The organism is Bacillus siamensis (assembly GCF_051628075.1).
In the GTDB taxonomy this organism is placed as follows: domain Bacteria; phylum Bacillota; class Bacilli; order Bacillales; family Bacillaceae; genus Bacillus; species Bacillus siamensis.
This window is the reverse complement of sequence record NZ_CP155579.1, coordinates 115344-162500: the sequence shown is the minus strand read 5'-3', so window position 1 is coordinate 162500 and position 47157 is coordinate 115344. Positions and strand designations below refer to the sequence as shown.

The 47157-nt window shown below is 44.5% G+C and carries 65 protein-coding genes, 1 rRNA gene, 1 pseudogene and 1 other annotated feature (2 of these 68 running past the window's edge); of the genes and pseudogenes, 3 read left to right on the top strand and 64 right to left on the bottom strand.

The genetic code is table 11. The features are described 5' to 3' along the window. Positions 1–778 (bottom strand): 16S ribosomal RNA (locus tag ABDB98_RS00950); it reaches 772 nt to the left of the window's first position. A gap of 342 nt (positions 779–1120) precedes the next feature. On the opposite strand from ABDB98_RS00950, the gene pdaB reads away from it, so the two are divergent. Further along, a complete protein-coding gene (gene pdaB / locus ABDB98_RS00945) occupies positions 1121–1885 on the top strand; it encodes a polysaccharide deacetylase family sporulation protein PdaB (RefSeq protein WP_016935885.1) in 765 nt (254 codons plus the stop codon). A gap of 1 nt (position 1886) precedes the next feature. On the opposite strand, the gene kbaA is transcribed toward pdaB, so the two are convergent. Next, positions 1887–2483, bottom strand: coding sequence for a KinB-signaling pathway activation protein (kbaA, locus tag ABDB98_RS00940; RefSeq protein WP_007410420.1), 597 nt, complete (start codon positions 2481–2483; stop codon positions 1887–1889). A gap of 107 nt (positions 2484–2590) precedes the next feature. Between kbaA and gerD the strand changes: the two genes are divergently transcribed. Further along, the gene (gene gerD, locus ABDB98_RS00935) at positions 2591–3145 is read left to right on the top strand and encodes a spore germination lipoprotein GerD (protein ID WP_016935887.1); all 555 of its coding nucleotides are present in this window, start codon (positions 2591–2593) and stop codon (positions 3143–3145) included. A gap of 35 nt (positions 3146–3180) precedes the next feature. On the opposite strand, the gene ABDB98_RS00930 is transcribed toward gerD, so the two are convergent. The 3 genes from ABDB98_RS00930 to ABDB98_RS00920 all read right to left on the bottom strand — a co-directional run bounded on the left by ABDB98_RS00930 (position 3181) and on the right by ABDB98_RS00920 (position 5530). Next, positions 3181–4233, bottom strand: a complete 1053-nt coding sequence (locus tag ABDB98_RS00930) for an Mrp/NBP35 family ATP-binding protein (RefSeq protein WP_438421093.1) — start codon at positions 4231–4233, stop codon at positions 3181–3183. 79 nt (positions 4234–4312) lie between these two features. Beyond that, a complete protein-coding gene (gene cwlD, locus ABDB98_RS00925; RefSeq protein WP_438421092.1) occupies positions 4313–5026 on the bottom strand; it encodes an N-acetylmuramoyl-L-alanine amidase CwlD in 714 nt (237 codons plus the stop codon). A gap of 60 nt (positions 5027–5086) precedes the next feature. Continuing rightward, entirely contained in the window at positions 5087–5530 is a 444-nt protein-coding gene (locus ABDB98_RS00920) for a DUF2521 family protein (protein WP_029575198.1), read from the bottom strand. Positions 5531–5661: 131 nt separating this feature from the next. On the opposite strand from ABDB98_RS00920, the gene ABDB98_RS00915 reads away from it, so the two are divergent. Next, complete coding sequence (locus ABDB98_RS00915; protein ID WP_438421091.1) at positions 5662–6108, top strand: DinB family protein; 447 nt, start codon at positions 5662–5664, stop codon at positions 6106–6108. 41 nt (positions 6109–6149) lie between these two features. On the opposite strand, the gene ABDB98_RS00910 is transcribed toward ABDB98_RS00915, so the two are convergent. From ABDB98_RS00910 to cysS, 59 genes and pseudogenes are all read right to left on the bottom strand, one after another. Beyond that, on the bottom strand, positions 6150–6917 hold the full coding sequence (locus ABDB98_RS00910; protein WP_438421090.1) for a class I SAM-dependent methyltransferase: 768 nt from the start codon (positions 6915–6917) through the stop codon (positions 6150–6152). 139 nt (positions 6918–7056) lie between these two features. Further along, positions 7057–7449: a 30S ribosomal protein S9 gene (gene rpsI / locus ABDB98_RS00905; RefSeq protein ID WP_438421089.1), complete on the bottom strand. Its 393-nt coding sequence runs from the start codon at positions 7447–7449 to the stop codon at positions 7057–7059. A 20-nt stretch (positions 7450–7469) separates the two neighbouring features. Further along, the gene (rplM, locus tag ABDB98_RS00900) at positions 7470–7907 is read right to left on the bottom strand and encodes a 50S ribosomal protein L13 (protein ID WP_003156556.1); all 438 of its coding nucleotides are present in this window, start codon (positions 7905–7907) and stop codon (positions 7470–7472) included. 159 nt (positions 7908–8066) lie between these two features. After that, positions 8067–8810: a tRNA pseudouridine(38-40) synthase TruA gene (gene truA, locus ABDB98_RS00895; RefSeq protein ID WP_060963740.1), complete on the bottom strand. Its 744-nt coding sequence runs from the start codon at positions 8808–8810 to the stop codon at positions 8067–8069. 12 nt (positions 8811–8822) lie between these two features. Then, positions 8823–9620, bottom strand: a complete 798-nt coding sequence (locus ABDB98_RS00890; RefSeq protein ID WP_438421088.1) for an energy-coupling factor transporter transmembrane component T family protein — start codon at positions 9618–9620, stop codon at positions 8823–8825. Then, positions 9617–10486, bottom strand: a complete 870-nt coding sequence (locus ABDB98_RS00885) for an energy-coupling factor ABC transporter ATP-binding protein (RefSeq protein WP_438421087.1) — start codon at positions 10484–10486, stop codon at positions 9617–9619. Before ABDB98_RS00885 ends, ABDB98_RS00890 begins: the two co-directional genes overlap by 4 nt. Then, entirely contained in the window at positions 10462–11307 is an 846-nt protein-coding gene (locus tag ABDB98_RS00880; protein ID WP_438421086.1) for an energy-coupling factor ABC transporter ATP-binding protein, read from the bottom strand. The genes ABDB98_RS00885 and ABDB98_RS00880 overlap by 25 nt, the downstream gene beginning before the upstream one ends. 131 nt (positions 11308–11438) lie before the next feature. Beyond that, positions 11439–11801 carry a 50S ribosomal protein L17 gene (rplQ, locus tag ABDB98_RS00875; protein WP_003156550.1) on the bottom strand — a complete coding sequence of 121 codons (363 nt, stop codon included), beginning with the start codon at positions 11799–11801 and terminating at the stop codon, positions 11439–11441. A gap of 77 nt (positions 11802–11878) precedes the next feature. After that, entirely contained in the window at positions 11879–12823 is a 945-nt protein-coding gene (locus ABDB98_RS00870; protein WP_003156549.1) for a DNA-directed RNA polymerase subunit alpha, read from the bottom strand. Between the two features lie 176 nt (positions 12824–12999). Further along, on the bottom strand, positions 13000–13395 hold the full coding sequence (gene rpsK, locus ABDB98_RS00865) for a 30S ribosomal protein S11 (RefSeq protein WP_003156547.1): 396 nt from the start codon (positions 13393–13395) through the stop codon (positions 13000–13002). Positions 13396–13419: 24 nt separating this feature from the next. Beyond that, positions 13420–13785: a 30S ribosomal protein S13 gene (gene rpsM, locus ABDB98_RS00860; RefSeq protein ID WP_003156545.1), complete on the bottom strand. Its 366-nt coding sequence runs from the start codon at positions 13783–13785 to the stop codon at positions 13420–13422. Between the two features lie 22 nt (positions 13786–13807). Beyond that, complete coding sequence (rpmJ, locus tag ABDB98_RS00855) at positions 13808–13921, bottom strand: 50S ribosomal protein L36 (protein ID WP_003156543.1); 114 nt, start codon at positions 13919–13921, stop codon at positions 13808–13810. A gap of 33 nt (positions 13922–13954) precedes the next feature. Further along, the gene (gene infA / locus ABDB98_RS00850) at positions 13955–14173 is read right to left on the bottom strand and encodes a translation initiation factor IF-1 (RefSeq protein ID WP_003156508.1); all 219 of its coding nucleotides are present in this window, start codon (positions 14171–14173) and stop codon (positions 13955–13957) included. Next, positions 14151–14433 (bottom strand): annotated as a pseudogene (locus ABDB98_RS00845) (KOW domain-containing RNA-binding protein). The gene infA and the pseudogene ABDB98_RS00845 overlap by 23 nt, the downstream one beginning before the upstream one ends. A 64-nt stretch (positions 14434–14497) precedes the next feature. Then, a complete protein-coding gene (map, locus tag ABDB98_RS00840) occupies positions 14498–15244 on the bottom strand; it encodes a type I methionyl aminopeptidase (protein ID WP_003156505.1) in 747 nt (248 codons plus the stop codon). Beyond that, positions 15241–15894, bottom strand: a complete 654-nt coding sequence (locus ABDB98_RS00835; protein WP_045927001.1) for an adenylate kinase — start codon at positions 15892–15894, stop codon at positions 15241–15243. Before ABDB98_RS00835 ends, map begins: the two co-directional genes overlap by 4 nt. Before the next feature lie 51 nt (positions 15895–15945). Continuing rightward, positions 15946–17241, bottom strand: coding sequence for a preprotein translocase subunit SecY (secY, locus tag ABDB98_RS00830; RefSeq protein ID WP_016935898.1), 1296 nt, complete (start codon positions 17239–17241; stop codon positions 15946–15948). Between the two features lies 1 nt (position 17242). Beyond that, positions 17243–17683, bottom strand: coding sequence for a 50S ribosomal protein L15 (gene rplO, locus ABDB98_RS00825; protein ID WP_003156499.1), 441 nt, complete (start codon positions 17681–17683; stop codon positions 17243–17245). Positions 17684–17713: 30 nt separating this feature from the next. Beyond that, a complete protein-coding gene (rpmD, locus tag ABDB98_RS00820) occupies positions 17714–17893 on the bottom strand; it encodes a 50S ribosomal protein L30 (protein ID WP_003156497.1) in 180 nt (59 codons plus the stop codon). A gap of 13 nt (positions 17894–17906) precedes the next feature. Next, entirely contained in the window at positions 17907–18407 is a 501-nt protein-coding gene (gene rpsE, locus ABDB98_RS00815; protein WP_003328273.1) for a 30S ribosomal protein S5, read from the bottom strand. A gap of 24 nt (positions 18408–18431) precedes the next feature. Beyond that, complete coding sequence (gene rplR, locus ABDB98_RS00810) at positions 18432–18794, bottom strand: 50S ribosomal protein L18 (RefSeq protein WP_013350816.1); 363 nt, start codon at positions 18792–18794, stop codon at positions 18432–18434. 33 nt (positions 18795–18827) lie between these two features. Continuing rightward, positions 18828–19367, bottom strand: coding sequence for a 50S ribosomal protein L6 (gene rplF, locus ABDB98_RS00805; RefSeq protein ID WP_060963745.1), 540 nt, complete (start codon positions 19365–19367; stop codon positions 18828–18830). Positions 19368–19397: 30 nt separating this feature from the next. Then, entirely contained in the window at positions 19398–19796 is a 399-nt protein-coding gene (gene rpsH, locus ABDB98_RS00800) for a 30S ribosomal protein S8 (protein WP_003156489.1), read from the bottom strand. Between the two features lie 31 nt (positions 19797–19827). Next, positions 19828–20013 (bottom strand): 30S ribosomal protein S14, encoded by a 186-nt coding sequence (rpsN, locus tag ABDB98_RS00795; RefSeq protein ID WP_003156488.1) that lies wholly within the window; start codon positions 20011–20013, stop codon positions 19828–19830. Positions 20014–20035: 22 nt separating this feature from the next. After that, positions 20036–20575: a 50S ribosomal protein L5 gene (gene rplE / locus ABDB98_RS00790; RefSeq protein WP_003156487.1), complete on the bottom strand. Its 540-nt coding sequence runs from the start codon at positions 20573–20575 to the stop codon at positions 20036–20038. Positions 20576–20601: 26 nt separating this feature from the next. Continuing rightward, positions 20602–20913: a 50S ribosomal protein L24 gene (gene rplX / locus ABDB98_RS00785; protein ID WP_014469620.1), complete on the bottom strand. Its 312-nt coding sequence runs from the start codon at positions 20911–20913 to the stop codon at positions 20602–20604. Positions 20914–20949: 36 nt separating this feature from the next. Beyond that, entirely contained in the window at positions 20950–21318 is a 369-nt protein-coding gene (rplN, locus tag ABDB98_RS00780) for a 50S ribosomal protein L14 (RefSeq protein ID WP_007410404.1), read from the bottom strand. A gap of 40 nt (positions 21319–21358) precedes the next feature. Further along, complete coding sequence (gene rpsQ / locus ABDB98_RS00775; RefSeq protein ID WP_016935900.1) at positions 21359–21622, bottom strand: 30S ribosomal protein S17; 264 nt, start codon at positions 21620–21622, stop codon at positions 21359–21361. Between the two features lie 22 nt (positions 21623–21644). Next, positions 21645–21845, bottom strand: a complete 201-nt coding sequence (gene rpmC / locus ABDB98_RS00770) for a 50S ribosomal protein L29 (RefSeq protein WP_003156482.1) — start codon at positions 21843–21845, stop codon at positions 21645–21647. Continuing rightward, positions 21835–22269, bottom strand: a complete 435-nt coding sequence (rplP, locus tag ABDB98_RS00765) for a 50S ribosomal protein L16 (protein WP_003156478.1) — start codon at positions 22267–22269, stop codon at positions 21835–21837. Before rplP ends, rpmC begins: the two co-directional genes overlap by 11 nt. Position 22270: 1 nt before the next feature. Then, a complete protein-coding gene (rpsC, locus tag ABDB98_RS00760; protein ID WP_003156476.1) occupies positions 22271–22927 on the bottom strand; it encodes a 30S ribosomal protein S3 in 657 nt (218 codons plus the stop codon). Positions 22928–22930: 3 nt separating this feature from the next. Next, positions 22931–23272 carry a 50S ribosomal protein L22 gene (gene rplV / locus ABDB98_RS00755; protein ID WP_003156475.1) on the bottom strand — a complete coding sequence of 114 codons (342 nt, stop codon included), beginning with the start codon at positions 23270–23272 and terminating at the stop codon, positions 22931–22933. 16 nt (positions 23273–23288) lie between these two features. After that, positions 23289–23567 carry a 30S ribosomal protein S19 gene (gene rpsS / locus ABDB98_RS00750; protein WP_003156472.1) on the bottom strand — a complete coding sequence of 93 codons (279 nt, stop codon included), beginning with the start codon at positions 23565–23567 and terminating at the stop codon, positions 23289–23291. A gap of 57 nt (positions 23568–23624) precedes the next feature. Continuing rightward, positions 23625–24458: a 50S ribosomal protein L2 gene (gene rplB, locus ABDB98_RS00745; protein ID WP_438421085.1), complete on the bottom strand. Its 834-nt coding sequence runs from the start codon at positions 24456–24458 to the stop codon at positions 23625–23627. 31 nt (positions 24459–24489) lie between these two features. Next, complete coding sequence (gene rplW / locus ABDB98_RS00740; RefSeq protein ID WP_003156467.1) at positions 24490–24777, bottom strand: 50S ribosomal protein L23; 288 nt, start codon at positions 24775–24777, stop codon at positions 24490–24492. Next, a complete protein-coding gene (gene rplD / locus ABDB98_RS00735) occupies positions 24777–25400 on the bottom strand; it encodes a 50S ribosomal protein L4 (RefSeq protein WP_016935901.1) in 624 nt (207 codons plus the stop codon). The genes rplW and rplD overlap by 1 nt, the downstream gene beginning before the upstream one ends. 27 nt (positions 25401–25427) lie before the next feature. After that, a complete protein-coding gene (gene rplC / locus ABDB98_RS00730; RefSeq protein WP_007410402.1) occupies positions 25428–26057 on the bottom strand; it encodes a 50S ribosomal protein L3 in 630 nt (209 codons plus the stop codon). Positions 26058–26096: 39 nt separating this feature from the next. Further along, positions 26097–26405: a 30S ribosomal protein S10 gene (gene rpsJ, locus ABDB98_RS00725; protein ID WP_003156464.1), complete on the bottom strand. Its 309-nt coding sequence runs from the start codon at positions 26403–26405 to the stop codon at positions 26097–26099. 248 nt (positions 26406–26653) lie between these two features. After that, entirely contained in the window at positions 26654–27619 is a 966-nt protein-coding gene (locus ABDB98_RS00720; RefSeq protein ID WP_438421084.1) for an alpha/beta fold hydrolase, read from the bottom strand. Positions 27620–27722: 103 nt separating this feature from the next. Then, the gene (tuf, locus tag ABDB98_RS00715) at positions 27723–28913 is read right to left on the bottom strand and encodes an elongation factor Tu (protein WP_003156451.1); all 1191 of its coding nucleotides are present in this window, start codon (positions 28911–28913) and stop codon (positions 27723–27725) included. 119 nt (positions 28914–29032) lie between these two features. Continuing rightward, positions 29033–31111, bottom strand: a complete 2079-nt coding sequence (fusA, locus tag ABDB98_RS00710; protein WP_438421083.1) for an elongation factor G — start codon at positions 31109–31111, stop codon at positions 29033–29035. A 52-nt stretch (positions 31112–31163) separates the two neighbouring features. Then, complete coding sequence (rpsG, locus tag ABDB98_RS00705; RefSeq protein WP_003156447.1) at positions 31164–31634, bottom strand: 30S ribosomal protein S7; 471 nt, start codon at positions 31632–31634, stop codon at positions 31164–31166. Positions 31635–31673: 39 nt separating this feature from the next. Next, positions 31674–32090 (bottom strand): 30S ribosomal protein S12, encoded by a 417-nt coding sequence (gene rpsL, locus ABDB98_RS00700; RefSeq protein ID WP_003156445.1) that lies wholly within the window; start codon positions 32088–32090, stop codon positions 31674–31676. Between the two features lie 115 nt (positions 32091–32205). Beyond that, on the bottom strand, positions 32206–32454 hold the full coding sequence (locus ABDB98_RS00695) for a 50S ribosomal protein L7ae-like protein (protein ID WP_438421082.1): 249 nt from the start codon (positions 32452–32454) through the stop codon (positions 32206–32208). 168 nt (positions 32455–32622) lie between these two features. Then, a complete protein-coding gene (gene rpoC, locus ABDB98_RS00690) occupies positions 32623–36222 on the bottom strand; it encodes a DNA-directed RNA polymerase subunit beta' (RefSeq protein WP_016935905.1) in 3600 nt (1199 codons plus the stop codon). Positions 36223–36284: 62 nt separating this feature from the next. Further along, on the bottom strand, positions 36285–39866 hold the full coding sequence (gene rpoB, locus ABDB98_RS00685) for a DNA-directed RNA polymerase subunit beta (RefSeq protein ID WP_003156440.1): 3582 nt from the start codon (positions 39864–39866) through the stop codon (positions 36285–36287). A gap of 243 nt (positions 39867–40109) precedes the next feature. Further along, positions 40110–40715 carry a class I SAM-dependent methyltransferase gene (locus ABDB98_RS00680; RefSeq protein ID WP_438421081.1) on the bottom strand — a complete coding sequence of 202 codons (606 nt, stop codon included), beginning with the start codon at positions 40713–40715 and terminating at the stop codon, positions 40110–40112. Positions 40716–40806: 91 nt separating this feature from the next. Next, on the bottom strand, positions 40807–41178 hold the full coding sequence (rplL, locus tag ABDB98_RS00675; RefSeq protein WP_045927006.1) for a 50S ribosomal protein L7/L12: 372 nt from the start codon (positions 41176–41178) through the stop codon (positions 40807–40809). 41 nt (positions 41179–41219) lie between these two features. Further along, complete coding sequence (rplJ, locus tag ABDB98_RS00670; RefSeq protein ID WP_003156433.1) at positions 41220–41720, bottom strand: 50S ribosomal protein L10; 501 nt, start codon at positions 41718–41720, stop codon at positions 41220–41222. A gap of 63 nt (positions 41721–41783) precedes the next feature. After that, positions 41784–41926: a sequence feature (ribosomal protein L10 leader region), on the bottom strand. 48 nt (positions 41927–41974) lie between these two features. Further along, positions 41975–42673, bottom strand: coding sequence for a 50S ribosomal protein L1 (gene rplA, locus ABDB98_RS00665; RefSeq protein ID WP_045514073.1), 699 nt, complete (start codon positions 42671–42673; stop codon positions 41975–41977). Between the two features lie 94 nt (positions 42674–42767). After that, a complete protein-coding gene (gene rplK, locus ABDB98_RS00660) occupies positions 42768–43193 on the bottom strand; it encodes a 50S ribosomal protein L11 (RefSeq protein ID WP_003156430.1) in 426 nt (141 codons plus the stop codon). 167 nt (positions 43194–43360) lie between these two features. Continuing rightward, a complete protein-coding gene (nusG, locus tag ABDB98_RS00655) occupies positions 43361–43894 on the bottom strand; it encodes a transcription termination/antitermination protein NusG (RefSeq protein ID WP_003156423.1) in 534 nt (177 codons plus the stop codon). Positions 43895–44058: 164 nt separating this feature from the next. Further along, positions 44059–44238, bottom strand: coding sequence for a preprotein translocase subunit SecE (secE, locus tag ABDB98_RS00650; RefSeq protein WP_003156422.1), 180 nt, complete (start codon positions 44236–44238; stop codon positions 44059–44061). 32 nt (positions 44239–44270) lie between these two features. Continuing rightward, complete coding sequence (gene rpmG / locus ABDB98_RS00645; RefSeq protein WP_003156421.1) at positions 44271–44420, bottom strand: 50S ribosomal protein L33; 150 nt, start codon at positions 44418–44420, stop codon at positions 44271–44273. Positions 44421–44509: 89 nt separating this feature from the next. Then, positions 44510–45166: an RNA polymerase sporulation sigma factor SigH gene (gene sigH / locus ABDB98_RS00640; RefSeq protein ID WP_003156415.1), complete on the bottom strand. Its 657-nt coding sequence runs from the start codon at positions 45164–45166 to the stop codon at positions 44510–44512. A 62-nt stretch (positions 45167–45228) separates the two neighbouring features. After that, positions 45229–45741 (bottom strand): ribosome-dependent mRNA decay endonuclease Rae1/YacP, encoded by a 513-nt coding sequence (rae1, locus tag ABDB98_RS00635; RefSeq protein WP_438421080.1) that lies wholly within the window; start codon positions 45739–45741, stop codon positions 45229–45231. Positions 45742–45747: 6 nt separating this feature from the next. Continuing rightward, on the bottom strand, positions 45748–46497 hold the full coding sequence (gene rlmB / locus ABDB98_RS00630) for a 23S rRNA (guanosine(2251)-2'-O)-methyltransferase RlmB (RefSeq protein ID WP_438421079.1): 750 nt from the start codon (positions 46495–46497) through the stop codon (positions 45748–45750). Continuing rightward, positions 46481–46912, bottom strand: coding sequence for a Mini-ribonuclease 3 (locus ABDB98_RS00625; RefSeq protein WP_016935909.1), 432 nt, complete (start codon positions 46910–46912; stop codon positions 46481–46483). The genes rlmB and ABDB98_RS00625 overlap by 17 nt, the downstream gene beginning before the upstream one ends. 4 nt (positions 46913–46916) lie before the next feature. Further along, positions 46917–47157, bottom strand: the end of a protein-coding gene (gene cysS / locus ABDB98_RS00620; RefSeq protein ID WP_016935910.1) for a cysteine--tRNA ligase. The gene runs 1160 nt beyond the window's last position; 241 of the gene's 1401 nt are visible here — the last part of the coding sequence; the start codon falls outside the window, past its right edge; it ends in the stop codon at positions 46917–46919.

Here is a 47157-nt window from a genome sequence, read left to right as displayed (position 1 = left end):
CGCTTTCGCTCCTCAGCGTCAGTTACAGACCAGAGAGTCGCCTTCGCCACTGGTGTTCCTCCACATCTCTACGCATTTCACCGCTACACGTGGAATTCCACTCTCCTCTTCTGCACTCAAGTTCCCCAGTTTCCAATGACCCTCCCCGGTTGAGCCGGGGGCTTTCACATCAGACTTAAGAAACCGCCTGCGAGCCCTTTACGCCCAATAATTCCGGACAACGCTTGCCACCTACGTATTACCGCGGCTGCTGGCACGTAGTTAGCCGTGGCTTTCTGGTTAGGTACCGTCAAGGTGCCGCCCTATTTGAACGGCACTTGTTCTTCCCTAACAACAGAGCTTTACGATCCGAAAACCTTCATCACTCACGCGGCGTTGCTCCGTCAGACTTTCGTCCATTGCGGAAGATTCCCTACTGCTGCCTCCCGTAGGAGTCTGGGCCGTGTCTCAGTCCCAGTGTGGCCGATCACCCTCTCAGGTCGGCTACGCATCGTCGCCTTGGTGAGCCGTTACCTCACCAACTAGCTAATGCGCCGCGGGTCCATCTGTAAGTGGTAGCCGAAGCCACCTTTTATGTTTGAACCATGCGGTTCAAACAACCATCCGGTATTAGCCCCGGTTTCCCGGAGTTATCCCAGTCTTACAGGCAGGTTACCCACGTGTTACTCACCCGTCCGCCGCTAACATCAGGGAGCAAGCTCCCATCTGTCCGCTCGACTTGCATGTATTAGGCACGCCGCCAGCGTTCGTCCTGAGCCAGGATCAAACTCTCCGATAAAGTAGTTTGACTGACTACGCACATCACTGTGCGATTTATTTAAAACTTTGAATTAACAGGTACGTTTTGTCTTGTTTAGTTTTCAAAGATCATTACCGCTTGTTGAAGCAGCTTTATTATCTTACCACTCAGCTTCTTTTATGTCAACAACTTTTTTCAAGTCGTTTTCGAAGCTTTTTGTTGTTGTCTGCTGTTCATCAGCGACGTTTAATAATATACCATGCACCCGCTAAATATAGCAAGTGTTTTTTTCATCTTTTTTTAAAACTATAATTCGTTATATTCATCTCCGCTGCGGCATACGATGTAATCAAGCATGGACAAGATAAGGAGGCGTCATCAGTGAACCACTTCTACGTGTGGCACATCAAAAGGATAAAACAGCTGCTCATTATTATTATTGCCGCATTTGCAGCAGCCAGCTTTTTTTATATACAGAGAGCTGTCCCCCTTCCTGTATTTTTAACTGATAACGGTCCAAAAGCGATTTCTAAAGGGGAGACGAAATCAGACGAAGTGGCATTAACATTCGATATCAGCTGGGGCGATGAAAAGGCGGTTCCGATTCTGAACGCGCTGAAGGCAAACGGCATTAAAAACGCCACTTTTTTTCTGTCAGCTTCTTGGGCAGAACGGCACCCGGACACAGTCGAACGTATGATTAAAGACGGGCATCAAATCGGAAGCATGGGCTATGCGTATAAGAACTATACCAGTCTAGAGGATCAAGACATCAAGAAGGATATCCTTAGAGCCCAGACAGCATTTAAGAAAATGGGTGTGAAGAATGTTCATTTACTCCGCCCGCCGACCGGACAATTTAATAAAAAGGTTCTTACCATTGCACAGCAGTACCGCTATTCAGTGGTTCATTACAGCATTAACTCACAGGATTGGAGAAATCCCGGCCCTGATAAGATCATTGAAAATGTAAACAGTCATATAAAAGGCGGCGACATTGTTCTGCTGCACGCCTCTGATTCAGCAACGCAAACGGAAGAAGCGCTCCCCGCCATCATTCACAATTTAAAGCAAAAGGGTCTTAAAAACGTGACTGTCGGTGATCTGATCGCAAATACTGACGTCAAGTCATCAGAAGTGAAATAGGCTACCTCTGGGCAAACTTCGGCAGCATTAACAGCTGAAATGCGTTGCAGCCCATCAGCGGAATCAGCATCAAATAAAGCCAGTCCTCATTATTCACCCTTAACGCAGGAACCCATTCAAGCGCTGTAATAACAACCATTAAAAATAACGATGAAACGAACGTATTTTTTGAGGACTGCTTTTGTTTTATATATGCCGTCAACAGGCCGACGGCAAGAAGAGCAAGCGGAAGCCAGACAAACCCTGCAATCGAGTCATCCCGCTCACCAAAAAACAAAAATCTCACATACATTAAATCAAAAGCAACAAACAGAATGATAAACAGCTGAAGCAGATTCCAAAGCGAGCTTGATCTGAGGATTTCAAGGGCAAAACGGTGCACTGTCAAAAATACGAAAAATCCCATTTGACTGATCACACTGAAGATCATGCCTACTCCGATAAACCAGATCAGAACGGAGAAAATCTGACCGGCCTCAAAATTCAGAAAGAACCCCTTGTACTCCCCCCACTTCAGTGCAAATCCCACGACGCTTGTAATAAGAGCGCCCACAGCTAAAATCGAAAAGAAAAATCGAACAAGCCCGCGGCTTTTCATCTCTTATTCATCCCCCTGACAATCGCGTTCAGCGATATTTTGTTATGTATAAATCCATTCCGGTGAATCATATTAAAAGTAAGAACAAGTAAGGAAGGAGCTTACGCATGTCAAAAGCCAAAACGCTATTGATAAGCTGTTTTGTTGTATTATCTGTAACAGCTTGCGCTCCAAAAGACCAAGCAGCGGATATGGATTATGACCAGACTAAAAAAATGGTTGTCGATATATTAAAAACAGATGATGGAAAAAAAGCAATTAAGGAAATATTAAATGACGATGCGATGAATGAGGCATTGGTGATTGATCAGAATGCCATTAAAGGCACAATAGAGAAAACCCTCACCTCTAAAAAAGGGGCGGAGTTCTGGAAAACCATCTTTGAAGACTCAAAGTTCGCCGAGAGCTTTGCAAAGACACTTCAGCCCGAGCACGAAAAAATCATAAAAAAACTGATGAAAGACCCTGATTATCAGAAAAGTTTTATGCAGATCATGCAGGACCCCGGCATGGATAAAAAATACTACGAGCTGGTGAAAAGCCAAAAATTCCGCAGTTACTTAGAAGATGTGATTACAGAGACACTTTCCAGCCCGCTTTTTAAAAAGCAATTTGAGGATGAACTGAAAAAAGCGGCTTCAAGCTCTGAAAAAGAAAGCTAATAAAAGGCCGGGCCGTATTGATCCCGGCCCCTTTTTTATTCAGCTGTTTTTTCAATAACTTTTTGGGCAATCCCCATATAAATTTCTCCGATCGGATGGCTTCTGTCATAAACAGAAGGCGCAAACTGGTCTTTGTCCCAATCAGGCTGTTTTAAAGGAATTCTGCCGAGCAGCGGCACCTGCAATTCCTCTGCAAGCTTATCCCCTCCGCCTTGGCCGAACACATATTCTTTCTCGCCGGTTTTTGCACTTTCATAGTAAGCCATATTTTCAATGACCCCTACAACTTCATGATCTGTCTTAATCGCCATAGAACCCGCTCGCGCCGCTACAAATGCAGCCGTAGGATGCGGCGTTGATACGATAATCTCTTTGCAGCTCGGAAGCATCGTGTGTACATCGAGCGCAACATCCCCCGTGCCCGGCGGCAGATCGAGAACGATATAGTCAACCTCTCCCCAGTCAACCTCATGGAAGAAGTTGTTCAGCATCTTACCGAGCATAGGCCCTCTCCAAACAACCGGAGCGTTTTCTTCGACGAAAAAGCCCATAGACATGACCTTTACTCCAAATCTTTCGACAGGAAGCAGTTTTTCTCCTTCTACTGTCGGACGAACTGTAATACCCATCATGTCAGGCACGCTGAATCCGTATATATCCGCATCGATCAGGCCGACTTTTTTGCCGAGCCGAGCAAGAGAAATGGCCAGATTGACGGAAACCGTTGATTTGCCGACCCCGCCTTTTCCGCTTGCCACTGCCAGAAAGACCGGCGGATATTTCCTATTCAGTAAGGTTTCACTTTCAGACGCCGGCTGGCTGAATTTCGCCAATGTCTCTTCCGGCAGCTCTTCAAACCGAAGACCGACAGTTTCCGCTCCTGCTTCTTTCAGAACAGATACCATTTCTTGCTGAATGCTCATTTGCTCAGCCGTCCCCGTTTTTGCCAATGCAATTTTCACACTGACATGCCGTTTTTCCGGCTTGATCTTTACTTCCTTAACGGCATCCAATTCTCCCAGCGGTCTATGAAGAAAAGGTTCGCGCATTTTTCCGATTATATTTCTAACTTCATCTTCTCTTATCATCGAACCCTCACCCTTTGTGTATTCGTTTACAAGTGATATTATACCATATATTAATTATAGAATCGGCGAAAAACCCTCCTTACTCTGGAGGGTCTCCTTTCTCTGTGAAGTATCTCAATACGCCCTTATACACGGAAGAAGCGATGATATCCTGATATTTTGGCTGGCCGAGCCTTTTCGCTTCTGCCGGATTGGATAAAAATCCGATCTCCACCAGCGCGCCCGGTTTGGTTACATTCTGCATTAAGTATATGCCGTGTATCCGTTTCGCCTTTCTCGTCGTATTCTCCAGGTTAATTCTCAGTTCATCTTGTATATACTTTGCCACTTTTTCATTCTCTTCGTATTTTCCATAGTAAAAACTTTGGGCGCCGCTCCATCTCGGTGACGGTATGGCGTTCAGATGAATGCTGATATAAAGCTCCGCCTCTGAACGGTTGATGAGTTCCACACGCTTTCTAAGGTCTTCCGCTTTGCGTCTGCTGTAGCCTTTTGTCCCTTCAGGCGCTAAGTCGGTATCCGTCTCCCGCGTCATGATGACCAAAGCCCCTTGCTCCTGTAAATAGTCTCTCACCCTGGAGGCCACCTCAAGAGTAATATCTTTTTCAAGATGACTGCCTCCCGTGGCGCCGCCGTCCGGTCCGCCGTGTCCCGGATCGAGATAGATGATTTTCCCGCTCAGCGGCAGGCTCCACGGCCGCCAGGAATCATCATTATGAAATTGATACCGGAATAAACACAATAATATGATAAAGCCAAGTAAAAAACCGAGCCATTTCAGTTTTTTTCTCATACTTTTCCCTCCCGCTTGTCCCCGTTATTAATAAGTATGGGACAAGGGAAGAAATTATGATTACCTCATGCGGAGCTTACATTGTTTTTCTCTTTGCAGGAATCCTTCCGTCCACCAGCTGTTGATAAACCGGCAGGACGCTTCATAGATTTCTTTTTGTTCTACGGAAGAATATTGCTCATGTGTCCAATTACAAAGATATTCAAAAAAATCGACCGTCAGTTCTTCCTCTTCTTCAGCCGAACGCGCGTTTGCCCTCTGCAAGGACTCGCCATAATAGCCAAAGACGCCGAACCGGCCGCCTAATAAATACGCTTCGATTGCAAAATCTATGCATCCTTCACTGAGAATCCCGTTTTCGTCCTGAAAAAAGGGAAACAAGGGGGTAAGACACGCTTTTACGGATTGAATGATTTGCGTCAGTGACAGCTCCTTGAGTAAGTTTTTCTCAAGCTCATAATCCTTCTGCCGTTTCACGTCTGAAAAAGATAAAACCTCTGCCATTGCCATTTCACTCTCCTTTTTACTGTTATTTTGAAAGGAATAAGGAAAAAGCATGCTTTGTTGATAGTGGAAATCCTCCCAAATGAAGGGGTTTCATGTTAACTGGGAGAATAAAGAGCAGAGGTGACGTTATGAAAAAGCTGTTTCAATACAATTGGACGGTGCGTGATGAGTGGTTTGCGATATGTGAAAAGCTGAGTCGAGAGGAACTGACGAAATCCCGGACGGGCGGAATGGAGAGCATCTTGCGGACTTTATTTCATATCATTGATGTCGAAATCAGCTGGGCTCGTGCCATTTTAGGTAAAGCTGATGTTTTGCCCGCTGAGTCTGATGATGTCAGCATACAGGGTCTCAGGAAGCTCTCTGAACAGTATCGGGAGGATGTCATTCAAGCGGTCTCCGGCAAAGGAACGGACCTTGTTAAGCCTGGCTGGATGGACCAAACCTTTCATAAAGATGATATTCTCCGCCACATCCTTGCGCATGAGATTCACCATATGGGACAACTGTCGGTTTGGGCCAGAGAAATTGGAATAGAACCGGTTTCAGCTAATGTGATCAGCCGCCCGCAGTAAAAAGCCGCAAAAAAAACAGCACCTATGACGGGATGCTGTTTTTATATTTTGATGCTTCTTGTTACGGAGTATGTATTAATGTATTCATCCAGAACGAGGCCGCCCTTGTCCTCATAAAAGCCCGCAACCATGAAGCCTGCGTCAATCTGGCCTTTAATTTGATCCTCTAACGTATGGCCGAATTCAAATGCTTCATGATTCTCCATGAGTTCCTGTACTTTTTTCTTGCTCAGATCTTTTTCATCCGAAAACGGAATGGAATACTTTACTTTTAGGACGCCCTCCTGCTCTAAATCCATATCAAATAAGAACACGACGGGATTTACAAAACCGGAGACTAACGATCCGCCCTTTTTTAATACGCGATAGGCTTCTTTCCATACCGGAAGAACTGAATCAACAAAGCAATTCGATACCGGATGCACGATAAAATCAAATGACTCATCATCAAAACAGCTCAGATCATTCATGCTGCCTTTAACAGTCCGAAGTGTAAGGTTATCCCGTTCGGCAACCATTCTGTCTTGCGCAAGCTGCTTTTCCGAATTGTCAAAGACGGTGACATCAGCTCCTGCAGCAGCCAGCATCGGGCCTTGCTGTCCCCCTCCTGAAGCGAGACAAAGAACCTTCAAACCGTCTATGGATGGGAACCAATCCTCCGGCACGTCTTTCCCGGGGGTCATTCTGATGCTCCAATTGCCTTTTTTCGCTTCACCAACTGTATGGGAATCAACCGCTACCGTCCATTCATTGCCCGTTTCAACTTTTTTATCCCATGCCTTGCTGTTATGTATGGCTAACTGATTCATTATAACTGCGCTCCTTATTGGTAATGAATAGAGTATAACAAAACAATTCTAGAAAAACATTGGATAACCTCTTCGATATGAGAAAAAAATACAAAAAAAACCACAACCAAGAAGTTGTGGTTTTTGCAATCCAAAACGATTAACGTTTTGAGAACTGAGGTGCACGACGAGCGCCTTTAAGACCGTATTTTTTACGTTCTTTCATACGAGAGTCACGAGTCAGAAGACCAGCACGTTTAAGTGTTGCACGGTATTCTGGATCTGCTTCAAGCAACGCACGAGCGATACCGTGACGGATTGCTCCAGCTTGACCAGATAAGCCGCCTCCATGTACGTTTACTAAAACATCATAAGTACCAGCTGTTTCAGTTAAAGTTAATGGTTGTTTGATATCTTCGATTAGAGCTGGAGATGGAATGTGCTCGCTGATTTCACGATTATTAACGACGATACGACCTTCTCCTGGAACTAAGCGCACACGCGCTACAGAACTTTTACGACGGCCAGTACCGTAATATTGAACCTGTGCCAAATTGGTAACCTCCTTTTTAATTAACCGCGAAGTTCGTAAACTTCAGGTTTTTGTGCTTCATGTGGATGCTCAGAACCACGGTATACGTTCAATTTTTTGAACATTTGACGACCTAGAGAACCTTTTGGAAGCATGCCTTTGATAGCAAGCTCAAGCATTTTCTCAGGGTAGTTTGTACGCATTTCAAGAGCAGTTCTTGATTTCAGACCGCCTGGGTGCATTGTGTGACGGTAGTAGATTTTATCAGTTAACTTTTTACCAGTTAACTCGATTTTTTCAGCGTTGATGATGATCACATGATCTCCTGTATCAACGTGCGGTGTATAAGTTGGTTTGTGTTTTCCGCGAAGGATAGATGCAACTTCTGTAGAAAGACGTCCTAGAGTCTTGCCAGCAGCATCAACAACTAACCACTTGCGTTCAATAGTACTTGCGTTAGCCATAGGTGTTGTACGCATTGAATTTCCCTCCTAAATGATCTGTCATTTTCAATAAACTTCTGTTACGTTCTATTTCACAACACAATAAGTTCCGGGGCTTATCGTGGGGTTGAAATACATACCATATGATATCTTATAACTTTATGCAGACTCTGTCAAGAAAATGTTACACCTGGTTTAGTTGTCATAGCAAACGCGCCATAAATACAGCCCGTGCCCCGGTGCGGTGCGCCCCGCGGCTTCGCGATCCTTCACTTCCAGCATTGCTTTTACATCATCAGGAGAAAATTTTCCAGTTCCTGTGTCCAATAACGTTCCGGCAATGATTCTGACCATATTATACAGAAATCCGTTTCCGGTGATCCGCATTTGCAGGCCGTCTCCGGTCTCAGTCCAATCCAGTTCGTAAACTGTTCTGACTTTATCCTGAACCGCGGTATCAGCCGCGCAAAAACTTGTGAAATCATGTGTCCCGATGAGGTGCCTTGAAGCTTCCCTCATTTTCTGCACATTAAGCTGATATGCAAAATGGTAAGCGTAATGTCGTTTAAATACGTCCGGGTGTTTCTCCGTATATACAAAGTAGCGATATTCCTTTTGGACTGCGCTAAATCGTGCATGGAACCCATCATCCGCAATCTCTGCTGTTTTGACGGCAATATCATCAGGCAGCAGGGCATTGAGCGCAAACGGCCATTTTTCAGCCGGAATGGACAGCGGCGTATCAAAATGAATGACCTGCCCGGCAGCATGAACATCGCTGTCAGTGCGGCCCGATGAGATGACAGGCACCCTGCCGTCCGTTTTGTGGATGACGGCGAGCGCCTTTTCCAATTCACTTTGAACGGTCCGTTTTCCAGGCTGAACCTGATATCCGTTAAACAAATGCCCGTCATAAGCAATGGTACATTTCATTCTCATTCAGCAGCACCTCTAACTTCTTAAGAAAAACAATAATACGGCTAATACGATGATGAGCAGAATAGCTCCGGTATCCTTGCCGGTCCAGACAAGCTTTCTGTATTTCGTTCTCCCCTCACCGCCGTGGTAGCCTCTCGCCTCCATGGCGACCGCGAGCTCTTCCGCGCGTTTAAAGGCGCTGACAAACAGCGGAACAAGCAGCGGAACAACAGCTTTGATTCTGTCTTTCACCGGACCGCTTGTAAAATCCGCCCCCCTCGCCATTTGCGCCTTCATGATTTTATCTGTCTCTTCCATCAGCGTCGGGATAAAGCGCAACGATATCGACATCATTAACGCGAGTTCGTGTACGGGCAGCTTCACCTTTTTAAATGGATTCAAGAGCTGCTCCATTCCATCCGTTATTTCAATCGGCGTTGTCGTCAGCGTCAGCAGCGTCGTCATAAAGATGAGATAGACGAAACGGAGAGAGATAAAAATCCCCTGTACAAGTCCGCCCTCATATACTTTAAACCAGCCAAGCTGAAAAATGACAGACCCTTCATGCGTCATGAAGATGTGCAGTAAAAACGTAAACGCCACAATCCAGATAATCGGCTTAAGCCCCTTCAGTAAAAAGCTGAAAGGCACTCGCGTTAAGGCGATCACCCCAAATGTAAATAAACCGAGCAAAGCGTACGTCTGCACGTTGTTTGCCAAAAAGACGATACATACAAAAAGAAAGATGCTGACAAGTTTTGTTCGCGGGTCCAACCGGTGAATAAGCGATGAACCGGGAACATACTTTCCGATAATCATGCTGTCCATCATTGGTCCTTTTCCTCCTGAAAGAAAGCCTTAATTTCGCTGGCGGCATCCTGCAGGGTCAGCATGGGTTTCTCATACTTGACGCCGAGAGCCGTCTCAAGCCGTCTCTGAAACTTCACCGATTCAGGAAGATCCAGACCCATTTCGGCCATCTCTTCACCTTTTGCAAACAAGTCGCGCGGACTTCCCGTCGCTTTAATGGTTCCTTTATGCATGACGATCATCTCGTCGGCATAGCGGGCGGCATCCTCCATACTGTGGGTGACGAGAACAGTAGTCAGGTTCCCACGCTTATGAAGCGCATAGAACATGTCCATAATGTCCTGGCGCCCTCTCGGATCAAGGCCGGCCGTCGGTTCATCCAAAACCAGCACTTCCGGCTCCATCGCGAGAACGCCCGCAATCGCCACTCTGCGCATCTGACCGCCGCTGAGCTCAAACGGCGAACGATCCAAAATGTCTTCCGGGAGGCCCACAAGCTCCAGCATCTCTTTCGCCTTTCGTTCAGCGTCTTCTTTTTTCACACCGAAATTCATCGGTCCGAATGAGATGTCCTTCAGCACAGTCTCCTCAAACAGCTGATGTTCGGGAAATTGGAAAACGATTCCGACTTTTTTCCGCAAAGTCTTAAGTTTTTTATTCTTTTTACCGGCTGCCAAAATCGTGCTGCCGAGTTCCAGCTGCCCTTTAGTAGGTCTCAGCAAACCGTTTAAATGCTGTAAGAGCGTCGATTTGCCCGACCCTGTATGCCCGATGACGGCCACATAGCTGCCCTCTTTTATCACGGCATTGATATCATACAGAGCAAGCCGTTCAAACGGTGTCTTCATTTGATAGCGATGTTCTACATCTTTGATTTTAATGTCCACAGCTCATTCACCAGCCCTTCCTGAGTCAGATGGTTTTTCGTTAACGCCAGTCCGCTTTCTTTCAAAAGCAGGCTGAGCTGGAATGAGAAAGGCAAATCAAGACCGATGCGAACCAAGTCTTCATTTAATTTAAAAATCTCTTCAGGCGGGCCTTCTGCATACTTCCTGCCGCCGTTCATTACAATGATTCTGTCCGCCCTTGCGGCTTCTTCCAGGTCATGTGTAATCGAAATGACGGTGGCCATGCCCTGATCTTTTAAGCGTCTGACAGTATCAAGGACTTCTTCTCTCCCGATCGGGTCAAGCATGGATGTCGCTTCATCCAAAATCATAATATCAGGACGAGCAGCAATAATCCCTGCGATCGCCACTCTTTGTTTTTGACCTCCGGAGAGATGGTGCGGCTCTTGATCAAGAAAATCCTGCATATTGACTTGTTTGACAGCCCAATCTACTCTCTCGATCATTTCTTCGCGCGGAACACCATTGTTTTCTAAACCAAAAGCCACATCATCGCGAACCGTTGTTCCGACAAATTGGTTATCGGGATTCTGAAAGACCATCCCTATTTTTTTTCGTACATCCCACACGGTATCTTCAGTCAGTTTGATGCCGCCGACTTCAATATCTCCGGCCTCAGGCAAAATCAGTCCGTTCAGCGCTCTGGCCAAAGTCGACTTCCCTGAACCGTTGTGGCCTACGATAGCAAGCCATTCTCCTTCGTATACCTCCAGACTCACACCGTCCAGCGCCGGTCTTTCTGCATCTTTGCGGTATCGAAATAAGATGTCTTTTACGGTTATAAGCTGTTTTTGATCCACGGGTGCCTGGCCTCCTCTCAGCTATAGCTCTGCTTTTCTGTCTCATAATAAAAAGTTCTGGTATCTAAAAAAAGGGCATAGATCCAGTTAGAAACTGTCCCGCCCTTCTTTAGATACACAAAAATATGTGATTAAACCAATTCGATGATTGCCATTGGTGCACCGTCACCACGGCGAGGACCAAGCTTCATAATACGTGTGTATCCGCCTTGGCGCTCCTCGTAACGAGTTGCAATGTCAGAGAATAATTTTTGAAGTGCATCTTGGTTATTTTCTTCATTTGCAACCTCGTTGCGAATGTATGCAGCAGCTTGACGACGAGCATGCAAGTCACCGCGCTTACCAAGAGTGATCATCTTTTCAACAACAGAGCGAAGTTCTTTCGCACGTGTTTCAGTTGTTTCAATTCTTTCGTTGATGATCAAATCTGTTGTAAGATCACGAAGCATAGCTTTACGCTGTGAACTCGTACGTCCTAGTTTTCTGTATGACATGTGATGTCCCCTCCTTTAATGGAATGCTGTTTCTAAATAAAAAACACACGAAAATCCTAGTTCACATGGAAACTAGATCAATCGTCTTTGCGAAGGCCGAGTCCAAGTTCTTCTAGTTTCGCTTTCACTTCTTCAAGTGATTTGCGTCCCAGGTTGCGAACTTTCATCATATCTTCTTCCGTCTTGTTCGCAAGTTCTTGAACCGTGTTAATGCCCGCACGCTTCAAGCAGTTGTAAGAACGGACAGAAAGATCAAGTTCCTCAATCGTCATTTCAAGAACTTTTTCCTTTTGATCCTCTTCTTTTTCAACCATGATTTCAGCATGCTGAGCTTCGTCAGTTAAACCAACGAATATATTAAGGTGTTCAGTTAAAATCTTAGAACCGAGAGCAATTGCTTCCTTCGGTCCAGTGCTTCCGTCAGTCCAAACATCAAGTGTAAGTTTGTCATAGTTTGCAACCTGGCCTACACGAGTGTTTTCTACCTGATAAGATAAACGAGAAACTGGCGTAAAGATTGAATCGATCGGAATCACGCCGATTGGCTGATCGTCTCTTTTGTTCGAATCAGCAGGTGTATACCCACGTCCTCTTTGTGCAGTAAGGCGAACTCGGAAACTCGCATTCTCACCAAGAGTCGCGATATGAAGATCCGGATTAAGGATTTCAACATCGCTGTCGTGTGTAATATCAGCTGCTGTGACAGTTCCTTCACCCTGTACATCAATTTCGAGCGTCTTCTCTTCATCAGAGTAGATTTTCAATGCAAGCTTTTTAATGTGCAAGATTATCGTTGTAACATCTTCCACAACGCCTTCGATTGTCGAGAATTCGTGCAGTACACCATCTATCTGGATCGATGTTACAGCGGCACCAGGGAGTGAGGATAAGAGGATACGACGTAAGGAGTTACCCAGAGTTGTACCATATCCACGCTCAAGCGGCTCTACGACAAACTTACCAAATTTGGCATCGTCGCTGATTTCAACCGTTTCGATTTTTGGTTTTTCAATCTCGATCATTACTTAAAACCCTCCTTCAAAACGTCGAAACCTCGAATAGAATCATATGAGATTCCATCCGAAATTCCCCATTGTTTAGTCCCGTATGTGCTCAGGCAACGAGTCGGTGCATTCGTTTCATAAATAACTGTATCATAACCCATTATTGACAGGGACACAAAATCTATACAAACAAATTACACGCGGCGACGTTTTGGTGGACGGCATCCATTATGAGGAACAGGAGTTACGTCTCTGATAGCTGTAACTTCAAGTCCGGCAGCTTGTAAAGCACGGATTGCAGCTTCACGGCCAGAACCTGGTCCTTTAACAGTTACTTCAAGAGTTTTAAGTCCGTGTTCGATTGAACCTTTAGCAGCTGTTTCAGCAGCCATTTGCGCAGCAAAAGGAGTAGATTTACGAGAACCTCTGAATCCTAGAGCTCCGGCACTTGACCAAGAAATAGCATTACCATGAGTATCAGTGATCGTAACGATCGTGTTATTGAAAGTTGAACGAATATGAGCGATTCCTGACTCAATATTCTTTTTCACGCGACGTTTACGCGTGTTTTGTTTACGAGCAGCAGCCATTGTTTAGGTACCTCCCTTACTTACTTATTTTTTCTTGTTAGCTACAGTACGACGCGGACCTTTACGAGTACGCGCATTGTTTTTAGAGTTTTGTCCGCGAACAGGCAAACCTCTGCGATGGCGGATTCCGCGGTAGCTTCCGATTTCGATCAGACGCTTGATGTTAAGAGAAACTTCACGGCGAAGGTCACCTTCTACTTTCAGTTTGTCAATAACATCACGGATTTTACCAAGTTCTTCTTCAGTAAGATCACGCACACGAGTATCTTCAGAAACACCAGCCTCTTTCAAGACTTGCTGAGCCGTTGTGCGGCCAATTCCGAAGACATATGTTAAAGAAATAACAACACGTTTGTCACGTGGGATATCTACACCAGCAATACGAGCCATTCTCTGGGCACCTCCTTATTAATTATCCTTGTTTTTGTTTATGCTTTGGATTTTCACAGATCACCATTACTTTTCCTTTTCTGCGAATAACTTTACATTTCTCGCAGATTGGTTTAACTGATGGTCTCACTTTCATGTGTTTCCAACCTCCTTCAGTTTCCGGAGTGCTTTATTTGTAACGGTACGTAATCCTGCCACGAGTTAAGTCATATGGAGATAATTCTACCGTAACTTTGTCTCCAGGTAAAATGCGAATGAAGTGCATGCGGATTTTACCAGATACGTGAGCCAAAACCGTATGGCCATTTTCGAGTTCAACTTTGAACATCGCGTTTGGCAGAGTTTCGACTATCGTACCTTCCACTTCAATTACATCGTCTTTCGCCATTCAAGTGTTCTCCCTTCTTCAAATCAGTAACTTGCTCTCTGACAAATTTCAAAAGAGAAAATCTCAGTTATCCGTTTGTCACACGCCCTGTTTCGTTTATACTGTTCTGAACTTCCGGAGATACGCAATCATAAAGGGTGAATGATTGATATTCTTTTTCTAAGGAGAATGAAATGTACGCTTTTCTCCGTCTGCTTTAGTACATGATGATGAATCGTCATTCCGATAACAGCAGCTAGCCGGTTTTTCCTCCGACCAATTGTAAACCTACAATCTGCCCAGGTGCGGAATGAAAAACATGTGTCACGGAATTCATTTCATCATCTAGACTTTTGTCAGTATATCAAAACCCGTTTCCGTAATCGCAATCGTATGTTCAAAATGAGCACACTTTTTCCCATCTACCGTTACAACCGTCCAGTTATCAGCCAATGTTTTCACATACCGGCTGCCAGCGTTAACCATCGGTTCTATAGCGAGAACCATACCAGGCTTCAGCCTAGGTCCTTTGTTTGGCGGACCGTAATGAGGAATTTGCGGATCCTCATGCAAGTCTTGACCAACACCATGTCCGACATACTCCCTAACAACTGAAAACTGCTCATTTTCGACATACGTTTGTATTGCGTGGGAAATATTCGACAAACGTTCACCTGGTTTTGCTTCCTTCAAGCCTTTATATAAAGACTCCTCTGTCACTTCCAGCAGTCGTTTATCATCATCACTGATGTTTCCTACCGGATATGTCCAAGCAGAGTCACCATGATAACCATTTAATTTAGCACCGATATCAATGCTGATAATGTCACCGTCACGCAAAACCCTTTTACCGGGAATTCCGTGAACGAGTTCTTCATTAACTGATACACAGATGCTCCCGCGAAACCCATTATACCCCTTAAAAGATGGGATTGCACCCTGCTTCTCAATAAAACGTTCGGCAATTTGATCCAATTCTTTTGTCGAGATTCCTGGTTTAATGTGCTTTTTCATCTCTTCATGAGTCAAAGCCACGATTCGCCCTGCTTCCCGCATGATGCTAAGCTCACGAGGGGTCTTACAGATAATCATTTGCTCAATCCTCCAAGAAGCTCTTTCACATCTTTGTACACGTCATTAATGTCCTGCTGGCCATTGACGTTGACAAGATATCCTTTCCCGGAGTAAAAATCCAGTAAAGGCTGAGTCTGCTTCATGTTCACCTCAAGCCGTTTTGAGACGGTTTCCTCATTATCATCTGCCCGTTGATAAAGGTCTCCTCCGTCTTTATCACAAACACCCGGCGTTTTCGGCGGATTGAAAACCAAATGATAGGTTGTGCCGCAAACACTGCAAATTCTGCGTCCAGTCAAACGTTCCATTAAAGAGTCTTTGTCTACTTTAATGTTGATGACATAATCAATCGGCTTGCCGTATTCCTCAAGAATGTTTTCAAGAGCTTCAGCCTGAGCGACTGTTCGCGGAAATCCGTCCAGAAGAAAACCTCTTTCACAATCATCTTTGCCGAGTCTTTCTTTGACAATGCCGATTGTGACTTCGTCCGGTACGAGCTCGCCTTTATCGATATAAGACTTTGCTTCGAGTCCGAGTGGTGTTTCTTCTTTCATAGCAGCACGGAACATATCTCCCGTTGAGATATGAGGTATCCCATAATCCTCAACAATTCGTTCTCCCTGTGTGCCTTTACCGGCTCCAGGAAGTCCCATTAAGACTAAGTTCATTCGGATTTCCCCCGTCCTCTCTTATTTAGAGGAATGGTTAAAACCAGTCCTCTAATTTTTCATAAATCCTCGGTAATTACGTTTCACTAACTGGCTCTCCAGCTGCTTCATTGTCTCCAAGGCTACCCCCACGACAATTAACAAAGATGTTCCGCCAATCTGTGCACTTTGAGGCAATCCAGCGAATTGAATGAAAAAGATAGGAAGAATGGAAATCACGGCTAAGAATATAGAACCCACAAACGTAAGTCGATACAAAATGCTCGTAATTCTATCTTGAGTCATTTTCCCTGGACGAACCCCCGGGATATAGCCACCCTGTTTTTTAAGGTTATCTGCCATTTGTTCAGGGTTTACCTGCACAAAAGCATAGAAGTACGTAAAGGCGATAATTAATGCGACATAAACCGTCATGCCCACCGGATGTGTATTGTCAAAGTTGGCTTGAATCCACTTTGTCACATCGTTTGTTCCGAAAAATGACGCGATAGTACGCGGCGTTATAAGAAACGCAACCGCAAAGATTACCGGAATAACCCCTGCCGGATTCACTTTAAGCGGAAGGTGAGTTGACTGGCCTCCGCCAGCAGGTGAACGACCTTGCCCTTTTGCATATTGAATCGCGATTTTGCGTACGGCCTGCTGAATGAAAATAACACCAACAATTACGGCCAAAATCGCAATCACCAGTAAGGCGATTTTCACAATATGAATAAACAGCTGATCGCTGCTGCCGACAAATTGAGTCTCATAAATCTGCCCAACAGTTTTCGGAATACTAGCCACAATCCCCGCGAAGATGATGATCGAAATTCCGTTTCCTACTCCATTGGAAGTAATTTGTTCTCCCAGCCACATTAAAAAAGCAGTTCCTCCAGTGAGTACTAAAGCAATAATCAGATATGTCGATATGCCGGATTTCTCAATCAGCATACCGTTTGCCAGGTTGTTAAACCCGTAAGACATACCTAATGCCTGGATAAAACCAAGCACAATCGTAGAATATCTCGTGAACTGAGCTAATTTACGGCGGCCGACTTCACCTTGCTTAGACCACTCGGTAAACTTCGGCACAACATCCATCTGAAGCAGCTGAATGATGATCGAAGCAGTGATGTAAGGCGTAATTCCCATCGCGAAGATAGAGAACTGATAAAGCGCACCGCCGCCAAATGTATTAAGGAGATCAAAAACCCCCATCGAACTTTGTGTCTGTAACGCCTGAGCATTAACATATGGCACAGGGATAAACGCACCTATGCGAAAGACGATAAGCATGAGTAATGTGAAAATGATTTTATTCCGAATATCACTCACACGCATAAAGTTGGAGATTGTCTTAAACAAGTTAGATCACCTCAGCTGTACCGCCAGCAGCTTCAACAGCTTCTTTCGCAGAAGCAGAGAATTTATTGGCTTTTACAGTTAATTTTTTCTCTAATTTACCGTTGCCAAGAATCTTTACTCCTGCATTTAGTTTGCTAATAACACCAGTCTCAAGAAGAAGTTCAGGAGTGACTTCCGTTCCTTCCGCAAAACCGTTCAATTTGTCTACGTTCACAATAGCGTATTCCTTGCGGTTGATGTTTGTAAAACCACGCTTAGGAAGACGTTGGAATAAAGGCATTTGTCCCCCCTCGAATCCAGGGCGCACACCGCCGCCGGAACGAGCGTTTTGACCTTTGTGACCTTTACCAGCTGTTTTACCGTTACCAGAACCAATACCACGACCTACGCGATTGCGCACTTTGCGTGAACCTTCTGAAGGCTTTAATTCATGAAGTTTCATTAGGACACCTCCTTAGCCTATAATTTATTTTTATTGTTCTTTAACAGAAACTAGATGAGATACTTTATTAATCATACCGCGGATCGCAGCGTTATCTTCATGAACGACAGTTTGGTTCGTTTTCTTTAAACCAAGTGTTCTGACAGTAACGCGCTGATCTTCCGGGCGACCGATTACACTGCGTTTGAGGGTAATTTCTAATTTAGCCATTAATGTTCCCTCCTTATCCTAACAGTTCTTCTACAGATTTTCCACGAAGCTTCGCAACATCTTCGGCACGTTTAAGCTCACTTAAACCTTGAAGTGTTGCACGGATCATGTTGATCGGTGTGTTAGAACCTAAAGACTTAGAAAGGATATCAGCAACGCCAGCAAGCTCAAGTACCGCACGTACAGGGCCTCCAGCGATAACTCCAGTACCTTCAGAAGCAGGTTTCAACAAGATATTGCCTGCACCGAAACGTCCGATGATTTCGTGTGGAATCGTAGTTCCAACCATTGGTACTTCAATCAAATTCTTTTTCGCATCTTCAACAGCTTTGCGGATTGCTTCAGGTACTTCTTGTGCTTTACCAGTACCGAAACCTACGTGACCGTTTTTGTCACCGACAACGACTAGAGCTGCGAAACGGAAACGACGACCACCTTTAACAACTTTCGCTACGCGGTTAACCGTAACTAAGCGTTCTTCTAACTCTAATTTGCTTGGGTCAATACGACGCATAATCATGTGTCCCTCCTTTTTTTATTAAAATTTCAGTCCGGCTTCACGAGCTGCATCGGCCAGAGCTTTTACACGTCCATGGTATAAGTATCCGCCGCGGTCAAATACTACGTCAGAAACACCTTTCTCAGAAGCGCGTTTCGCAACGAGTTCACCGACTTTAGCAGCAGCAGCGCTGTCACCAGTGCTTTCCACGTTCAAATCTTTGTCGAGAGTAGAGGCACTAACAAGTGTAACGCCATTTACATCATCGATGATTTGAGCATAAATGTGTTTGTTTGAACGGAACACATTCAGACGAGGTCTTTCAGCTGTGCCTGAAAGTTTAGCACGAACACGAGCATGTCTTTTTTGACGAGCAGCATTTTTGCTAGTTTTCGTAATCATCCTTGGTCACTCCTTTCTTCACTTTAAGCGGTCTTACTTAGCAGATTTACCTTCTTTACGGCGAACAACTTCACCTTCGTAGCGGATTCCTTTACCTTTGTAAGGCTCTGGAGAACGTACAGCGCGGATGTTAGCAGCAGTAGCTCCTACACGCTCTTTGTCTGTACCTTTTACAACTACTTTTGTTTGAGAAGGAACTTCGATTTCGATGCCCTCTTCAGGAACCATCTCAACAGGGTGAGAGTATCCAACGTTTAAAACAAGTTTGTTACCGGATTTAGCCGCACGATAACCGACACCGACTAATTCCAAACCTCTTTCAAATCCTTTAGATACGCCTTCAACCATGTTTCCAAGCAGACTGCGAGTCGTACCATGCAACGCACGGTGCTCTTTATGATCAGAAGGACGAGTGACTGTAAGCACGTTGTCCTCAATTTTGATTTCCATATCAGGATGGAAAGTACGAGTTAATTCTCCTTTTGGTCCTTTTACAGCTACAGTGTTGCCTTCGTTCAGCGTTACTGTAACTCCAGATGGGATCTCAAGCAGTTTTTTACCTACACGAGACATACTAAAACACCTCCATTCTTGTTAAACTTCTTACCAAACGTATGCTAGAACTTCTCCACCAGCTTGTTTTGCACGGGCTTCTTTGTCCGTTAAAACACCTTGTGATGTAGAAATAATCGCAATTCCAAGACCGTTAAGTACGCGAGGTACTTCATTTGATTTAGCGTATACACGCAAACCTGGTTTGCTGATTCTTTTAAGACCAGTGATAACGCGCTCGTTGTTTTGTCCGTATTTCAAGAAAACGCGGATGATACCTTGTTTGCTGTCTTCTACGAACTCAACGTCACGAATGAAACCTTCACGCTTTAAAATGTCAGCAATTTCTCTTTTCAATTTAGAAGCAGGAATTTCAAGCTTCTCATGACGTACCATGTTTGCATTGCGAATACGAGTCAGCATATCTGCAATTGGATCTGTCATAACCATTATATAATTACCTCCTTCCCATTCTTGGGGATTACCAGCTGGCTTTTTTCACGCCAGGAATTTGTCCTTTATATGCAAGCTCACGGAAACAAATACGGCAAAGTTTAAATTTACGAATGACTGAGTGCGGACGTCCGCAGCGTTCACAGCGAGTGTACTCTTGCACTTTAAACTTTGGTGTACGTTGTTGTTTCGCAATCATTGACTTTTTAGCCACGATTTCGCCTCCCTTTCATTGATTATTTCTGGAACGGCATACCTACTTGAGTTAATAGCTCACGAGCCTCTTCGTCAGAGTTAGCAGTCGTTACGATAACGATGTCCATTCCGCGAACCTTTGTTACTTTATCGTAGTCAATTTCAGGGAAGATTAACTGTTCTTTGATACCAAGAGTGTAGTTTCCGCGACCGTCGAAAGATTTCTTAGAAATCCCGCGGAAGTCACGCACACGCGGTAAAGATACAGAAATAAGTTTATCAAGGAAATCATACATGCGCTCTCCGCGAAGAGTTACTTTCGCACCGATAGGCATTCCCTCACGAAGACGGAATCCAGCAATTGATTTCTTCGCACGAGTAACGACAGGTTTTTGACCTGCGATAAACGTTAATTCTTCAACAGCACTGTCGATTGCTTTCGCATTTTGAACAGCATCACCAACACCCATGTTGATTACGATTTTTTCGATTTTCGGCACCTGCATAACAGAGTCGTAGTTGAACTTCGTCATTAAAGCAGGTGAAATTTCTTTATTGTACTTTTCTTTAAGGCGGTTCATGAGATAGACCTCCCTTCCTTTAATTACTATTTATCTAAAACTTGCCCAGATTTTTTAGCAATACGAACTTTTTTGCCATCTTCCACTTTGTATCCTACGCGAGTCACTTCACCTGTTTTAGGATCGAGCGGCATAACGTTTGATACATGAATTGGCGCCTCTTGATTAGAAATACCGCCTTGAGGGTTAGTTTGAGTCGGTTTAGAGTGTTTCTTCACCATGTTTACGCCCTCAACTAGAACGCGGTCCTTTTTAGGGAAAGCAGCAAGGATCGTACCTTGTTTGCCTTTATCTTTACCAGAGATAACCATTACTTTATCGCCTTTTTTCACATGCATCCTGATCGCACCTCCTTGAGTAAGGCATTTATTTCATTAGATAACTTCTGGAGCCAGAGAAACAATTTTCATGAAGTTGTTTTCACGTAATTCACGAGCAACCGGTCCGAAGATACGAGTTCCACGCGGGCTCTTGTCGTCACGGATGATAACACATGCATTCTCATCGAAGCTGATGTATGATCCGTCAGTTCTGCGTGCTCCGCTTTTTGTGCGAACGATAACAGCTCTTACGACTTCACCTTTTTTGACAACGCCTCCTGGTGTTGCTTGTTTAACCGTGCAAACAATTACATCACCAATGTTAGCCGTTTTACGTCCAGAACCGCCAAGAACTTTAATAGTAAGTACCTCACGCGCACCGGAGTTGTCAGCAACTTTTAAACGAGTCTCTTGTTGAATCATTATTTGTTACCTCCCTTCGGAAAAAGAATTCCGAACTTTATTAGATAATAACAGCTTCTTCGACAACTTCTACTAGACGAAAACGTTTAGTTGCAGATAATGGACGAGTTTCCATGATCTTTACGATGTCTCCGATTTTAGCTTGATTATTTTCATCATGTGCTTTTAATTTCTTTGAGTATTTTACGCGTTTACCGTAAATAGGATCCTTTTTGTATGTTTCAACAACAACAGTGATGGTTTTATCCATTTTGTCAGAAACAACACGGCCTTGGTAAACCTTGCGTTGGTTACGTTCGCTCATGCTCACGACCTCCCCTCAGTGATTATTTGTTAGCAGCAATTTCTCTTTCACGAATCACAGTTTTCATGCGCGCGATAGCTTTGCGCACTTCACGAATGCGAGCAGTATTTTCAAGTTGTCCTGTCGCTAATTGAAAGCGAAGATTGAAAAGTTCTTCTTTAAGAGACTTTACTTTTTGTTCAATTTCAGCAGTGGTAAGGTCACGAATTTCATTAGCTTTCATTTGATTCACCACCAATTTCTTCACGTTTTACGAACTTCGTTTTAATTGGCAATTTGTGAGATGCAAGACGAAGCGCTTCACGAGCTACCTCTTCAGACACACCAGAAATTTCAAATAAAACTTTGCCCGGTTTTACAACAGCTACCCAGCCTTCAGGAGCCCCTTTACCGGAACCCATCCGTACCTCAAGCGGTTTAGCAGTGTAAGGTTTTGAAGGGAAAATTTTAATCCAAACTTTACCGCCACGTTTCATGTAACGAGTCATCGCAATACGTGCAGCTTCGATTTGGCGGTTCGTGATCCAAGAAGCTTCAAGAGCCTGGATACCGTACTCACCAAAATGTACTTCAGTACCGCCTTTAGCGCGACCGCGCATTTTTCCGCGATGCTCTCTGCGATATTTAACGCGTTTTGGTAATAACATATTATTTTCCTCCTTCCTCAGTTTTCTTCTTAGTAGGAAGAACCTCTCCACGATAGATCCAGACTTTTACACCGAGCTTACCGTAAGTTGTGTCAGCTTCAGATGTTGCATAGTCGATGTCAGCACGTAAAGTGTGCAATGGAACAGTTCCTTCACTGTAGTATTCAGAACGAGCGATGTCAGCTCCGCCAAGACGGCCGGAAACCATTGTTTTCACACCTTGTGCTCCAGCACGCATAGTGCGTTGGATTTGTTGTTTCTGCGCACGGCGGAAAGAAATACGGTTTTCTAGTTGACGAGCGATGTTGTCAGCTACAAGCTGAGCATCAAGATCTGCTCTTTTGATTTCAAGAATGTTAATGTGTACACGCTTGCCAGTTAGGCTGTTAAGGGCTTTACGAAGTGCTTCAACTTCAGATCCGCCTTTACCGATTACCATACCAGGCTTAGCAGTGTGGATCGTAATGTTAACGCGGTTTGCTGCGCGCTCGATTTCTACTTTAGAAACAGAAGCGTCAGAAAGGCGTTTGCTAATGAATTCACGAATTTTTAAATCTTCGTGCAGGAAGTCAGCGTAATCTTTACCAGCGTACCACTTAGATTCCCAATCACGAATGACTCCGATACGAAGACCGACTGGATTTACCTTTTGACCCACTACTTATCCCTCCTTCTTTTCTGATACAACGATTGTAATGTGGCTCGTACGTTTGTTGATTTGGCTCGCACGTCCCATAGCACGCGGGCGGAATCTTTTTAACGTTGGGCCTTCGTCAACAAATGCCTGAGAAATAACCAGATTGTTAGCGTCCATCTCGTAGTTGTGCTCAGCATTTGCGATAGCAGATTTTAAAACTTTTTCGATGATTGGAGAAGCAGCTCTCGGTGTTAGGTTCAAGATAGATACTGCTTCGCCTACTTGCTTACCTCGAATCAGGTCCATTACTAGACGTGCTTTACGAGGAGCAATACGGACTGTTCTTGCAACAGCTTTAGCTTGCATTTAAAAGCCTCCTCTCTTAGCGTCTTGTTTTTTTATCGTCACTGGCGTGGCCTTTGTAAGTACGAGTCGGTGCGAATTCGCCCAACTTGTGGCCTACCATGTCTTCAGAAATGAATACAGGCACGTGTTTACGTCCGTCATATACTGCGATTGTGTGACCGATAAATTGTGGGAAAATAGTTGAACGGCGAGACCAAGTTTTTACAACTTGTTTCTTGTCCGTTTCATTTAATTTCTCGATTTTTGTCATCAAGTGTCCATCGACAAATGGTCCTTTTTTCAAGCTGCGAGCCATTTTGGAACCTCCCTTCGTGATTGCACTACGGTCCGAAATGAACCGTAGACAACCCCGTTATTTATTTTTACGACGACGTACGATAAATTTATCAGATTTGTTCTTTTTCTTACGTGTCTTGAATCCAAGAGTCGGTTTGCCCCAAGGAGACATTGGTGATTTACGTCCGATTGGCGCGCGACCTTCACCACCACCGTGCGGGTGATCGTTAGGGTTCATTACAGAACCGCGGACTGTAGGGCGGATGCCTTTCCAGCGAGAGCGTCCTGCTTTACCAACGTTGATAAGTTCGTGCTGCTCGTTACCTACTTGACCGATAGAAGCGCGGCAAGCAGAAAGGATCATGCGAACTTCACCAGAGTTAAGACGTACAAGAACGTATTTGCCTTCTTTACCAAGAACCTGAGCAGATGTACCAGCTGAACGTACAAGCTGTCCGCCTTTACCAGGTTTTAATTCAATGTTATGCACAACAGTACCAACAGGGATGTTGATAAGCGGAAGTGCATTACCTACTTTGATGTCAGCTTCAGGGCCGGACATGATTTCAGTACCTACTTGAATTCCTTTTGGTGCAATAATGTAACGTTTTTCTCCGTCTACATAGTTGATTAGTGCGATGTTAGCTGAACGGTTTGGATCGTATTCAACTGTAGCAACGCGTCCAGGTATACCATCTTTATCGCGTTTGAAGTCGATAACACGGTATTGGCGTTTGTGTCCGCCACCTTGGTGACGCACAGTCAATTTACCTTGGTTGTTACGTCCGCCTTTTTTGTGAAGGGGAGCAAGCAAGGATTTTTCCGGCTGGTCAGTCGTGATTTCAGCAAAATCTGAAGTTGTCATGCCACGACGTCCGTTAGAGGTCGGTTTATACTTTTTAATCGCCATTTTGAATTTCCCTCCTTCTTTTTACAGATAATTAAGCTTCAAAAATTTCGATTTCTTTACTGTCTGCAGTAAGTTTTACGATCGCTTTTCTGCGACGGCTAGTCATACCAGTATAGCGGCCGACACGTTTTGATTTCCCTTTGTAGTTCATGATGTTGACTTTGTCAACTTTCACTCCAAAGATACTTTCAACTGCATCTTTCACTTCTGTTTTATTAGCTCTTACATCAACTTCAAAAGTATATTTCTTTTCAGTCATTAAATCAGCAGAACGTTCAGTAATGACGGGGCGCTTAAGAACATCACGAGGATCTTTCATTATGCAAGCACCTCCTCTACTTTTTCAACCGCAGCTTTTGTAATCAGAAGCTTCTCGTGGTTGACAACGTCTAACACGTTGATTCCGTTAGCTTGAACAACTGTAACTCCAGGGATGTTGCGTGCAGAAAGAGATACTGCTTCGTTTGCATCCGCAGTTACGATTAAAGCTTTTTTCTCAACAGACAATCCTTTAAGGATAGCTGTCATTTCTTTTGTTTTAACCGTATCAAGAGTAAGATCTTCAAGAACAATAATGTTGTTGTCGTTCACTTTAGAAGACAATACTGATTTGATTGCCAAGCGGCGAACTTTTTTAGGTAATTTGTAAGAATAGCTGCGTGGTGTTGGGCCGAATACGACACCACCTCCGCGCCATTGCGGTGAACGGATTGAACCTTGACGGGCACGACCTGTACCTTTTTGACGCCATGGTTTGCGACCTCCGCCGCGTACTTCAGAACGATTTTTTACTTTGTGAGATCCTTGACGTAAGGAAGCTCTTTGCATAAGAATAGCGTCGAATACTACGCTCTCATTTGGCTCAATTCCAAATACAGAAGCGTTTAATTCGATATCACCAGCAGTAGAACCGTTTTGGTTGTATAATGCTACTTTTGGCATGATCAATTTCCTCCTTTCCTAAGAGACTTATTTAGATTTAACAGCACTTTTTACAGTGATTAAAGTTTTTCTCGCACCAGGTACGTTACCTTTAATCAAAAGAAGATTGCGCTCAGCATCAACTTTTACGATTTCAAGGTTTTGGACAGTGATTTGATCTCCGCCCATGCGTCCAGGTAATAGTTTACCTTTGAATACACGGTTAGGATCTACAGGTCCCATTGAACCAGGACGACGGTGGTAGCGTGAACCGTGAGACATAGGTCCGCGAGATTGTCCGTGGCGCTTGATCGCACCTTGGAAACCTTTTCCTTTAGATACTCCTGTTACATCTACGATTTCTCCTGCAGAGAAAATTTCAACCTTGACTTCCTGACCAATTTCATACGCATCCATATCCACGCCGCGTAATTCTTTAACGAAGCGCTTAGGAGCAGTTTCCGCTTTTGCAACGTGTCCTTTTTCCGGTTTGTTTGAAAGCTTTTCACGCTTATCGTCAAAACCAAGCTGGATCGCTTCATAGCCATCGTTTTCAGCTGTTTTCTTTTGAAGAACAACGTTTGGAGCTGCTTCAATAACAGTTACCGGGATAAGATCACCGTTCTCTGCGAATACTTGCGTCATACCAATTTTTCTTCCTAAGATTCCTTTGGTCATTCGTCACACCTCCTATTAAGATCATTCTATATTTTTGAATTAAAGTTTGATTTCGATATCGACACCAGATGGTAAGTCTAATCGCATGAGAGCATCAACAGTTTGTGGTGTTGGGTTCACAATGTCGATTAAACGTTTATGTGTACGCATTTCAAATTGCTCACGAGAATCTTTGTATTTGTGCACCGCACGAAGGATTGTGTAAACTGATTTTTCAGTTGGCAACGGAATCGGACCAGATACGCTGGCACCAGAACGTTTTGCCGTTTCAACAATCTTCTCTGCAGATTGATCAAGGATTCTATGATCATATGCTTTTAAACGAATACGAATTTTTTGTTTTGCCATTATTTTCCCTCCTTTTCGCCTACATCACGTTAGACAGTTCTCCGTGAGAAAAACCTGATCACCTTGCCATGGCAAAGCGGCCGGGTGTGTCAGCAACCTCTCACTTCATCGCAGTCAAAGACCAACATACACTATTATACAGAAAATAGACGTATGTTGCAAGGTTTATTTGAAGAACCTTGTGGTTTTCACACTTTGATTATTATACAGGTGATGTCTTGATTAATCAAGGATATGCCTGTTTTCTTTCAGAGATGGAAAGATGCGAATCGGCTGACAACTTCGGCAAAGCGGTCAGGCTCCTCCAAGTGAGGCGAATGGGCTGAGTTTTCAAACCAGTGCCATTCTTTATACGGCGCTTCAACCTTCTGATAATATTCGTAAGATGTCGTTCCCGGAACCGTCAAATCGAATTTGCCTGACATAAAACAGCATGGTATTTCAATAGAAGAAACTGATTTCCCGGCATCAAAGAAAATGAGATCCTCCCACAGATGTTTCAGGCTGAACATTTGTCCCCGCGCAGCCAAAAAGCTCCCTCTCACACCGTACGGTTCCCCAAACAGCATTCGTCCGCCTGCTTTTAGAGCGCCGATCGGATTGTGGGTGAAGCCTCCTCCCTTCATCTCGATACAAAGCAGAAACAAAGACCGCTGCACCTGTCCGTCCCATGGAGGTGCACCGATAAAATCCAGCGTCTTTTGCAGCAGGCGGTGCTTACGCTCCCTGCTCCATGCTGTCAGCTGCCGGTAAGCTTCTGCTTCCTCTTTTTGAATATTAACCACTTGACTGATACCGATATACGCATAATACAAATCAGATCTCTTTTGGAGAACGCGGAGCGCCAAAACTGATCCCCACGAATAGCCTGCGATATATACCTTTTGCCTGCCGAATTGCTTACATAAGCGCTCGGTCAAATGAATGGTGTCGGCCGTCAGCTGATCCAAAGTCATAGATGATTCTGGAATATCTTTTGAATACGAGAGTCCCGCCCCTCTCTGATCCCAGTTCACAACAGTGAAATGCTTCTCCAGCTTTTTTTGATATTTTCTCGCATAGCCGATTTGAGGGGTGCCGGGACCGCCGTGCAAAAACAAAAGCAGCGGATTATCCCTGTCGTCGCCATTAATCATAATGGTCTGTTCGCTATCGTTAATCAGCAATTGCTGAAGCATTGAAATCCGTTTGTTTGTCTTGAAGTTATCAATCATCGCTCTGCTCCTAAAATTTGTATAATCTCTATTATACATTGAATCAACCGGGAAACAAAAAAACGAGGCCCCATAAGGGACCCCGCATGTATGAACGAGTCGATTACTCAGTGATTGTAGAAACAACGCCTGAACCAACTGTACGTCCGCCTTCACGAATAGAGAAACGAGTTCCTTCTTCGATAGCGATTGTAGAGATAAGTTCAACGATCATTTCAGTGTTATCTCCAGGCATAACCATTTCTACGCCTTCTGGAAGATTGATGATACCAGTTACGTCAGTTGTACGGAAGTAGAACTGAGGACGGTAGTTAGAGAAGAATGGAGTATGACGTCCACCCTCTTCTTTAGAAAGAACGTAAACTTCAGCTTTGAATTTGCTGTGTGGAGTGATTGTACCTGGTTTAGCAAGTACTTGCCCACGTTGGATGTCTTCACGAGCTACACCGCGAAGAAGTGCACCGATGTTGTCTCCAGCTTCAGCGTAATCAAGAAGCTTACGGAACATTTCAACACCTGTAACAGTTGTTTTGCTGTTTTCTTCTTGAAGACCGATGATTTCAACTTCGTCACCGACTTTAACTTGTCCGCGTTCTACACGGCCAGTAGCAACTGTACCACGACCAGTGATTGAGAATACGTCCTCAACTGGCATCATGAATGGTTTTTCAGTGTCGCGTTCTGGAGTTGGGATGTACTCGTCAACTGCAGCCATAAGTTCAAGAATTTTTTCTTCGTACTCAGCGTCGCCTTCAAGAGCTTTAAGAGCAGAACCTTTAACAACTGGTACATCGTCACCAGGGAAGTCGTATTCGCTAAGAAGATCGCGAACTTCCATTTCAACAAGCTCAAGAAGCTCTTCGTCGTCTACCATGTCGCATTTGTTAAGGAATACAACGATGTATGGTACACCAACGTTTTTAGAAAGAAGGATGTGCTCACGAGTTTGTGGCATTGGGCCATCAGCAGCAGATACTACAAGGATAGCTCCGTCCATTTGCGCAGCACCAGTGATCATGTTTTTAACATAGTCAGCGTGTCCTGGGCAGTCAACGTGTGCATAGTGACGAGTGTCAGTTTCGTACTCAACGTGTGCAGTAGAGATTGTGATACCGCGCTCACGTTCTTCTGGAGCACCATCAATTTGATCGTACGCCATAGCTGTACCTTTACCAGATTTCTTATGAAGTACTGTTGAGATAGCAGCAGTTAATGTTGTTTTACCATGGTCAACGTGTCCAATTGTACCGATATTGGCATGTGATTTGGAACGGTCGAATTTTTCTTTAGCCATTCTAAAATCCTCCTTAAGAGCTTTTAATTAGTGATGTATAGAGTGATAGAAAGTGAAAGCAAGCCTTCACTTCCTCATCTTACAATAGTAGTTATACTTGAGTTAAGTGGCAAAATCAATTATTCGCCTTTATTTTTTTTGATAATTTCTTCAGCAATGCTCTTCGGCACTTCTTCGTAGTGATCCATGAACATAGTGAACGTACCGCGACCTTGCGTGTTAGAACGAAGGGCAGTAGCGTAACCGAACATTTCAGCAAGAGGTACCATCGCACGCACAACTTGAGCGTTACCGCGCGCTTCCATACCTTCTACGCGTCCGCGGCGAGAAGTAATATCGCCCATGATGTCTCCCATGTATTCTTCAGGAATAACCACTTCAACTTTCATGACTGGTTCAAGAAGAACTGGGTTACATTTGCTGACTGCATTTTTCAATGCCATAGAAGCAGCGACTTTAAACGCCATTTCGTTTGAGTCAACATCATGGTAAGATCCATCAAAAAGTTTCGCCTTGATGTCGATTAGCGGGAATCCTGCTAGGACACCATTTTCAAGAGAGTCTTCAAGACCTGCTTGTACGGCTGGGATGTATTCACGAGGAACAACACCACCGACGATTGCGTTTTCGAATTCAAAGCCTGCGCCTTCTTCGTTCGGTTCAAATTCGATCCAAACGTGACCGAACTGACCGCGTCCGCCTGACTGACGTACGAATTTACCTTCAACTTTTGCACCGGTACGGAATGTCTCACGGTACGCAACTTGAGGAGCACCAACGTTAGCTTCAACTTTGAACTCACGCTTCATACGATCAACAATGATATCAAGGTGAAGCTCACCCATACCAGAGATGATTGTTTGACCCGTTTCAGGGTTTGTTTGTGTACGGAATGTAGGATCTTCTTCAGCAAGTTTTGCTAAAGCGATACCCATTTTATCTTGGTCAGCTTTTGACTTAGGCTCAATCGCTACGTCGATAACTGGCTCTGGGAATTCCATGGATTCAAGGATTACAAGATCCTTCTCATCACAAAGAGTATCTCCAGTAGAAGTATCTTTTAGACCTACAGCAGCTGCGATGTCTCCAGCGTAAACAGTAGAGATCTCTTCACGGCTGTTAGCGTGCATTTGAAGGATACGTCCTACGCGCTCACGCTTGCCTTTTGTAGAGTTCTTTACATATGAACCGGAATCAAGTGTACCGGAATATACGCGGAAGAACGTCAGCTTACCGACATAAGGGTCAGTCATAACTTTAAATGCAAGTGCAGAGAATGGCTCTTCATCAGAAGAATGACGAACGATCTCTTCATCTGTATCAGGACGTACACCTTTGATTGCAGCAACATCAGTTGGCGCAGGAAGGTAGTCAAGAACAGCATCAAGTACAAGCTGAACACCTTTGTTTTTGAAAGCAGAACCAACAAGTACAGGGTAGAATTCAACATTCAGTGTACCTTTACGGATTGCAGCTTTCAGTTCAGGGATAGTGATTTCTTCACCTTCAAGGTACTTTTCCATAAGCTCTTCATCAAGCTCAGCTACAGCTTCAATCAGGCTGTTGCGAAGCTCTTCAGCTTGTTCTTTGTACTCTCCAGGGATTTCTTTCGCATCTGAACGAGTTCCAAGGTCATCTTCGTAGAAATACGCAACGTTTTCTACTAAGTCGATGATACCTTCGAAGTTGTCTTCAGCACCGATCGGCAATTGAATTGCGTGAGCGTTAGCTTGAAGACGGTCTCTTAAAGTTCCTACAGAGTAAAGGAAATCTGCGCCGATTTTGTCCATTTTGTTGACAAATACAACACGCGGCACTCCGTAAGTTGTTGCCTGGCGCCAAACAGTTTCTGTCTGAGGCTCAACACCTGATTGAGCATCAAGTACGGCAACCGCACCATCAAGTACACGGAGTGAACGTTCAACTTCAACTGTGAAGTCCACGTGTCCCGGTGTATCGATGATGTTTACACGGTAACCTTTCCACTGTGCAGTTGTTGCTGCAGAAGTGATTGTGATACCGCGTTCTTGTTCCTGCTCCATCCAGTCCATTTGCGAAGCACCTTCGTGAGTTTCGCCAATTTTGTGGATACGGCCTGTGTAGAACAAGATCCGTTCTGTAGTCGTCGTTTTACCGGCATCGATGTGAGCCATGATCCCGATATTACGAGTTTTTTCTAAGGAGAACTCTCTTGCCATTGGGTAATTTCTCCTTCCTTATTAGGGAATTATTATTTTGATTATATGAATCCTACCAGCGGTAGTGAGCAAATGCTTTGTTCGCTTCTGCCATCTTGTGAGTGTCTTCACGTTTCTTAACGGCAGCACCAGTGTTGTTAGCTGCATCAAGAATTTCGTTAGCCAGGCGCTCTTCCATTGTTTTTTCTCCGCGAAGACGCGCATAGTTAACCAACCAGCGAAGACCAAGAGTTGTACGGCGTTCAGGACGAACTTCTACAGGCACTTGGTAGTTAGCTCCACCTACACGGCGTGCTTTTACTTCAAGTACAGGCATGATGTTTTTCAATGCTTGTTCGAAAACCTCCATTGCATCATTGCCAGTGCGTTCTTTAATGATATCGAATGACTTGTATAGGATTGTTTGAGATTTACCTTTTTTACCGTCGATCATCATTTTGTTGATCAGGCGGGATACCAGCTTAGAGTTGTAAAGCGGATCAGGTAAAACATCTCTTTTTGCTACAGGACCTTTACGTGGCATCTGAATATCCTCCCTTCATAGTTTTAATGATTTATTTGATTACTTTGCTTTAGGGCGTTTCGTACCGTACTTAGAACGGCCTTGCGCACGGTTTTCAACTCCGGCAGTATCAAGCGCACCACGAACGATGTGGTAGCGTACCCCCGGTAAGTCTTTTACACGTCCGCCGCGGATCAGTACAACGCTGTGCTCTTGCAGGTTGTGACCGATACCAGGAATGTAGGCAGTAACCTCGATTCCGTTAGTCAAACGAACACGAGCATATTTACGAAGTGCTGAGTTCGGTTTTTTCGGTGTCATTGTACCCACACGAGTACATACCCCGCGTTTTTGTGGAGAAGATACGTTAGTGTGCTCTTTTTTAAAGCTGTTGTATCCTTTGTTTAGTGCAGGTGACTTAGAGTTTTCAACTTTGCTCACGCGTCCCTTGCGAATTAGCTGATTAATTGTAGGCATGTTGTGTTCCTCCCTTCATTACGTTTTATAACCCACATACCCAGGTGGTTCATCATTAGGCAAAAAACAATGTCTTTACACAAGATGGGCATCTTATATAAAAACAAAAAGTACGCTATAACATAATGGCAACAGCTGCTGCTCCCACTTCAATTCCGCAGGCTTTGCCGAGCTTTTTCATGGAATCTACCATACAGACGTCGATTTCTTGGTTCTTTGCAAGCTGGATAACGCCTGCCGTAAGAACTGAATCCGCGTCTTTTGCCACGACGACTTCCTTCACTGAACCTCGTTTCAGAGCTTTCACTGTTTGCTTCGTACCAATAATAATTGATTTGGCCTGTGATACTTTATCATAAGACATAAACATATCCTCCAAAGTAACAGGTTTTATTTCGAGCACCTTGGTTATATTATCACTCTGCGAGACGGATGTCAACATCGTATGACATTTTTTAGTGCAGTCCGCCGCCAGAATAATTGTAATACTGAGGAAAAGCTGTCGAAACAGCCTTTCCTGCAGCAGTTTCCATTATTCAGCCGGAACCATATCTTCCGAAGGCTGAACGTTTGAAACAGGTTTTACTTTTCTGTAATTCATCATACCGGTACCGGCCGGAACCAGTTTACCGATGATAACATTTTCTTTCAGGCCGAGAAGCTCATCGCGCTTGCCTTTAATCGCAGCATCCGTAAGAACGCGTGTTGTTTCTTGGAATGATGCGGCAGACAAGAATGAATCTGTCTCGAGTGAAGCTTTCGTGATACCGAGAAGGACAGGACGCCCTGTAGCAGGCCGGTTGCCTTCAAGCAGCACTTTTTTGTTCGCTTCTGTGAATTGGTGAATATCAAGCAATGTGCCAGGAAGAACATCAGTATCTCCGGCATCGATCACACGGACTTTGCGAAGCATCTGGCGAACCATTACTTCTACGTGTTTATCGCCGATTTCAACCCCCTGCATACGGTAAACCTTCTGAACCTCATGCAGAAGATATTCTTGAACCGTTGTCAGGTCAGTGACTTTAAGAAGTTCTTTCGGATCGATAGAACCTTCTGTCAGTACTTGACCGCGGGTAATCTGATCACCCTCAGCCACTTTCAGGCGTGAGTTGTAAGGTGCCGTGTATGAACGTGTCTCAACAGCGCCTTGAACAACAATTTCCTGCTGTTTGTCGCGGACTTCATTGATTTCGGCAATTGTACCGTCGATCTCAGAAATCGTCGCTTGACCTTTAGGATTACGCGCTTCGAAAAGCTCTTGGATACGCGGAAGACCTTGTGTGATATCGTCTCCGGCAACCCCGCCTGTGTGGAACGTACGCATTGTTAACTGTGTTCCAGGTTCACCGATAGATTGGGCAGCGATAATACCTACTGCTTCGCCGACTTCAACATCAGTTCCGGTTGCAAGGTTTCGTCCGTAGCATCGTTTACATACACCATGAGGAGTGTTACATGTGAACGCGGAACGGATCCACACTTCTTCGATTCCGGCTTCAACGATTTCCAGCGCTTTATCTTCATCGATCAATTCGTTTTCGTTAATGAGCACAGCACCCGTCTCAGGATGTTTGATCTGTTTTCTGGCGAAACGTCCGATCAGACGCTCTTCCAGACGCTCGATGATTTCCGTGCCCTCTTTAAGCGGTTTTGCAAGAATACCGCGGTCAGTTCCGCAATCTGTTTCACGAATGATAACATCCTGTGCAACATCAACAAGACGGCGTGTAAGGTAACCTGAGTCAGCTGTTTTCAGGGCGGTATCGGCAAGACCTTTACGCGCACCGTGAGTGGAGATAAAGTACTCCAATACCGTCAGACCTTCACGGAAACTTGATTTGATAGGCAATTCAATGATTCGTCCAGCCGGGTTGGCCATCAGACCGCGCATACCCGCAAGCTGCGTAAAGTTAGATGCGTTACCACGGGCTCCTGAGTCACTCATCATGTAGATCGGGTTGACTTCGTCTAATGATTTCATCAGTTTGCCTTGGATAACATCTTTCGCTGAACTCCAAATTGAAATGACTCTTTCATATCGTTCTTCTTCGGTGATTAAACCGCGTCTGAACTGTTTCAAGACATTATCAACTTTGCTTTGTGCTTCTTCGAGGATTTCCTGCTTATCATCGAGAACGACGATATCAGAAACCCCTACCGTGATACCGGCTTTCGTTGAATATCTGAAACCGAGGTTTTTCATGCGGTCAAGCATCTTAGACGTTTCCGTGATATGGAATCGTTTAAAGATTTCCGCGATGATTTTACCCAAAATACCTTTTTTAAACGGTGCGTTGATCGGCTGCTCTGCAATCACAGCTTTTACGTCAGCACCTTTATCTAAGAAGAAACGGTCAGGTGTTTTCTCTTCAATGTTGCTCTTCGTAGGTTCATTCATGTAAGGGAATGACTCAGGAAGAATTTCATTGAAGACCAACTTACCGACTGTTGTAATTAACAGTTTTGAACGCTGCTCATCCGTAAATGTCACATTCTTCAGGGAGTTCGCTGCAACAGCTACTCTCGTATGAAGGTGGACATAACCGTTTTGATAAGCAAGAAGCGCTTCGTCCGTATTTTTGAAGACCATACCCTCGCCGACTGCTCCGGCGCGCTCAAGTGTCAGGTAGTAGTTTCCTAATACCATATCCTGAGACGGCGTAACAACCGGTTTACCATCTTTAGGGTTCAAGATGTTTTGGGCCGCAAGCATCAGAATGCGGGCTTCAGCTTGAGCCTCAGCTGATAAAGGTACGTGAACCGCCATTTGGTCACCGTCAAAGTCAGCGTTATAAGCTGTACATACTAACGGGTGAAGACGGATGGCGCGTCCTTCAACAAGCGTAGGTTCGAAAGCCTGGATACCTAATCTGTGAAGCGTAGGGGCACGGTTCAGTAAGACCGGATGCTCCTTAATGACAGATTCAAGTACATCCCATACTTCTGGCTGCACGCGTTCGATTTTGCGTTTTGCGCTCTTGATGTTGTGAGCGAGACCTTTTTCAACAAGCTCTTTCATAACGAATGGCTTGAAGAGCTCAAGCGCCATTTCCTTCGGCAATCCGCACTGATACATTTTCAGATGCGGACCTACGACGATAACGGAACGTCCTGAGTAGTCTACACGTTTACCAAGAAGGTTTTGACGGAAACGTCCTTGTTTCCCTTTCAGCATGTGAGAAAGAGATTTTAACGGTCTGTTACCAGGGCCTGTTACAGGACGTCCGCGGCGGCCGTTGTCAATTAAAGCATCGACAGCCTCTTGAAGCATACGTTTTTCGTTCTGAACGATGATGCTGGGCGCACCAAGGTCCAAAAGGCGTTTCAAACGGTTGTTACGGTTGATGACACGACGGTAAAGGTCATTCAGGTCAGATGTTGCGAAACGTCCGCCGTCAAGCTGAACCATCGGTCTTAATTCAGGCGGAATAACCGGAAGCACGTCGAGAATCATCCAAGACGGCTTGTTTCCTGAATTACGGAAGGCTTCAAGCACTTCAAGGCGTTTGATCGCACGTGTGCGGCGCTGGCCTTGAGAAGTTTTCAGCTCTTCTTTTAACATATCAACTTCTTTGACAAGGTCGATGTCCTGCAGAAGTTTATTAATGGCTTCCGCACCCATAGAGGCTTGGAATTTGTTTCCGTACTTATCCAGATACGCACGGTATTCCTTTTCGGATAAAAGCTGTTTCTTTTCGAGCGGTGTATTGGCCGGGTCAGTTACGACGTAAGAAGCAAAGTAGATGACTTCTTCCAGCGCACGCGGTGACATATCCAATACAAGACCCATACGGCTCGGAATACCTTTGAAATACCAAATGTGAGAAACCGGGGCAGCCAGTTCAATATGCCCCATTCTCTCACGACGGACTTTAGCCCGCGTTACTTCAACTCCGCAACGGTCACAAACTACGCCTTTATAACGAACCCGCTTGTACTTGCCGCAATGACATTCCCAGTCCTTAGTCGGTCCGAAAATGCGTTCGCAGAACAGGCCGTCCTTTTCAGGTTTCAATGTACGATAGTTTATCGTTTCAGGCTTTTTCACTTCACCAAAAGACCATGAACGGATTTTATCCGGTGAAGCAAGACCGATGTTCATATACTCAAAATTGTTCACATCTAGCAAGGGGCCTACCTCCCTTTTTATCTTCGGATTAACCGATGTCACTTGCCTTTATCAATCACAGACTATTCTTTCGTTACTGCGTCACGTTCAACGTCTGGAGATGCTGTTTCTTCCGGCGCTTCATCACCTGATAATGCAAGGCCGTCAGCTTGTTTCGCATCTTCCTCGTCTTCTAGATCTCTCATTTCTATTTCTTCTTCATCGCCTGAAAGGATTTTCACGTCCATACCTAAGCTTTGAAGCTCTTTGATCAATACTTTGAATGATTCCGGAACACCAGGCTCTGGAACATTGTCGCCTTTGACGATGGCTTCATATGTTTTCACACGTCCGACCACGTCATCGGACTTCACAGTCAGGATTTCTTGAAGCGTGTAAGCTGCGCCGTAAGCTTCAAGCGCCCAAACCTCCATCTCACCGAAACGCTGTCCGCCGAATTGGGCTTTACCGCCGAGAGGCTGCTGCGTAACAAGTGAGTAAGGACCTGTAGAACGGGCATGAAGTTTATCATCAACCATGTGTGCCAGTTTGATCATATACATGATTCCGACAGATACACGGTTGTCGAACGGTTCTCCCGTACGGCCGTCATAAAGCACTGTTTTAGCGTCTCTTGACATGCCTGCTTCTTCAAGTGTTTCCCACACATCTTCTTCACGCGCGCCGTCAAATACAGGTGACGCGATGTGAATGCCGAGGTAGCGGGCAGCCATACCCATGTGAAGTTCTAATACCTGACCGATATTCATACGTGATGGTACACCCAGCGGGTTAAGCATGATATCGATCGGCGTGCCGTCAGGAAGGTAAGGCATATCTTCTTCAGGAAGAATCTTCGAGATAACCCCTTTGTTTCCGTGACGTCCGGCCATTTTATCACCTTCAGAAATCTTACGTTTCTGAACGATATATACGCGTACAAGCTGGTTCACTCCCGGAGGAAGTTCGTCTCCGTCTTCACGGTTGAAGACTTTTACGTCGTGGATAATTCCGCCGCCGCCATGAGGCACACGGAGAGAAGTATCACGGACTTCACGCGCTTTTTCTCCAAAGATCGCATGCAGAAGGCGTTCTTCAGCCGTAAGCTCAGTTACACCTTTAGGCGTTACTTTACCTACGAGAAGGTCTCCGTCGTTGACTTCCGCGCCGATACGGATAATTCCGCGGTCATCAAGGTTGCGAAGCGCGTCTTCCCCTACGTTTGGAATATCGCGGGTGATCTCTTCCGGTCCAAGCTTTGTATCACGTGCTTCTGATTCATATTCTTCAATGTGAATAGATGTGTATACATCATCTTTCACAAGGCGTTCACTCATGATGATGGCATCCTCATAGTTGTAACCATCCCATGTCATGAAGCCGACCATTACGTTGCGGCCGAGAGCAAGTTCACCAAGCTCCATTGAAGGGCCGTCAGCAAGGATTTCTCCTTTTACTACTTCATCGCCGACACTGACGATCGGACGCTGATTGTAGCACGTACCTTGGTTGGAGCGGACAAATTTCAGCAAGCTGTACTTATCCAGGTTGCCTTTTACTTTTTGGCCGTCAATTTCTTCATAGCGGCGCACCCATACGTTTTTCGCTTCCACCCGTTCAACGATACCAGGGTGTTTACAAATAACGGCTGCACCGGAGTCTTTACCGGATACGTATTCCATACCCGTTCCGACGATCGGAGCTTCCGGCTGCATCAAAGGCACAGCCTGACGCTGCATGTTCGCTCCCATGAGGGCGCGGTTCGAGTCATCGTTTTCCAAGAACGGAATACATGCTGTCGCAGCAGATACAACCTGTTTAGGAGATACGTCCATGTAATCCACGCGGTTGCGGGCTACAACGGTGTTTTCCCCTCTGAAACGGGCTACGATGCTGTCATCCAAGAAAGAACCGTCATCGCTCAGCTTAGCGTTCGCTTGGGCTACGACATAGTTATCCTCTTCATCAGCAGTCAAGTAGTCGATTCTAGGCGTTACTTTTCCTGTTTCAGGATCAACGCGGCGGTATGGCGTCTCAATGAAACCAAAGCGGTTTACTTTCGCAAATGATGACAATGAGTTAATCAAACCGATGTTCGGGCCCTCAGGCGTTTCAATCGGACACATACGGCCGTAGTGAGAGTAGTGAACGTCACGTACTTCCATACCTGCACGCTCACGCGTCAAACCGCCCGGTCCGAGAGCTGACAGACGGCGTTTGTGCGTCAATTCAGCAAGCGGGTTCGTCTGATCCATGAATTGAGAAAGCTGTGAGCTTCCGAAGAACTCTTTAATAGACGCAATAACAGGTCTGATGTTAATCAGCTGCTGCGGCGTGATTGTATTTGTGTCTTGAATAGACATTCTTTCACGTACGACACGTTCCATCCGGCTTAAACCGATACGGAATTGGTTTTGCAGGAGCTCACCTACAGAACGCAGGCGTCGGTTTCCGAGATGGTCGATATCATCAGTGTCGCCCACTCCGTGCAAGAGGTTGAAGAAGTAGCTGATAGAAGAAATAATATCAGCAGGCGTAATGTTTTTAATCGCCTCTTCAATGTAAGCATTGCCGATCACATTGATCGTCTGCTCTCCTTCTGCATCAGTAGGAGCATAGATTTTAATGGATTGAAGCATCACTTCATCCTCGACAACGCCGCCGTTAGGATAAAGTTTTCTGAAGCCGATTCCATTTTCTAAGTATGGCAGTACTTTATCAAGTGTTCTTCTGTCAAGAATCTGCCCTTTTTCAGCGAGGATTTCACCTGTTTCAGGATCCACCAGTGTTTCTGCAAGGCGCTGGTTAAACAGACGGTTCTTGATATGAAGCTTTTTATTAATTTTATAGCGTCCTACATTCGCAAGGTCGTATCGCTTAGGATCAAAGAAACGGGAATCCAGCAAACTTTTTGCGTTTTCTACTGTAGGCGGCTCTCCCGGACGAAGGCGCTCATAGATTTCAAGAAGCGCTTTGTCACTGTTTTCAGTGTTGTCCTTATCCAGTGTATTGCGGAGATATTCGTTCTCACCAATGAGATCGAGAATCTCTTGATCGGAACCGAAGCCGAGAGCACGCAAAAGAACCGTAACCGGCAACTTACGTGTGCGATCAATGCGGACATACACAACATCTTTCGCATCAGTTTCGTATTCTAACCATGCGCCACGGTTTGGAATGACAGTCGCGGTAAAACCTTTTTTACCGTTTTTGTCTACTTTACCACTGAAATATACACTTGGAGACCGAACAAGCTGAGATACGATAACACGTTCTGCACCGTTGATGATAAAAGTACCGGTATCTGTCATAATAGGGAAATCACCCATGAAGACATCCTGGTCTTTTACCTCTCCAGTTTCTTTGTTAATTAAACGAACCTTCACTCTCAGCGGAGCTGAGTAAGTCACATCACGTTCTTTTGACTCTTCAACGGGATACTTAGGATCTCCTAAACTGTAGTCAATGAACTCAAGAGAGAGGTTACCAGTGAAATCCTCAATTGGTGATATGTCTTGAAACATCTCTCTAAGACCCTCATCAAGAAACCACTGATAAGAAGAGGTTTGAATTTCAATGAGATTTGGTAATTCTAACACTTCGCTAATGCGAGCATAGCTTCTGCGCTGGCGGTGTCGTCCATACTGAACTAGTTGACCTGTCAACTGATTCACCCCTCAAATCATGCGTATTATATGTGTAATAAGCATTCCTTACGATAAAGAAATACTTTTACAAGACAAAAGAAAAAAGGGTTTCTAATTAAGAAAACCACATCCAAAAACAAATACCGATTTTATTAGCATTTCCATGTTTGTATAATTTATACATGCACTATGATTATTCAGCATATCATGCAAAATATATACATTGGCATTTTACAATATTAACATAGCTGAAAATTCAAGTCAAACTTTTTTTGCTTTTATGATATAATAGCCTTTCTTTTTTTGAACGACGGAAACTTCGTCAAAAAGCTCCTTCAGTTTTTCAATGGCAGAAGGCCCGCCCTGTTTTTTCTGTATAACGATCCACAACTCACCTGAAGCCCTTAAATGCTCAGCGCTTTTTTCAAAAATGGCATGGACAACTTTTTTTCCGGCGCGGATTGGGGGGTTTGTAATAATAGAAGCAAATGTTTGAGCAGAATCAATATTTGAAAATAAATCACTCTGATAAATCCGAACGTTTTTTATTCCGTTTTTTTCTGCATTTTCATTTGACAGCTCTACGGCTCTTTCATTCACGTCAATCATGTGCACGGTCCGGTCTGTAAATTCACCGGCGAGCGACAGACCGATCGGGCCGTAGCCGCAGCCTGCATCCAGGAAGTCACCATCAACCTCAGGCTCTTCAAACGCTTCAATTAAGACACGCGAACCGAAATCAACTTCCTTTTTTGAGAAAACGCCGCTGTCACTTGTGAATGTATAAGATCTGTTCCGCAGTGTAAATGACCATGTCTGTTTATCGCTTTTGACTGAAGGTTTTTCTGAATAATAGTGTCCACTCATTATTAGAACCTCCTTTTTTAATGGCGCTTAAAGAAAAGCAAAGAAAAAGCCCGCCTCATAAAAGCGAGCTTCCCCTACAGGCAAGTGAAGATTACTTAACTTCTACAGAAGCGCCAACTTCTTCAAGTTTAGCTTTAAGCTCTTCAGCTTCTTCTTTCGCAATACCTTCTTTAAGTGGTTTTGGAGTGTTGTCAACAAGTTCTTTAGCTTCTTTCAAGCCAAGACCAGTGATTTCACGAACAACTTTGATAACTTTGATTTTCTGAGCACCTGCACCAGCAAGGATAAGGTCGAATTCGCTTTGCTCTTCAGCAGCGCCGCCAGCAGCAGCTCCGCCAGCTACAGCTACAGGAGCAGCAGCAGTTACGCCAAATTCTTCTTCGATTGCTTTTACTAGGTCGTTCAATTCAAGTACAGTTGCTTCTTTAACGGAAGCAATGATTTCTTCGATATTTAAAGCCATTTGAAATTCCTCCATTTGTTTTATTTTAGGGTAAAATCAGATTAAGCGCCTTGTTCTTCCTTTTGGTCTGCAACTGCTTTAGCTGCAAGTGCAAGGTTGCGAACTGGAGCTTGAAGTACGCTAAGCAACATAGAAAGTAAGCCATCGCGTGAAGGAAGTTCAGCAAGAGCTTTCACTTCTTCAACAGAAGATACTTTACCTTCGATAACGCCCGCTTTGATTTCCAGAGCTTCGTGGTTTTTCGCGAACTCGTTAAGAACTTTCGCCGGAGCGACAACATCTTCAGTACTGAATGCGATCGCATTCGGTCCAGTTAAGACATCATTCAAACCATCAAGTTCAGCTTGTTCAACCGCACGGCGAGTCATTGTGTTTTTGTACACTTTGAACTCTACGTTAGCTTCGCGAAGCTGTTTACGGAGTTCAGTTACTTCAGAAACGTTAAGTCCGCGGTAGTCAACGATGATCGTTGATTTGCTTTCTTTCAGTTTAGAAGCAATCTCTTCAACAACAACTTTTTTTGTATCAATTGCGCTGCTCATGGTTACACCTCCTGTAGATTTTGTGTAACACTTATACCGCTAGGTGATCACGACTGTGACGACGATTCCATATAAAAAGCCTCCATGTGGACATGGAGGCTGTATATACAAGCATACGTAACGTAATAGCTGTGATATATATACACCTCGGCAGGATATTAAGCCTTAACGGCCCCTGCTGTCTACGGTATAAATGACATATTATATTTTACAACATTTTGAATCATATCAGAATGCTGATCTAAAGTCAAATATTATTTTACGTTGAAAGTAGAAGCGTCTACTTTGACACCAGGGCCCATAGTAGAAGTAACGGCAACGTTTTTCACGTAAACACCTTTAGCCGCAGCCGGTTTTGCTTTCAGGATTGTATCATACATTGTTGTGAAGTTCTCAACAAGTTTTTCATCCTCGAAAGAAACTTTTCCGATCGGAACATGGATGTTACCAGCTTTATCAACGCGGTATTCAACTTTACCAGCTTTGATTTCGCCGATTGCTTTTTCTACTTCGAATGTAACAGTTCCTGTTTTAGGGTTTGGCATAAGACCTTTTGGTCCGAGCACACGGCCGATTTTACCGACTTCACCCATCATGTCAGGAGTCGCAACGATTACATCGAATTCGAACCAGCCCTGCTGGATTTTCGTGATGTAATCAGAATCGCCGACGTAGTCTGCACCGGCAGCTTCAGCTTCTTTTGCTTTTTCGCCTTTAGCGAATACAAGCACGCGCTGAGTTTTACCAGTTCCGTTAGGAAGAACGACTGCTCCGCGGATTTGCTGATCGTTTTTACGAGGGTCAACCCCTAAACGGAAAGCAACTTCAACTGTAGCGTCGAATTTAGCTGTGTTTGTTTTTTTAGTAAGCGCCACTGCTTCAGCGACGTCGTAAGCTTTTGCACGGTCTACAAGCTTCGCAGCTTCAACGTACTTTTTACCTTTTTTAGCCATTTTAAAATTTCCTCCTTATGTGGTTATAGCGGAATAACCTCCCACGAATAAGGGTTGCGAACTTGTGAAAACTCGCAACCCGACAAGAAACAAATTAATCCTCGATAACGATACCCATACTGCGGGCAGTACCTTCAACCATGCGCATTGCCGCTTCAACGTCTGCTGCGTTTAAGTCAGGCATTTTCGTTTCAGCGATTTCGCGAACCTTATCGCGCTTAACGGTTGCCACTTTATTACGGTTTGGTTCACCAGAACCAGACTCAATTCCAGCTGCTTTTTTAAGCAATACTGCAGCAGGCGGAGTTTTTGTAATAAATGTAAATGAACGGTCTTCGTAAACCGAAATTTCAACAGGAATGATTAAACCAGCTTGGTCAGCTGTACGAGCGTTAAACTCCTTACAGAATCCCATGATATTTACACCGGCTTGACCTAGTGCAGGTCCAACTGGCGGCGCTGGGTTAGCTTTTCCAGCAGGAATTTGCAATTTTACAACTTTTACTACTTTTTTAGCCACGAGACACACCTCCTTAAGTCCGTGATGTGGTAATAGGGTAAACCCTCCCACTCAAGGTTTCATTCTTTATATGAATGACGAAATATCAAGCTAGCTGCCTTGGATTAGTCCAAGACGTACCTTTGCTATATTATCATTAATATATAGCAATTTCAAGTTTTTTCACATTACAATTTGTCGATCTGGGTAAATTCCAGTTCAACCGGCGTTTCACGGCCGAACATGTTAACGAATACCTTCACTTTGCTCTTATCATAATCAATCTCTTCAATTGATCCTGTAAAGTTGGCGAATGGCCCGTCTATGACTTTGACTGTCTCATTCAATTCAAAATCAATGTCGGTTTTCCGCTCATCCATGCCCATCCGTTTTAAAATGGTTTCCGCTTCGCCAGGAAGAAGCGGAGTCGGCTTTGAGCCTGAACCGGCTGATCCGACGAAACCGGTAACGCCCGGCGTGTTGCGGACCACATACCAAGAATCATCAGTCATGACGATTTCAACAAGCACATAACCCGGGAACACTTTCTTTTTGACTACTTTTTTCTTGCCGTTCTTAATATCAGTCTCTTCTTCTTCAGGAACGACCACGCGGAAAATTTTATCCTGCATTCCCATTGATTCCACACGTTTTTCAAGGTTTGCTTTTACTTTGTTTTCATAACCGGAATACGTATGAACAACATACCAATTCTTTTCCATTCTATCAGGACTCTGCAGTCCTTCCCTCCCCGCATTTAAAAATGAAGTGTAAAACAAAAAATAGGCTCAGAGCCTATGAATCCTTTTTTCAACACAATAAAAAACCCGCTGAACGGGTTTTGGCAAACGATATTATGATCTATTATAGCACGTATTGCTGATCATTATTCAACTATTAAACGAATTAATTGAGAAATTCCTGTATCAAGGAGGGCAAAAAAGATAACAAAAAAGATAACCGTTGAAATCACCGTGATCGTATAGCGCGTTAACTCTTTGCCTTTAGGCCAGCTAACCTTTTTCATTTCTTTCCCAACATCTTTAAAGAAACTCATCATGCGCATGTAAAAGACCTCCACAATTTAAAAAGCGAACACTATTTTGTTTCTAAATGAGCTGTATGTGAATTGCAAGTGCTGCAGTACTTCTTAACTTCTAACCGCTCAGCCGCTGATGCAGAGCTTTTCATTGTCGTATAATTACGATTTCCGCATGTTTTGCATGCCAGCGTAATCTTTTTTCTCATGTCGATACACCTTTTCCTAAATAGACATTCATTTATCTTAATAAAATAGCACAGTCAGAAAAATTCTGTCAATATGACATAGAAACCCGCTACAGGCTGATTTCTCTTATTTCTAAATACTTCTCAAGCTTGCGCTTCACGCGCTGCAGGGCATTATCAATTGATTTTACGTGTCGGTTTAAGTCATCTGAAATTTCTTGGTAACTTCTTCCGTCCAAGTACAAAACAAGCACCTTTCTCTCCAGATCACTCAGCAGTTCTCCCATTTTCATCTCAATATCATCGAATTCTTCCTGATTAATAATCATTTCTTCAGGGTTTAACGTTTTTGCGCCCGAAATGACATCAAGCAGTGTTCTGTCTGATTCTTCATCAAAAATTGGCTTGTCTAAAGAAACATAAGAATTTAAAGGAATGTGTTTCTGACGGGTAGCTGTCTTTATTGCGGTAATAATCTGGCGGGTAATGCATAATTCTGCAAAAGCTTTAAATGAAGTAAGCTTGTCCTCCCTAAAGTCTCGGATAGACTTATATAAGCCTATCATCCCTTCCTGTACAATATCTTCTCTGTCGGCCCCTATTAAAAAATAAGACCTGGCTTTCGCCCGTACAAAATTACGGTACTTCGTAATCAAGTAATCTAACGCATCACTATCCCCAACATGAACCTTTTCAATGACCTGCTCGTCCTCCAACTGGCAAAACTGCACTTTGTTGAATTTTCCCTTGCTGTTCTGTAGATTCACTGCGATCCCCCCGGCGCACGTAGATAGAAATATTATACATTAATGGGCGAAAAAGCGTCAACCTAATCCAGGCCGCCGCGCCGCCACTTTTCAAACGTTTTCAAAACCTCTTCGGACAGTTCGATTTTACCCGGGGGTTTTTCGGAAGTGATCTCTGAAACCCGTCTTTGAATCCGGCGTTCTATCGCATCCACTTCCCTCAGCAGCTCCCGGGCGGATTTGCGGAGAGCCCCTTGTCCGAAAATCGCCCACTGCTCCGTGTAATCAGAGGTTGCGACATGAATCTGTGTCGCAATATTATTCAGCGCCTGTGCAAGCTTCTCAATCCGCTCATCCGCCGTTTCATTCTCCCGTGTGAAAATCACTTCGACTCTGTGATTCGTGTGTTTTTTCTCTATGCCTTTTACCAGATGTGCGTCAAACACCACAATGACTTTGATTCCCGTGTACGACTGATACTCCGCCATCTTCTGAATCAGCACATCTCTCGCTTCTTCAAAACTGTTCGCTTTTAAATCCTTTAGCTGCGGCCAAGCTCCGATCATGTTGTATCCGTCTACTAATAGGATGTCCATTTGTCTTTATTCCCCTAAAGGATTGCGTTTCCGGTAGACTTCATACATCAGAAGGCCGGCCGCTACCGATGCATTCAGAGACGTGACTTTTCCGGCCATCGGAAGCTTAATGAGAAAATCACATTTCTCTTTCACAAGACGGCCCATTCCTTTGCCTTCGCTTCCGATAACGAGCGCCAAAGGCATTTTGCCGTCCATAGAGCGGTAGTCTTCCCGGGCGGATGCATCCGTTCCCACGATCCAAATGCCCCGCTCCTTCATCTCATCAAGTGTCCGGGCAAGATTGGTCACCTTCACGACAGGAATATGTTCAATGGCACCGGTCGATGCTTTTGCGACTGTTGAAGTCAGCCCGACCGCTCTGCGTTTCGGAATCACGATGCCGTGCGCGCCGACAGCGTCAGCCGTTCTCATGATAGAACCGAGATTATGAGGGTCTTCCAGCTCGTCCAATATGAGAAAGAAAGGCTGTTCGTTTCTCTGTTCCGCTCTTTTATATAATTCGTCTAATTGTGCATATTCATATGCCGCCACCTGGGCGACAACTCCCTGATGCTGCCCCTCCACCATCTGATCGAGTTTTTTTCTCGGCACAAATTGAATGGTGACGCCGCGCTTTTTAGCAAGTTCCATCACTTGCTGCGCCTGTCCTTTTACCGTGTTTTCCGCCATCCATAACTTATAGAGTTTGCGATCCGACTTTAACGTCTCAATTACCGCGTTTTTTCCTATGACGTAATCATGTTGCTGACTCATTTGTTTTCCTCCCTGACGTCCCGACTTGTATAGCTTCTGTAATCAGCTGATTCAGTCTTTCTTCTCTTTTCTCAAGAAAAAGATATCCGAGCAAAGCCTCAAAAGCTGTACTATGGCGGTACGTCTGTACATCTGTGTTTTTAGGCGTCGTCCCTGATTTCGCGTTTCTTCCCCTTCTCACCACAGCTTCCTCTTCCTCCGTGAAAAAGGATTCTTCCTGAAGGCGGAACAGAATGTCTGCCTGTGATTTTGCCGATACGATCCGGCTCGCCTTCTTATGAAGGTCATTCGGTTTCGTATGGCCCTGCTTAAGCAGGTGATGCCGGACATATATTTCAAAAATGGCATCACCCATATAAGCGAGCGCAAGACCGTTTAACTGCTTTGAATCTTTGATTTGTTCAAATTGAAGCATCCGCTTACTCTCCCCGCTTCCAGCGAGTTCCCTGAGCCGTATCTTCAAGAATGATATTCATGCTTTTCAGCTGATCGCGAATCTGGTCTGACAAAGCAAAATCGCGATTGCGGCGGGCTTCATTTCTCTTCTCGATCAATTCTTCAATCTCTTCATCGACAAGCTCTTCTTCGCCGAGCGTAAGTCCGAGAACGGATCCGATTCGGTCAAACATGCTGATGAAGGCTTTAATGACGTGATCCGCC

Excerpts from the sequence above, each read along its gene's own strand:
- kbaA (WP_007410420.1), bottom strand. The coding sequence starts at position 2,483 with ATGAAAAGCCGCGGGCTTGTTCGATTTTTCTTTTCGATTTTAGCTGTG.
- gerD (WP_016935887.1), top strand. The coding sequence starts at position 2,591 with ATGTCAAAAGCCAAAACGCTATTGATAAGCTGTTTTGTTGTATTATCT.
- ABDB98_RS00930 (WP_438421093.1), bottom strand. The coding sequence starts at position 4,233 with ATGATAAGAGAAGATGAAGTTAGAAATATAATCGGAAAAATGCGCGAA.
- cwlD (WP_438421092.1), bottom strand. The coding sequence starts at position 5,026 with ATGAGAAAAAAACTGAAATGGCTCGGTTTTTTACTTGGCTTTATCATA.
- ABDB98_RS00920 (WP_029575198.1), bottom strand. The coding sequence starts at position 5,530 with ATGGCAGAGGTTTTATCTTTTTCAGACGTGAAACGGCAGAAGGATTAT.
- ABDB98_RS00915 (WP_438421091.1), top strand. The coding sequence starts at position 5,662 with ATGAAAAAGCTGTTTCAATACAATTGGACGGTGCGTGATGAGTGGTTT.
- ABDB98_RS00910 (WP_438421090.1), bottom strand. The coding sequence starts at position 6,917 with ATGAATCAGTTAGCCATACATAACAGCAAGGCATGGGATAAAAAAGTT.
- rplM (WP_003156556.1), bottom strand. The coding sequence starts at position 7,907 with ATGCGTACAACACCTATGGCTAACGCAAGTACTATTGAACGCAAGTGG.
- truA (WP_060963740.1), bottom strand. The coding sequence starts at position 8,810 with ATGAGAATGAAATGTACCATTGCTTATGACGGGCATTTGTTTAACGGA.
- ABDB98_RS00890 (WP_438421088.1), bottom strand. The coding sequence starts at position 9,620 with ATGATGGACAGCATGATTATCGGAAAGTATGTTCCCGGTTCATCGCTT.
- rplQ (WP_003156550.1), bottom strand. The coding sequence starts at position 11,801 with ATGTCATACAGAAAACTAGGACGTACGAGTTCACAGCGTAAAGCTATG.
- ABDB98_RS00870 (WP_003156549.1), bottom strand. The coding sequence starts at position 12,823 with ATGATCGAGATTGAAAAACCAAAAATCGAAACGGTTGAAATCAGCGAC.
- rpsK (WP_003156547.1), bottom strand. The coding sequence starts at position 13,395 with ATGGCTGCTGCTCGTAAACAAAACACGCGTAAACGTCGCGTGAAAAAG.
- rpsM (WP_003156545.1), bottom strand. The coding sequence starts at position 13,785 with ATGGCTCGTATTGCTGGTGTAGATATCCCACGTGACAAACGTGTTGTT.
- rpmJ (WP_003156543.1), bottom strand. The coding sequence starts at position 13,921 with ATGAAAGTGAGACCATCAGTTAAACCAATCTGCGAGAAATGTAAAGTT.
- infA (WP_003156508.1), bottom strand. The coding sequence starts at position 14,173 with ATGGCGAAAGACGATGTAATTGAAGTGGAAGGTACGATAGTCGAAACT.
- map (WP_003156505.1), bottom strand. The coding sequence starts at position 15,244 with ATGATTATCTGTAAGACCCCTCGTGAGCTTAGCATCATGCGGGAAGCA.
- ABDB98_RS00835 (WP_045927001.1), bottom strand. The coding sequence starts at position 15,894 with ATGAACTTAGTCTTAATGGGACTTCCTGGAGCCGGTAAAGGCACACAG.
- rplO (WP_003156499.1), bottom strand. The coding sequence starts at position 17,683 with ATGAAACTTCATGAATTAAAGCCTTCAGAAGGTTCACGCAAAGTGCGC.
- rpmD (WP_003156497.1), bottom strand. The coding sequence starts at position 17,893 with ATGGCTAAATTAGAAATTACCCTCAAACGCAGTGTAATCGGTCGCCCG.
- rpsE (WP_003328273.1), bottom strand. The coding sequence starts at position 18,407 with ATGCGTCGTATTGACCCAAGCAAATTAGAGTTAGAAGAACGCTTAGTT.
- rplR (WP_013350816.1), bottom strand. The coding sequence starts at position 18,794 with ATGATTACGAAAACTAGCAAAAATGCTGCTCGTCAAAAAAGACATGCT.
- rplF (WP_060963745.1), bottom strand. The coding sequence starts at position 19,367 with ATGTCTCGTGTAGGTAAAAAACTGCTTGAGATCCCATCTGGAGTTACA.
- rpsH (WP_003156489.1), bottom strand. The coding sequence starts at position 19,796 with ATGGTTATGACAGATCCAATTGCAGATATGCTGACTCGTATTCGCAAT.
- rplE (WP_003156487.1), bottom strand. The coding sequence starts at position 20,575 with ATGAACCGCCTTAAAGAAAAGTACAATAAAGAAATTTCACCTGCTTTA.
- rplX (WP_014469620.1), bottom strand. The coding sequence starts at position 20,913 with ATGCATGTGAAAAAAGGCGATAAAGTAATGGTTATCTCTGGTAAAGAT.
- rplN (WP_007410404.1), bottom strand. The coding sequence starts at position 21,318 with ATGATTCAACAAGAGACTCGTTTAAAAGTTGCTGACAACTCCGGTGCG.
- rpsQ (WP_016935900.1), bottom strand. The coding sequence starts at position 21,622 with ATGAGCGAACGTAACCAACGCAAGGTTTACCAAGGCCGTGTTGTTTCT.
- rpmC (WP_003156482.1), bottom strand. The coding sequence starts at position 21,845 with ATGAAAGCTAATGAAATTCGTGACCTTACCACTGCTGAAATTGAACAA.
- rplP (WP_003156478.1), bottom strand. The coding sequence starts at position 22,269 with ATGTTATTACCAAAACGCGTTAAATATCGCAGAGAGCATCGCGGAAAA.
- rplV (WP_003156475.1), bottom strand. The coding sequence starts at position 23,272 with ATGCAAGCTAAAGCTGTTGCAAGAACAGTCCGTATTGCTCCTCGTAAA.
- rpsS (WP_003156472.1), bottom strand. The coding sequence starts at position 23,567 with ATGGCTCGCAGCTTGAAAAAAGGACCATTTGTCGATGGACACTTGATG.
- rplB (WP_438421085.1), bottom strand. The coding sequence starts at position 24,458 with ATGGCGATTAAAAAGTATAAACCGACCTCTAACGGACGTCGTGGCATG.
- rplW (WP_003156467.1), bottom strand. The coding sequence starts at position 24,777 with ATGAAAGATCCTCGTGATGTTCTTAAGCGCCCCGTCATTACTGAACGT.
- rplD (WP_016935901.1), bottom strand. The coding sequence starts at position 25,400 with ATGCCAAAAGTAGCATTATACAACCAAAACGGTTCTACTGCTGGTGAT.
- rplC (WP_007410402.1), bottom strand. The coding sequence starts at position 26,057 with ATGACCAAAGGAATCTTAGGAAGAAAAATTGGTATGACGCAAGTATTC.
- rpsJ (WP_003156464.1), bottom strand. The coding sequence starts at position 26,405 with ATGGCAAAACAAAAAATTCGTATTCGTTTAAAAGCATATGATCATAGA.
- ABDB98_RS00720 (WP_438421084.1), bottom strand. The coding sequence starts at position 27,619 with ATGATTGATAACTTCAAGACAAACAAACGGATTTCAATGCTTCAGCAA.
- tuf (WP_003156451.1), bottom strand. The coding sequence starts at position 28,913 with ATGGCTAAAGAAAAATTCGACCGTTCCAAATCACATGCCAATATCGGT.
- fusA (WP_438421083.1), bottom strand. The coding sequence starts at position 31,111 with ATGGCAAGAGAGTTCTCCTTAGAAAAAACTCGTAATATCGGGATCATG.
- rpsG (WP_003156447.1), bottom strand. The coding sequence starts at position 31,634 with ATGCCACGTAAAGGTCCTGTAGCAAAAAGAGATGTTTTACCTGATCCG.
- rpsL (WP_003156445.1), bottom strand. The coding sequence starts at position 32,090 with ATGCCTACAATTAATCAGCTAATTCGCAAGGGACGCGTGAGCAAAGTT.
- ABDB98_RS00695 (WP_438421082.1), bottom strand. The coding sequence starts at position 32,454 with ATGTCTTATGATAAAGTATCACAGGCCAAATCAATTATTATTGGTACG.
- ABDB98_RS00680 (WP_438421081.1), bottom strand. The coding sequence starts at position 40,715 with ATGAGTGGACACTATTATTCAGAAAAACCTTCAGTCAAAAGCGATAAA.
- rplL (WP_045927006.1), bottom strand. The coding sequence starts at position 41,178 with ATGGCTTTAAATATCGAAGAAATCATTGCTTCCGTTAAAGAAGCAACT.
- rplJ (WP_003156433.1), bottom strand. The coding sequence starts at position 41,720 with ATGAGCAGCGCAATTGATACAAAAAAAGTTGTTGTTGAAGAGATTGCT.
- rplA (WP_045514073.1), bottom strand. The coding sequence starts at position 42,673 with ATGGCTAAAAAAGGTAAAAAGTACGTTGAAGCTGCGAAGCTTGTAGAC.
- nusG (WP_003156423.1), bottom strand. The coding sequence starts at position 43,894 with ATGGAAAAGAATTGGTATGTTGTTCATACGTATTCCGGTTATGAAAAC.
- secE (WP_003156422.1), bottom strand. The coding sequence starts at position 44,238 with ATGCGCATGATGAGTTTCTTTAAAGATGTTGGGAAAGAAATGAAAAAG.
- rpmG (WP_003156421.1), bottom strand. The coding sequence starts at position 44,420 with ATGAGAAAAAAGATTACGCTGGCATGCAAAACATGCGGAAATCGTAAT.
- rae1 (WP_438421080.1), bottom strand. The coding sequence starts at position 45,741 with ATGGACATCCTATTAGTAGACGGATACAACATGATCGGAGCTTGGCCG.
- rlmB (WP_438421079.1), bottom strand. The coding sequence starts at position 46,497 with ATGAGTCAGCAACATGATTACGTCATAGGAAAAAACGCGGTAATTGAG.
- ABDB98_RS00625 (WP_016935909.1), bottom strand. The coding sequence starts at position 46,912 with ATGCTTCAATTTGAACAAATCAAAGATTCAAAGCAGTTAAACGGTCTT.